This window comes from Mycobacterium sp. SMC-13 (assembly GCF_045311035.1).
Classification (GTDB): Bacteria; Actinomycetota; Actinomycetes; order Mycobacteriales; family Mycobacteriaceae; genus Mycobacterium.
In genome coordinates this window covers 1-46351 of the sequence record NZ_JBJIAI010000032.1, presented here as the reverse complement: position 1 = coordinate 46351, position 46351 = coordinate 1, and the positions used below count along the sequence as shown (strand labels likewise).

51 protein-coding genes, 1 pseudogene and 1 riboswitch are annotated in these 46351 nt (G+C 67.3%); of the genes and pseudogenes, 30 read left to right on the top strand and 22 right to left on the bottom strand.

The window, feature by feature from the left end; genetic code table 11:
• Positions 1 to 59: 59 nt before the first annotated feature.
• On the bottom strand, positions 60 to 464 hold the full coding sequence (locus ACJH6I_RS28775) for a helix-turn-helix transcriptional regulator (protein WP_061004554.1): 405 nt from the start codon (positions 462 to 464) through the stop codon (positions 60 to 62).
• Positions 465 to 620: 156 nt separating this feature from the next.
• On the bottom strand, positions 621 to 2213 hold the full coding sequence (locus ACJH6I_RS28770) for a Na+/H+ antiporter (protein WP_406784992.1): 1593 nt from the start codon (positions 2211 to 2213) through the stop codon (positions 621 to 623).
• A 58-nt stretch (positions 2214 to 2271) separates the two neighbouring features.
• Between ACJH6I_RS28770 and ACJH6I_RS28765 the strand changes: the two genes are divergently transcribed.
• From ACJH6I_RS28765 to ACJH6I_RS28740, 6 genes are read left to right on the top strand one after another with little or no spacing between them, the layout of a single operon-like run.
• A complete protein-coding gene (locus ACJH6I_RS28765; protein WP_346416095.1) occupies positions 2272 to 2580 on the top strand; it encodes a UBP-type zinc finger domain-containing protein in 309 nt (102 codons plus the stop codon).
• Positions 2581 to 2628: 48 nt separating this feature from the next.
• The gene (locus tag ACJH6I_RS28760) at positions 2629 to 3774 is read left to right on the top strand and encodes an ATP-grasp domain-containing protein (RefSeq protein WP_406784991.1); all 1146 of its coding nucleotides are present in this window, start codon (positions 2629 to 2631) and stop codon (positions 3772 to 3774) included.
• 2 nt (positions 3775 to 3776) lie between these two features.
• Entirely contained in the window at positions 3777 to 4226 is a 450-nt protein-coding gene (locus ACJH6I_RS28755; RefSeq protein ID WP_318986959.1) for a lumazine-binding protein, read from the top strand.
• 20 nt (positions 4227 to 4246) lie between these two features.
• Entirely contained in the window at positions 4247 to 4660 is a 414-nt protein-coding gene (locus tag ACJH6I_RS28750) for a rhodanese-like domain-containing protein (RefSeq protein ID WP_212807169.1), read from the top strand.
• A gap of 5 nt (positions 4661 to 4665) precedes the next feature.
• The gene (locus tag ACJH6I_RS28745; protein WP_406784995.1) at positions 4666 to 5880 is read left to right on the top strand and encodes an O-succinylhomoserine sulfhydrylase; all 1215 of its coding nucleotides are present in this window, start codon (positions 4666 to 4668) and stop codon (positions 5878 to 5880) included.
• 10 nt (positions 5881 to 5890) lie between these two features.
• Positions 5891 to 6283: a hypothetical protein gene (locus ACJH6I_RS28740; RefSeq protein WP_064981393.1), complete on the top strand. Its 393-nt coding sequence runs from the start codon at positions 5891 to 5893 to the stop codon at positions 6281 to 6283.
• 8 nt (positions 6284 to 6291) lie between these two features.
• Here ACJH6I_RS28740 and ACJH6I_RS28735 read toward each other — a convergent pair whose 3' ends face one another.
• Both ACJH6I_RS28735 and ACJH6I_RS28730 read right to left on the bottom strand, forming a co-directional pair.
• Entirely contained in the window at positions 6292 to 6651 is a 360-nt protein-coding gene (locus ACJH6I_RS28735) for a YybH family protein (RefSeq protein ID WP_406784990.1), read from the bottom strand.
• Positions 6638 to 7351 (bottom strand): SDR family NAD(P)-dependent oxidoreductase, encoded by a 714-nt coding sequence (locus ACJH6I_RS28730; RefSeq protein WP_406784989.1) that lies wholly within the window; start codon positions 7349 to 7351, stop codon positions 6638 to 6640. Before ACJH6I_RS28730 ends, ACJH6I_RS28735 begins: the two co-directional genes overlap by 14 nt.
• A gap of 121 nt (positions 7352 to 7472) precedes the next feature.
• Between ACJH6I_RS28730 and ACJH6I_RS28725 the strand changes: the two genes are divergently transcribed.
• Complete coding sequence (locus ACJH6I_RS28725; protein WP_212807165.1) at positions 7473 to 8402, top strand: LysR family transcriptional regulator; 930 nt, start codon at positions 7473 to 7475, stop codon at positions 8400 to 8402.
• Positions 8403 to 8441: 39 nt separating this feature from the next.
• Here ACJH6I_RS28725 and ACJH6I_RS28720 read toward each other — a convergent pair.
• The 5 genes and pseudogenes from ACJH6I_RS28720 to ACJH6I_RS28700 all read right to left on the bottom strand — a co-directional run.
• A pseudogene (locus ACJH6I_RS28720) lies at positions 8442 to 9362 on the bottom strand (YbfB/YjiJ family MFS transporter); the annotation flags it as partial.
• A gap of 178 nt (positions 9363 to 9540) precedes the next feature.
• Positions 9541 to 9954, bottom strand: coding sequence for a nuclear transport factor 2 family protein (locus ACJH6I_RS28715; protein WP_212807164.1), 414 nt, complete (start codon positions 9952 to 9954; stop codon positions 9541 to 9543).
• Positions 9951 to 10661 carry a flavin reductase family protein gene (locus ACJH6I_RS28710; protein ID WP_406784988.1) on the bottom strand — a complete coding sequence of 237 codons (711 nt, stop codon included), beginning with the start codon at positions 10659 to 10661 and terminating at the stop codon, positions 9951 to 9953. Before ACJH6I_RS28710 ends, ACJH6I_RS28715 begins: the two co-directional genes overlap by 4 nt.
• Positions 10662 to 10674: 13 nt before the next feature.
• On the bottom strand, positions 10675 to 11514 hold the full coding sequence (locus tag ACJH6I_RS28705; protein WP_061004530.1) for an MBL fold metallo-hydrolase: 840 nt from the start codon (positions 11512 to 11514) through the stop codon (positions 10675 to 10677).
• Between the two features lie 12 nt (positions 11515 to 11526).
• A complete protein-coding gene (locus ACJH6I_RS28700) occupies positions 11527 to 12417 on the bottom strand; it encodes an alpha/beta hydrolase (protein ID WP_061004527.1) in 891 nt (296 codons plus the stop codon).
• Between the two features lie 105 nt (positions 12418 to 12522).
• Between ACJH6I_RS28700 and ACJH6I_RS28695 the strand changes: the two genes are divergently transcribed.
• Positions 12523 to 13326, top strand: coding sequence for a helix-turn-helix domain-containing protein (locus tag ACJH6I_RS28695; RefSeq protein ID WP_061004525.1), 804 nt, complete (start codon positions 12523 to 12525; stop codon positions 13324 to 13326).
• A 3-nt stretch (positions 13327 to 13329) separates the two neighbouring features.
• Here ACJH6I_RS28695 and ACJH6I_RS28690 read toward each other — a convergent pair whose 3' ends face one another.
• Positions 13330 to 13761 carry a PaaI family thioesterase gene (locus ACJH6I_RS28690; protein ID WP_061004523.1) on the bottom strand — a complete coding sequence of 144 codons (432 nt, stop codon included), beginning with the start codon at positions 13759 to 13761 and terminating at the stop codon, positions 13330 to 13332.
• Between the two features lie 128 nt (positions 13762 to 13889).
• Between ACJH6I_RS28690 and ACJH6I_RS28685 the strand changes: the two genes are divergently transcribed.
• Complete coding sequence (locus ACJH6I_RS28685) at positions 13890 to 14333, top strand: VOC family protein (RefSeq protein ID WP_061004521.1); 444 nt, start codon at positions 13890 to 13892, stop codon at positions 14331 to 14333.
• Between the two features lie 53 nt (positions 14334 to 14386).
• Here ACJH6I_RS28685 and ACJH6I_RS28680 read toward each other — a convergent pair whose 3' ends face one another.
• Positions 14387 to 15658 carry an HNH endonuclease signature motif containing protein gene (locus ACJH6I_RS28680; protein WP_064860060.1) on the bottom strand — a complete coding sequence of 424 codons (1272 nt, stop codon included), beginning with the start codon at positions 15656 to 15658 and terminating at the stop codon, positions 14387 to 14389.
• A 75-nt stretch (positions 15659 to 15733) separates the two neighbouring features.
• Complete coding sequence (locus ACJH6I_RS28675) at positions 15734 to 16588, bottom strand: SDR family oxidoreductase (RefSeq protein ID WP_060998982.1); 855 nt, start codon at positions 16586 to 16588, stop codon at positions 15734 to 15736.
• 76 nt (positions 16589 to 16664) lie between these two features.
• On the opposite strand from ACJH6I_RS28675, the gene ACJH6I_RS28670 reads away from it, so the two are divergent.
• On the top strand, positions 16665 to 17873 hold the full coding sequence (locus tag ACJH6I_RS28670; protein WP_082762307.1) for an FAD-dependent oxidoreductase: 1209 nt from the start codon (positions 16665 to 16667) through the stop codon (positions 17871 to 17873).
• Between the two features lie 9 nt (positions 17874 to 17882).
• Here the strand turns inward: ACJH6I_RS28670 and ACJH6I_RS28665 are convergent, their stop codons facing one another.
• On the bottom strand, positions 17883 to 18605 hold the full coding sequence (locus tag ACJH6I_RS28665; RefSeq protein ID WP_135356044.1) for a hypothetical protein: 723 nt from the start codon (positions 18603 to 18605) through the stop codon (positions 17883 to 17885).
• Between the two features lie 182 nt (positions 18606 to 18787).
• Here ACJH6I_RS28665 and ACJH6I_RS28660 point away from each other — a divergent pair, with 182 nt between their 5' ends.
• Positions 18788 to 19105, top strand: coding sequence for a hypothetical protein (locus ACJH6I_RS28660; protein ID WP_135356045.1), 318 nt, complete (start codon positions 18788 to 18790; stop codon positions 19103 to 19105).
• Between the two features lie 12 nt (positions 19106 to 19117).
• Here the strand turns inward: ACJH6I_RS28660 and ACJH6I_RS28655 are convergent, their stop codons facing one another.
• On the bottom strand, positions 19118 to 19855 hold the full coding sequence (locus tag ACJH6I_RS28655; RefSeq protein ID WP_064860062.1) for an MBL fold metallo-hydrolase: 738 nt from the start codon (positions 19853 to 19855) through the stop codon (positions 19118 to 19120).
• Between the two features lie 60 nt (positions 19856 to 19915).
• On the opposite strand from ACJH6I_RS28655, the gene fgd reads away from it, so the two are divergent.
• The 4 genes from fgd to ACJH6I_RS28635 are packed head-to-tail and all read left to right on the top strand — an operon-like array spanning position 19916 to position 25061.
• On the top strand, positions 19916 to 20926 hold the full coding sequence (gene fgd / locus ACJH6I_RS28650; RefSeq protein WP_133427859.1) for a glucose-6-phosphate dehydrogenase (coenzyme-F420): 1011 nt from the start codon (positions 19916 to 19918) through the stop codon (positions 20924 to 20926).
• Between the two features lie 30 nt (positions 20927 to 20956).
• Positions 20957 to 23026, top strand: a complete 2070-nt coding sequence (pta, locus tag ACJH6I_RS28645) for a phosphate acetyltransferase (protein ID WP_406784987.1) — start codon at positions 20957 to 20959, stop codon at positions 23024 to 23026.
• The gene (locus ACJH6I_RS28640) at positions 23023 to 24147 is read left to right on the top strand and encodes an acetate kinase (RefSeq protein WP_064860065.1); all 1125 of its coding nucleotides are present in this window, start codon (positions 23023 to 23025) and stop codon (positions 24145 to 24147) included. The genes pta and ACJH6I_RS28640 overlap by 4 nt, the downstream gene beginning before the upstream one ends.
• Positions 24148 to 24182: 35 nt before the next feature.
• Positions 24183 to 25061: a cytochrome c oxidase assembly protein gene (locus ACJH6I_RS28635; protein WP_226519742.1), complete on the top strand. Its 879-nt coding sequence runs from the start codon at positions 24183 to 24185 to the stop codon at positions 25059 to 25061.
• Positions 25062 to 25202: 141 nt separating this feature from the next.
• Here ACJH6I_RS28635 and ACJH6I_RS28630 read toward each other — a convergent pair whose 3' ends face one another.
• From ACJH6I_RS28630 to glnX, 3 genes are all read right to left on the bottom strand, one after another.
• Positions 25203 to 27377 (bottom strand): serine/threonine-protein kinase PknG, encoded by a 2175-nt coding sequence (locus ACJH6I_RS28630; RefSeq protein ID WP_406784994.1) that lies wholly within the window; start codon positions 27375 to 27377, stop codon positions 25203 to 25205.
• Between the two features lie 128 nt (positions 27378 to 27505).
• Positions 27506 to 28459 carry a glutamate ABC transporter substrate-binding protein gene (locus ACJH6I_RS28625; protein ID WP_406784986.1) on the bottom strand — a complete coding sequence of 318 codons (954 nt, stop codon included), beginning with the start codon at positions 28457 to 28459 and terminating at the stop codon, positions 27506 to 27508.
• Between the two features lie 8 nt (positions 28460 to 28467).
• On the bottom strand, positions 28468 to 29784 hold the full coding sequence (gene glnX / locus ACJH6I_RS28620; RefSeq protein ID WP_061003639.1) for a protein kinase G-activating protein GlnX: 1317 nt from the start codon (positions 29782 to 29784) through the stop codon (positions 28468 to 28470).
• A gap of 144 nt (positions 29785 to 29928) precedes the next feature.
• On the opposite strand from glnX, the gene ACJH6I_RS28615 reads away from it, so the two are divergent.
• Positions 29929 to 30414 carry an NUDIX hydrolase gene (locus tag ACJH6I_RS28615; protein WP_174557639.1) on the top strand — a complete coding sequence of 162 codons (486 nt, stop codon included), beginning with the start codon at positions 29929 to 29931 and terminating at the stop codon, positions 30412 to 30414.
• On the opposite strand, the gene thiE is transcribed toward ACJH6I_RS28615, so the two are convergent.
• Positions 30404 to 31072: a thiamine phosphate synthase gene (gene thiE / locus ACJH6I_RS28610; RefSeq protein WP_073694780.1), complete on the bottom strand. Its 669-nt coding sequence runs from the start codon at positions 31070 to 31072 to the stop codon at positions 30404 to 30406. The genes ACJH6I_RS28615 and thiE overlap by 11 nt on opposite strands.
• 26 nt (positions 31073 to 31098) lie before the next feature.
• Positions 31099 to 31209, top strand: a riboswitch (TPP riboswitch).
• A gap of 6 nt (positions 31210 to 31215) precedes the next feature.
• Between thiE and thiO the strand changes: the two genes are divergently transcribed.
• From thiO to ACJH6I_RS28555, 11 genes are all read left to right on the top strand, one after another.
• On the top strand, positions 31216 to 32223 hold the full coding sequence (thiO, locus tag ACJH6I_RS28605) for a glycine oxidase ThiO (RefSeq protein ID WP_346416092.1): 1008 nt from the start codon (positions 31216 to 31218) through the stop codon (positions 32221 to 32223).
• Complete coding sequence (gene thiS, locus ACJH6I_RS28600; protein WP_133427856.1) at positions 32217 to 32414, top strand: sulfur carrier protein ThiS; 198 nt, start codon at positions 32217 to 32219, stop codon at positions 32412 to 32414. The genes thiO and thiS overlap by 7 nt, the downstream gene beginning before the upstream one ends.
• A gap of 22 nt (positions 32415 to 32436) precedes the next feature.
• Positions 32437 to 33180 (top strand): thiazole synthase, encoded by a 744-nt coding sequence (locus tag ACJH6I_RS28595; protein ID WP_256370123.1) that lies wholly within the window; start codon positions 32437 to 32439, stop codon positions 33178 to 33180.
• Positions 33177 to 33947 (top strand): SGNH/GDSL hydrolase family protein, encoded by a 771-nt coding sequence (locus ACJH6I_RS28590; protein WP_061003629.1) that lies wholly within the window; start codon positions 33177 to 33179, stop codon positions 33945 to 33947. The genes ACJH6I_RS28595 and ACJH6I_RS28590 overlap by 4 nt, the downstream gene beginning before the upstream one ends.
• A gap of 34 nt (positions 33948 to 33981) precedes the next feature.
• Positions 33982 to 34890: an ATP-binding cassette domain-containing protein gene (locus ACJH6I_RS28585; protein WP_061003627.1), complete on the top strand. Its 909-nt coding sequence runs from the start codon at positions 33982 to 33984 to the stop codon at positions 34888 to 34890.
• Complete coding sequence (locus ACJH6I_RS28580; RefSeq protein ID WP_346415983.1) at positions 34887 to 35630, top strand: ABC transporter permease; 744 nt, start codon at positions 34887 to 34889, stop codon at positions 35628 to 35630. The genes ACJH6I_RS28585 and ACJH6I_RS28580 overlap by 4 nt, the downstream gene beginning before the upstream one ends.
• Before the next feature lie 282 nt (positions 35631 to 35912).
• Positions 35913 to 36437 (top strand): hypothetical protein, encoded by a 525-nt coding sequence (locus ACJH6I_RS28575; protein WP_406784985.1) that lies wholly within the window; start codon positions 35913 to 35915, stop codon positions 36435 to 36437.
• A gap of 111 nt (positions 36438 to 36548) precedes the next feature.
• Positions 36549 to 37799 carry a hypothetical protein gene (locus tag ACJH6I_RS28570; protein ID WP_061003623.1) on the top strand — a complete coding sequence of 417 codons (1251 nt, stop codon included), beginning with the start codon at positions 36549 to 36551 and terminating at the stop codon, positions 37797 to 37799.
• Positions 37800 to 37838: 39 nt separating this feature from the next.
• Positions 37839 to 38435, top strand: coding sequence for a phosphatase PAP2 family protein (locus tag ACJH6I_RS28565; RefSeq protein ID WP_061003621.1), 597 nt, complete (start codon positions 37839 to 37841; stop codon positions 38433 to 38435).
• A 171-nt stretch (positions 38436 to 38606) separates the two neighbouring features.
• A complete protein-coding gene (locus ACJH6I_RS28560; protein WP_165605570.1) occupies positions 38607 to 38762 on the top strand; it encodes a hypothetical protein in 156 nt (51 codons plus the stop codon).
• Positions 38763 to 38808: 46 nt separating this feature from the next.
• Positions 38809 to 39486 (top strand): response regulator transcription factor, encoded by a 678-nt coding sequence (locus tag ACJH6I_RS28555; RefSeq protein WP_061003619.1) that lies wholly within the window; start codon positions 38809 to 38811, stop codon positions 39484 to 39486.
• Here the strand turns inward: ACJH6I_RS28555 and ACJH6I_RS28550 are convergent.
• The 4 genes from ACJH6I_RS28550 to ACJH6I_RS28535 form a co-directional block, all read right to left on the bottom strand.
• Entirely contained in the window at positions 39447 to 40835 is a 1389-nt protein-coding gene (locus ACJH6I_RS28550; RefSeq protein WP_406784993.1) for an ATP-binding protein, read from the bottom strand. The two genes, ACJH6I_RS28555 and ACJH6I_RS28550, sit on opposite strands and share 40 nt — an antisense overlap.
• A 140-nt stretch (positions 40836 to 40975) precedes the next feature.
• Positions 40976 to 41434, bottom strand: coding sequence for an ATP-binding protein (locus ACJH6I_RS28545; protein WP_131808857.1), 459 nt, complete (start codon positions 41432 to 41434; stop codon positions 40976 to 40978).
• A 197-nt stretch (positions 41435 to 41631) separates the two neighbouring features.
• On the bottom strand, positions 41632 to 42090 hold the full coding sequence (locus tag ACJH6I_RS28540) for an aminoacyl-tRNA deacylase (protein WP_061003612.1): 459 nt from the start codon (positions 42088 to 42090) through the stop codon (positions 41632 to 41634).
• A gap of 45 nt (positions 42091 to 42135) precedes the next feature.
• Positions 42136 to 43368: an acetyl-CoA carboxylase biotin carboxylase subunit family protein gene (locus ACJH6I_RS28535; protein ID WP_073694771.1), complete on the bottom strand. Its 1233-nt coding sequence runs from the start codon at positions 43366 to 43368 to the stop codon at positions 42136 to 42138.
• A gap of 70 nt (positions 43369 to 43438) precedes the next feature.
• Here ACJH6I_RS28535 and ACJH6I_RS28530 point away from each other — a divergent pair, with 70 nt between their 5' ends.
• The 3 genes from ACJH6I_RS28530 (at position 43439) to ACJH6I_RS28520 (ending at position 46284) form a co-directional block, all read left to right on the top strand.
• Complete coding sequence (locus ACJH6I_RS28530) at positions 43439 to 44080, top strand: DUF6875 domain-containing protein (RefSeq protein ID WP_135356056.1); 642 nt, start codon at positions 43439 to 43441, stop codon at positions 44078 to 44080.
• A 651-nt stretch (positions 44081 to 44731) separates the two neighbouring features.
• Positions 44732 to 45844 carry a PAS domain-containing protein gene (locus tag ACJH6I_RS28525; RefSeq protein ID WP_406784984.1) on the top strand — a complete coding sequence of 371 codons (1113 nt, stop codon included), beginning with the start codon at positions 44732 to 44734 and terminating at the stop codon, positions 45842 to 45844.
• The gene (locus tag ACJH6I_RS28520; protein ID WP_406784983.1) at positions 45772 to 46284 is read left to right on the top strand and encodes a diguanylate cyclase domain-containing protein; all 513 of its coding nucleotides are present in this window, start codon (positions 45772 to 45774) and stop codon (positions 46282 to 46284) included. The genes ACJH6I_RS28525 and ACJH6I_RS28520 overlap by 73 nt, the downstream gene beginning before the upstream one ends.
• Positions 46285 to 46351 lie beyond the last annotated feature (67 nt).

Here is a 46351-nt window from a genome sequence, read left to right as displayed (position 1 = left end):
GACAACCGGACCTGGCACCCCGACACGCCCCAAATCGCCACGGCGGCGGCTTGACACGGTCATTGAGAGTCCTTTCGGTTGGGTGGTGTTGTGCGGCTTGATGTTTGGTGGGGCGGATAGCCGTCTTCGGCGAGGATCGCCTCGATGCTCGCGGCGCGGTCGTGCCAGAGCGCCGCGTAGCGCTCCAGGAGCACGCCCGCTCGGTGCAGGGTTTCTGGCACCGCACGCACGAGTTGTTCCCGGCCGCGGCGCTCTTTATGCACCAGTGCGGCTCCGGCCAGTACCGCGACGTGCTTCTGTACCGCGGCGAAGCTCATGTCGTAGCCACGCGCGAGCGCGCTCACCGACTGGTCGCTGCGCATGGTGCGGGCGACGATGTCGCGGCGCGTGGCGTCCGCCAATGCGTGGAAGATCCGGTCGATCTCCGCATCGGTGAATGCCTCAGGGAAAGTATCTACAACCATTTGGTTGTAGATTAGGCCGGCGTCGTGGCGGCGTCAAGGGCTGGTTGCGTCGAAAGTGCACGGTGGCCCGTTGATCCTGTACCCAGGGCGTATTTGTGCGAGTAGGTTGCGCCCTCACTGCAGGCTCAACTGGAATCTCGGCGCGGGAGCCAAGCGCTACTCCCGGTTGAGCGCCGCTTCTTCCAGATCCAGCCCGTGCAGCACCGAGCGCAGCACCTCGTCGTCGATGTTCCCGGCGTCGCGTTCGGCGATGTAGGTCTCGCGCTCGGCCGCCAGCATCTCGAGCCGCAGCCGCCGCATGGCCGACGCCGGGCTTTCGCCGATGTCGTCGTCACTGCGCCCGAGTCGTTCCCACACCGCGTTGCGGCGCCGGTCGTTCCAGCTCTGCAATACCTCGCCGACGTGCTGTTGGGCGCTGGAATCGCTGCTGCGAGCCAGCAATTCGTCGAGCCGGTCGGCCGCCGCCTGCGCCGCGCGACTCGAGGCCGCGGCCTGCTCCAGGGCATCCTGATGGGCCTCGGCCTCACTGCGCACGTCGAGCGTGCGAATCAGCCATGGCAACGTCAGGCCGTGCAACAGCAGCGTGCCGATCACCACGACGAACGTCAGGAACACCAGCTGCGGCCGGCCGGGGAACGGGTCGCCGCTCAGTGTCACGAGAGGCACACCGAACGCCGCGGCCAGTGACACGACACCGCGCATGCCTGCCCACGCCACGATGAAGACCTGCGACGGGGTCGGGGCGGGTTCTCGGTCCCGGACCCCGCGGAACAGCATCCGTGGCGTGTAGGCCATGACGTACACCCAGACGATGCGGACCGCGATCACCGTCGCCAGCACCGCGGCCGACGCCACGACCAGGGTGACCGCGCGGATACCGGTCAGCTCGTCGACGACCGTCGGCAGCTGCAGGCCGATCATCAGGAACGCGAACGATTCCAGCACGAGCTGGATCGACTTCCACACCGCGTCGTCCTGCAGCCGGGTGGCGTACGACGCCCGCGTCGCGCGCTGTCCGAGCAGGAGCGCGGCGACCACCACGGCGATCACGCCGGAGCCGTGTGCCTCTTCGGCCAGCCAGTAGACGAAATACGGTGCGACGAGGCCGATGGCGCTCTCCACCAGCGGGTCGTCGAGCCACGTCCGGATGAACTCGATGAGCCAGCCGATGAGTCCGCCGATCACGACACCGCCCAAGGCGGCGAGCGCGAACGTGCCCAGCGCGCCCTGCCACGTCGCCGCCGCGCCGACGGCAGCGGCCAGCGCGACCTTGTACGCGGTCAGTGCCGTGGCGTCGTTGAGCAGGCTCTCGCCGCCGAGCAGCGTCATGATCTGGCGCGGCAGCCCGAGTCGCCGGCCGATGGCCGCAGCGGACACCGCATCGGGCGGCGCAACGATGGCTCCCAGGGTGAGGGCCGCGGCGACCGTCAGCTCCGGGACGGTGTGAAACGCGACGAAGCCCACCACCAGCGTGGTGGCCAGCGGCAGCCCCACCGCGAGCAGTCCGATGGGGCGGACGTTCTTGCGCAGCGCCAGATAGCTGCTCTCGAGTCCGGCCGACCACAGCAGCGGCGGCAACACCACGAACATGACCAACTGCGGCTGCATCTCGATGGCCGGCACGCCGGGGATCAGCCCGACAGCCAGTCCGGCGACGACGAGTCCCAGTGGCGCGGAGACGTCGTATCGGCGGGCCAGCGCCGCCAACAACACCGAGGCCACCAGCACTGCCAGCAGTGGGGCACCCACGTCCTCGAACCTCCTCGGTCAGCCAGCCCTATCCTTGTTCAACATGCTGGGGAAATGGATGCAGTCACGGGCAACGCGACCGCGTGAAGAAAATTCCCCGACCACCTGCACGCACCTCGCCGACGCTGCCGGCCAAGCTGAACCGGAGCCGCAGACACCCGGGCGCTGTGGTGACTGTGCGGCACTTGGGGAGGATACGTGGGCGCACCTGCGGATGTGTCTGACCTGCGGACAGGTCAGTTGTTGTGATTCGAGTCCGCACCAACACGCTAACGAGCACTACCGTCGCACGGGCCATCCCGTGATGCGGTCGGTCGAGCCGGGGGAGAGCTGGCGGTGGTGCTACGTCGACATCAGATTGGGTTGACGGGAGATTGGCCGACGGGGCGAGCAGACGACGGGGGAGGTTGGTGACTTGGTAGACCGGACAACGGTTCTGGTACTCGGCACCGGTGAACTGAGCAGTGAACTGGTGCTGTCCTTCCAGCGGCTGGGGGCGCAGGCGACCGCGGTGCCCGCGCCTGCCGGCGGGGAGGCGTTGCGGACCCTGATCGGCCGGCACACCCCGCAGGTGGTCGTGGTGCAGACCCCGGCTGTGGACCTCGGCGCCGACGTCGTGCAGGCGTTGGCCGGGCTCGACGAAGTCGCGGTGTTCCCGACGCCGGCGGCCCTGCGGCTCGCGTCTGATCGCGAGGCACTGCGCACCCTGGCGGCCGACGAGCTCGGGCTGCCGACGGCCCCGTTCTGGTTCGCCGGATCGGTCGACGAACTCACCGCGGTTGCCGAGCACGCCGGGCTGCCGTTGACCATCACGCCGGTGACGCATCCCGGATCCGAGGGTGCGGGCCGTTCGGTGCTGTCGCGTCTCGAGGACGTCGACGTCGCGTGGCACCGCGCGGTGGCGGCGGGCGGTGAGCGCGTGATGGCCGAGACGGCTGTCGACGTGGCGGCCGAGTTCACCATGCTGACGGTGCGGACGCAGGGCCAGGCGGGTCCGGTGGTGCAGTTCTGTGAGCCGATCGGACACCGCCGCGACACGTCACTCTCGGCCGCCGGTCCGCTCGAGTTGTGGCAGCCGCATCAGCTGTCGGAGTCGGCGCTGGACGCGGCGCGCTCGATCGCGGCCCGGATCGCGGGCAAGCTCGGCGGCACGGGGCTGTTCACGGTCGACCTGCTGCTCGGCGCCGACCCGGAGTCGGGAGCCGAGGAGGTGTACTTCGCGACGGTCCATCCGATGCTGACCGGCGCCGGCTTCGTGACGACGCGCTCGCAGCGGCTGTCGCAGTTCGACCTGCACGCCCGGGCGATCCTCGGACTGCCGGTCGACACCATCATGATCTCGCCGGCGGCCGGCGAGGTCAGCCGTCCGGCGTCGGACCGGGCCGCACTCGCGCGCGCACTGCCGGATGCGCTGGCCATCGCCGAGAGCGACGTGCGGCTCTCCGGCGAGGTGTGCGTGGCATTGGCGACGGCGCCGGACGTCGTGCGGGCGCGTGACCGCGCGCATCAGGTGGCCGCAGTGCTCAACCACTCGGCCGCGATCAACCAGACAGGGACGTGACCATGACCGATTCGGAATCGCAGCCGCGGCAGACGCTGGGGCCCTTCCTGGCGGCGCTGGGGTTGATTGTGGTCCTCGTGGTCATAATCGCCGTCCTGAACGCGATCGGGGTGTTCGGCCGGAACGATCCGACGCCGGAGCAGCTGGTGCGCACCGCGGTCGTCGGCCAGAACGACGGGCTGCAGCGCAAGGACTACGCGCGCTTCCAGACGTACACCTGCAAGGCCCAGGCCGGCACCGAGGCCGATGTGCTTGCCAAACAAGAGGATTCGGCTGCCAAGAACGGGCAGCGCTACGTCGACGAGGTGCGGGACATCAAGTTCGACGGCCAGAAGGCCACCGCCGTGCTGGTGTACCACTTCGACAAGACACCGGATCAGAAGCCCACGGCGCCGGTGGTGCTGGTGAACGAGGACGGCGCATGGAAGGTGTGCTCGCCGGTCCCGAGCTAGTTTGTGACAGACTCGCATCCGTGAGCTACGCGGGAGATATCACGCCGCAGCAGGCCTGGGACCTGCTCAGTGAGAACCCCGAGGCGGTGCTTGTCGACTGCCGGACCGACGCCGAATGGCGCTGGGTGGGCGTGCCCGACATCTCCAGCCTCGGGCGGGACGTTGTGTACATCGAGTGGGTGTCGAACGACGGCAAGCGCAACACCAGCTTCGTCGACGACCTGCTGGCCGCGGGGGTGACGCCCGGCGAGCGGCCGGTGGTGTTCCTCTGTCGCTCGGGTAACCGCTCGATCGGTGCGGCCGAGGCGGCGACGGCAGCCGGGATCGGCCCGTCGTACAACGTGCTCGACGGCTTCGAGGGGCACCTCGACGAGCATGGGCATCGCGGTGGCAGCGGCTGGCGCGCCATCGGACTGCCGTGGGTGCAGTCGTGAGAGGCGTGAACGCCGACGGCGTCCCCTCCGTCCGGGTCCCCGCGCCGCTGCCCGACGGCGTCAGCCAGGCGACCATCGGCGTGCGCGGCGGCCTGCTGCGGTCCGAGTTCGAAGAGACCGCCGAGGCGATGTTCCTTACCTCGGGCTACGTCTACGAGTCGGCGGCGGCCGCGGAGCAGGCGTTCACCGGCGAGATCGACCGGTACGTGTACTCGCGCTACGGCAACCCGACCATCCAGATGTTCGAGGAACGGCTGCGGCTCATCGAAGGGGCGCCCGCCGCTTTCGCGACGGCCACCGGCATGGCGGCGGTGTTCACCGCGTTGGGTGCGCTGCTGGCCGCCGGCGACCGGCTGGTCGCGGCGCGCAGCCTGTTCGGGTCCTGCTTCGTGGTGTGCAACGAGATTCTCCCGCGCTGGGGTGTCGAGACCGTCTTCGTCGACGGTGACGACCTGTCGCAGTGGGAGGAGGCGCTGTCGGTGCCGACGACCGCGGTGTTCTTCGAGACGCCGTCCAACCCCATGCAGTCGCTGGTCGACATCGCCGCGGTGTCGGAGATGGCACATGCCGCCGGCGCAAAGGTGGTGCTGGACAACGTCTTCGCGACGCCGCTGCTGCAGCAGGGGCTGGAGCTCGGCGCCGACGTCGTCGTCTACTCGGGTACCAAGCACATCGACGGCCAGGGCCGCGTGCTCGGCGGTGCCATCCTCGGTGACAAGGAGTTCATCTCCGGTCCGGTGCAGCAGCTGATGCGGCACACGGGCCCCGCGATGAGCGCCTTCAATGCCTGGACGATGCTGAAAGGCCTTGAGACGCTGGCCATCCGGGTCGACTACTCGAACCGATCCGCGCAGCGGGTGGCCGAGTTCCTGGAAGGCGCGCGCGGCGTGAACTGGGTGAAATACCCGTTCCTGCAATCACATCCGCAACATGACCTGGCCAAGCGGCAGATGCGCGGCGGCGGCACCGTCGTCACCTTCGAACTGGACGGCGGCAAGGACCGGGCGTTCGAGGTGCTCGACAAGCTGCAGGTCATCGACATCTCCAACAACCTCGGCGATTCCAAGACGCTGATCACCCACCCGGCCACCACCACGCACCGCGCGATGGGGCCGGAGGGCCGGGCCGCGATCGGTCTGGGCGACGGCGTGGTGCGGATTTCCGTCGGCCTGGAGGGCACCGAGGATCTGATCGCCGACCTGGATCAGGCGCTGAGCTAGGGGGCTGGAGATGTCCAAGCAGACTGCGGCCAAGAAGGCCCGTCGGAAGAAGCGGCAGACCACGCGCAATGCCAACTGGCTGCCCGACGAGGTGCATGCCGAGGTCGAGGCCGTCGGGCGGCTCGCGGGTGAAATCCTGCCGCGCGGTTGGGTTTTCGATTCGGACTACTCCAACGACGAGTACCTGATCTGGTACTACCCGCCGTCAGGTTTCGAATCGACCGAAGACGATCCGCGTGAACTGGTGACGCGGATCTGGGTCTCCGATCCGGAGCAGCCGCAGCTCATCCTCGTCGGCACCGAAGAGGACGGCGAAATCTACAGCTTCACCGTCGAGCAGTTGATGGCGAACCTCGATGTCATCGAGGCCTACCGCGTCGGCGAGCCGGTCCCGCAGTTCTGATCTGCCCGTCAACCGATCTGTGAGACCTGGTAGTGCGCGATCTGCCAGCCGTTGTCGCCTTGTGTGACAAGGACACTCAGGTTCAGGCTGATCACCTCACCGTCGGGGCGGGTGAAGTCGACCCGGGCGTAGGCCAGCACCACGCCGGCTGCGGGTTCGCGGATCTCGTTGATGCGGTAGTCGACCGTCAGGCCGACCGGCTGAGATTCATAGTAGTCGAAGACGCCCTGGCGGCCCACGCTGTACGGCCGCAGTCCTTGGAATATCGCGTCGTCGGTGAAGACCGCCGCGACCTGGTCCGGCCGGTGGGCGGCGATGCCCGCCTGCCACCGGTCCAGGACCTCGCGAACAGCTTCAGCGCCCGGCACTCTGACCACCGTCCACGTGCAGGATCTCGCCGGTGACGAACTTGGCGTTCTCCAGGTACAGGACACCGTCGACGACGTCGGAGATGTCGCCCATGTGGCCGACCGGGTGCAGCGCCGACAGGAACTCGTGGGTCTCCGGTGCGTGCATCGGGGTGCGGATGATGCCGAGCGCGACGGCGTTGGCGCGGATGCCGCGGCTGCCGTACTCGACGGCCAGGGCGCGCGTCGCGGCGTTGAGGCCGCCCTTGGTCAGTGACGCCAGGGCCGAGGGCACCTGAGAGTTGGCCTGGTCCACGAGGCTGGTCGAGATGGTGACGACGTGCCCGCCGTCGCCCTGGGCTTCCATGGTCGTGATGGCGGCGCGGGTCAGTTCGAAGAAGCCGCGGGAGTTCACGCCGGTGATCGCGTCGTAGTCCGCGTCGGTGTACTCGGTGAAGGGCTTGGCGATGAAGATGCCGGCATTGTTGACGACGGTGTCGACCCGCCCGAAGTGCTCGACCGCGGCGTCGACGAGCTGTTGTCCGACGCCCGGGCGGCCGATGTCGCCGGCGACGGTCAGGACCAGGGGATCGTCGCTCTCGGCGATGGTGCGGGAGTTGGCGACGACGGCGTAGCCCAGCTTGCGGTAGCCGGCCACCAGGGCTTCGCCGATGCCCTGGGATGCGCCGGTGACGATCGCGACGCGGGTTGTGGTGCTCATCGGGGTGGTTCCTTTCGGTTGACGTTGCTGCCCTTCACAACCTCGGCCGGGCCGCATCGATGCCGCTGCTCCGGGACTTGTTCGCTTTCTGCTGAGAGGCTGTGCCTACTACGCTGTCGACATGGAGCTGCGGCAACTTCGGTACTTCGTTGCCGTTGCCGATGCGCTGAATTTCGGGCGGGCGGCCGAACGCCTGCACATCGCCGGGCCGTCACTGTCCCAGCAGATCAAGGCGCTCGAACGCGATCTCAAGGTGGAATTGTTCGATCGCGACCGCCGGTCGGTGCGCCTCACGGCGGCGGGTGCGTCGCTGTTGCCGCACGCCCGGTCCCTGGTGGCCGAGGCCGACGAATTCCGCAGGCGGGCAATCGGTTTGTCGAACTCCGAACCGATCCGCATCGGCTATGTCAACTGGTGCCCGACCGACCTGGCCGAGCGCGCGGCCGGCGTCGCGCAGCTGCGCGTGGATACCTGGGTGATGCCGTCGCACGCGCAGGCGGCCCGGGTTGCCGAGGGCATCCTCGATCTGGCCATCTGCTGGGTGCAGACCGACGATCTGGCCGGGCTCGAACTGGAAGCCCGGCTGATGGGGGTGGACCGGCTGTTCGCGCTGTGCGTCGGTACCGACGACTCACCCGTGCACGCGAAAGACACCCTGGTGCTGGTGGATTCGGACACCGCGAGCTGGGAGTCGTGGAACCGCTACGGCGAACAGTTCGCCGCGGACACCGGTGCGCGGGTGATGCGCACCGACGACGGCGGCGTCACGGGTCCGACGTTCTTCGAGCATGTCCGCCAGCTGGGCCGTCCGGTGCTCAACAACCCGCGCGGGCAGACGGACACCCTGCCGCGAGACCTGGTGCGCCGTCCGGTGATTCAGCCGACACCGTTGTGGACGTGGTCACTCGTGTGGCGGCGGGGCGAAGACAACCCTGCCGTTCACGCTGTCGTCGAGGCGCTCACGCGGGACGCCGCCGCCCTCGGGATCGACGACGCGGCGTGGCTGCCGTCCACTGATCCACATCAACAGCGCGGCCAGGGCCGCCACTAGCACGACGGCGGCGCCGGCGAGCAGGGCCTGCTGAAAACCGTTGTGCAGCAGGGGCGCCACCGCGACCGGCCCGACGATCTGGCCGACGGAGTAACCCGTCGTCAGCAGCGCGACGGCGCCGGGAAACTGCAGCGCGCGGCCGGCGGCGAGCGCCAGGGTGCTGATGCCGATGAAGGTGCCGCCGAACAGGATGGCGCCGAATAGTGCTGTTGCCTCGTTTCCTAGGCCCGCCCCAGCAATCCCGGCGGCCTGCAGCAGCAACGCGGCGACGAGCAGTGCGGCATACGAGAAGCGGCCCGTGAACCGCGCCCACAGTGCGGCTGACGGCGCGGCGGCCAGACCGACCAGCAGCCACACCGCACTGCCGAGTCCGCCCGGTGCCTGCTGCGCGACCGCGGCGACCAGGAAGGTGCCGGCGATGATGTAGCCGACGCCTTCGAGGCTGTAGCTCGCCATCAGCAACGCCAGCGGACCGCGGGCGCTGCCCTGTTGCCCGGCAGGTGCTTTCGGGATGTCGCCGGAGGTACCCGGATGCAGGTGCCAGGCGAACGCACTGAGCAGTGCCGCCAGGCCCGCCGCCGCCCACCAGGCGACGTGCCAGTCTTTCGTGGCGGGCAGGGCCGCGGACAACGCGATGCCGATACCGACGCCGCTGAACGCCCAGCCGGCGTGGTGGGCCCGATGCCCGTGATCCATCAGTGTGTTGACGGCGATCACGAACACCAGCGCGCTGGCGATACCGGCCACCAGTCGCAGGGCGCCCCACTCGATGACGTTGGTGCTCAGCGTCATTGCCGCGAGCGTCGCGACCAGGATCACGAGCGACGCCCGACACACGGCAACGGACCGGGCCAGCCGCGGCGAGACGGCGGCGCCCACCGCGCCGATCAGATAGCCGACGTAGTTGGCGGTGGCCAGCTGCCCTGCGGCCGGCCCGGTGAGGCCGGCGTGGCCCGTCATCAGCGGGAGAATCGGCGTGTAGGCGAACCGGCCGATGCCCATCGCCGCGGCCAGGGCTGCCGCGGCGCGGGCGATCGAGAGCCAGGCGGACGTGGGCATGCCTCATGGTGCGTGGCTCCGGCCGTCGGTCGCCAGGACCGGTCTCCTTGCAGCTGTGAGGAATTGCCTCGCAGACGGCTCAGCCGGCCGGGAACAGCGCTTCTGCGATGAAGTGCTCGGCCGAGACGACGCCGGACAAGCGATCCCGGAGTTCTGCGGAGAACCGCAATACTGCCGGTAGTGGCCGGTGGTGGATGGCGGCGCCCGTGATCCTGCCCGCGGCGTCACGGTCCAGAATGGTCACGCCGCGGATCTGCATGCCGCCGAAGGCTGTTGCCCGCCACTGTAGATAGCTCGTCGATCCGGCCTGCGCGGACTCGGTGAACTCCAGGGTCTCGTAGATCGAGCTCGCGGTGGCCATCACCGTGGCGACAAGGTCTCTGCCGTGGACGGGTGCCGCCAAGGCGGTGGCGTCCAGCACGATGTCGTCGGCGAACTCAGCCGCGAATGTGGTCCGGGACTGCTGCGCGAAACCGTCCTGCCAGCCGCTCATTTCGTCGCTCCTGACGCGGACCAGGCCGCGGTGTCGATGGGGGAGAAGTCGGTCGGCTTCCCGTCGAGGCGGGCAGCGCGCCGGGTACTGAGTGTCTTCACGACGTCGTCGGGCAGGGGCGTCGTGAAGATGTTGTCGATCAACGAGTACTCGGCGGCCAGGCGGCCGAACGCGCCCAGCGCACCGACATCGATGCGTCCGTTCGGCAGGTACAGCTCATCGCGGATGTGGATCTTCGTCACCCGTCCCCACACGACGTGGTCGGGCAGGGGCGGCATCGGGATGATGCGGTCCACCTCGCACTCGAACGAAATCGGCGCCTCGGCGATACGCGGCGCCGCGACGGTCTCCGACGCGGCCTTGTGCAGGCCGAGGGCGTCGAATTCGTCGACGTCATGGTCGAATTCGAACGCGGAGCGGTGGACGGTATCGGCGTTGTCGATGGTCGCGAGGTTGACGACGAACTCGCCGGTGTCGCGGATGTTGACGAAGGTGTCTTTCAGCGTGACGCCGTCGGACCGCGGCTGCAGGCTGATGGACAGCATCGGTGGCATGCGGCCGACAACGGTGAAGAACGAGATGGGCGCGATGTTGCCGACGCCTGCGGTCGAGGCGGTGCTGACCCAGGCGATGGGCCGGGGTAGGACGCTGCCGATCAGCAGCTTGTAGCTCGAGGTGGGATCGAGATCGGTGGGGTCGATGACCATGACGGAATGCCTTTCAGGACAGGAGGGCCAGGGCGCTGTACCAGACGGGCCCGACGTTCAGCCGGTCCGGATACAGCCGGATCATGTAGTCGAAAAACTCACGGGGACTGGGCTTTCCGGCCAGCAGCCGCTGGGCGTCGAGCAGGTAGTCGCGGGTCTGGTCGATGATCGCCGGATCGTCGGGGAGGTCCTTGTTCTTGTGTCCTGCGACCACGGCGCGGGGCCGGAGTGCGGCGACCTGGTTGAGGGCCTGCAACCACGACCGGATGCCACCGTGATCGCTTTCCAGCAGGTACTGGTGCACGCCGTTGTAGGCGACGTCGCCGGCGACGACCAGTCCGATCGACGGCACGTGCAGCACGGTCGTGTCGTCGGTATCGGTGTGGCCCACCTCGATCGGCACCAGGCGCTGACCTTCCAACTCGAACCCTTCGGGGGGAACCTGTTGGTAGACAACGGGGCTCGGTGGGATCATGCCGGGAAAGTCGACGTCCCACATCTGGGCGCGGCCCGCCACGGCCTGCTCGTGCATCTTGCCGATGGTGCCGGCGGTCGCGTAGGCGACGGCACCGGGAAAGCGTTGCAGCAGAACATCGGTGCCGAACCAGTGGTCGCCGTGGCCATGCGTGGCGTAGATCGCCGTCAGCCGCCTGCCGGAGTTCTCGATCCAGTCGCCGACGCGGCTGATCTGCTCGTGGGTGAACGGCGGGTCGACGAGGACGGCGTCGTGGTCGCCGAAGATGAGCGTGGACGACACCGGGGAGGACACGATGGGGCTGCCGTCGGGCAGTCGCTGGTCGCGGTAGCGGCGCAGTCCGTCGTGCACCAGCACGTCGTAGTTCAGGGTGGTCATGACGAGGTCCTTTCAGGCGAGGTGTTCGGTGAACCAGTCGCGGGCGGCGCCGCCGGCCTTCGGGAACTGGTCGAGGTAGGCGGCGAAGTGCCCGCCGTCGACGGTGACGAGCTTCTTTGGTTCGAGCGCCTGCTCGTAGGCGTGGAGTTCCAGATCGGTCATGGTGACGGTGTCGCGCAGTCCGACGATCATGAGCAGCGGCGTGGGCGAGACGCGCGCGATCCAGGTGCCCGGCTCGTACATGCGCGCCGCACGTGACGAGCGCACCGTCATCGTGTTGTCCCACACGCCGTCCGGCACCGGCTGGGTGTAGAAGGAGATGGCCTCCGCGGACCGGTAGGCGGCCGGCACCGCCGGGTCGGCACCGACGACGGCCTGCACAGCCGGTGGTTCGCCGCGGAACTGGCGGCGCTCGTCGTCGATGAATGCGGCTTCCAGCGCCGCCACGTGTTCGGGAGCGACGCGCCGCAGGCTCTGCTGATAGCCGCTGATGGTCGGGACCTGCGCGACGACGGCCCGCAGCCGCCGGTCGGTGGCGCCCAGCACGATGGCGTGCCCACCAGCATAACTGGTGCCCCACAGGCCGATTCGCGTCGGGTCGACCGACGGGTGGCTCTCCAGGAACGAGATGGCGCGCCGCCAGTCCGCGACCTGCGTCCACGGGTCGACGTCACCGCGCGGCATCCCGTCGCTGGCGCCGAAACTGCGGTGGTCGTGCACCAGGACGACGAACCCGGCGCCGGCGAACAGTTCGGCGAACCGCGTCAGCCCGTGTTCCTTCACCCCGGCGAAGCCGTGGGCCATCGTGATCGCCGGGTGCGGTCCCGCGCCGTCCGGAATGAACAGCCAGCCGCGGAGCGTCACTCCGTCGGCTGCGGTGAATTCGACGTCCTGTCGCTCCATGGTCCACGCTCCTCGTCTGCTGATGTCCACGATCAGCCCGGAACGTGGTCCGTGGGAACGCCGCGGTGATCCTGGTATTGGCAGGGCCAGGTTTAGGCTCAGACGATGGCGAAGGGGAATGCGCTCGGCGACTATCTGCGGTCTCGCCGTGAACAGATCCGCCCCGAGGATGTCGGATTGATCGCCGGCTCCCGCCGCCGGGTGGCCGGCCTGCGCCGTGAAGAGCTGGCTCTGCTTGCCGGGATCAGCTCCGATTACTACCTGCGACTCGAGCAGGGCCGCGACACGAATCCGTCACCGCAGGTGCTCGAGGCCTTGGCGCGGGCGCTGCAGCTGGACATCAACGGCACGGAATATCTGTACCGCCTGGCGAATCCCACCGGAATCCGTTGGGAGAAATCGGGATTGGAGCAGGCCGCCGACGGGCTGGACGAGCTGATCGATCAGTTCCCGATGCCTGCTTTCGTGGCCAACCGCTACCAGGTGGTGCTCGCCGCCAACCATCTCGCCTGTGCGCTGGCGCCCGGTTTCCGGCCGGGACAGAACATCCTGGCCTGGCGGCTCCTGGATCCCGCGGCCCAGGATTTCTTCGTCGACTGGGACGAGGCGACGGAGATCGCGGTAGGCGGTCTGCGCGAGGTGACGGGTGATCACCCCGACGATCCCTATCTCCAGAGGATGGTCGGTGAATTGTCCGCTGCCAGTACACGATTCCGGGAGCTCTGGGGGCGGGCCGACGTCGGTTACCGGCCGGGTGTCACCCACATGCGCCACCCGGTGGTCGGTGACCTCTTCCTGCATCGCAATCGACTGAACCTGCCGCACTCGGGTGGGCAGCACGTCATCACATTCCGTGCTGACCCCGGTAGCGACTCCGCGAAAGCCCTTGAAGCGCTGCGGAATCTGTAGGCGTCAGCGCCGCAGGTCGAGGTTGTGCAGGCGCAGGCTGCCGCGCGCGAGGAGGCTGCCGTTCGCGTCGGTGATCGTCACGTCCCACAGTTGCTGGGTGCGGCCCTGCTGCACCGGGACGGCTCGGACGGTTGCCGTCCCGCCGGTGGTGGAACGCACGAAGTCTGTGCTGTTGTGTACCCCGACTGCGAACTGTCCGCGATCGGCCACTGCCGCACTGGCGCCGATGCTCGCCGCGGATTCCACCGCGGTCGTGTAGACGCCGCCGTGCACGACGCCCCACGGCGTGTGGTGCTCGGGGCCCAGTTCGATGGTGCCGACGACGAGTCGGCCCGTCGCCTCCGTGACTTGCAGCCCGGCCGCGGTGAGGAACGGGCTGCCGTTGTTGAGCTCGGCGAGACTGAGTGTGGGTCCGGGCGTCGTGGTTTCTGGCATGACTGCTCCTGTCGCAGGGTTCTGCTGACGTGAGCACCACGTTCGCAGTATTCATTCCGGCGACCCTGGCCCCCGTGGCCCCAGGGTGGGCGGGAATTCTCCTGAGGTGGTGGGTGCTTTGATCCGGCATGGATATGAAATTCGAGATCGCCGTCCTGCCGGTGTCGGATGTCGACCGGGCCAAGGACTTCTACGAGAAGTTGGGCTGGCGGCTGGACGCCGACTTCGAGACCGCTGCGGACTTCCGGGTGATCCAATTGACTCCACCAGGTTCCGGTGCTTCGGTCATCTTCGGTACCGGCGTCTCTGACGCGGTGCCGGGCTCGGTGGGCGGGCTGCACCTGGTGGTCGACGATGTTGTGGCGGCGCGTGCTGAGCTCGTTGGCCGTGGCATCACAGTCAGCGAGGTGTTTCACGACGAGGGTGGTGTCTTCCACCGCGCCGGGACGGCCGGCCGGGTCGACGGTCCAGACCTGGAGCGGCGCAGCTACGCGTCGTACGCCTCGTTCGAGGATCCCGACGGCAACGGTTGGGTGCTGCAGGAGATCACCACGCGGTTGCCGGGGCGATAGTCGCCAGCGGAAACACGGAAGATACTGGCGCCCAGGTTAATTCGATGCACCACTCAGTTGGTCGACGGTGTGGGTGGTGGTTCGAAGGGTTGGTACCACCACCATTGGGCGCGTTCCCCGGTCGGTCCGGGGCACGGCGGCACATCAGGAAAGGGTGTCGTCGGTGGCCTTGCCAGGGATCCGCCGTCGAGTTGGCGGCCCGCGGCATCGGTGACGACCAGCCGATCAGCCGGGCCGGTGATGGTGATGACCCGCTGGTGGTGCAACCGGTGGTGATACGGGCACACGAGCACCAGGTTGTGCAGCTCGGTTTCCCCGCCGTTCTCCCAATGAATGATGTGATGGGCATGCAAGCCGCGGGTCGCCCCGCACCCCGGTACCCGGCAGCAGCGGTCGCGGTGTTCCAGAGCGCGGCGCAGCCGCCGGCTGATGGTGCGGGTGCTGCGCCCGGCGCCAATCGGCTGACCGTGCTTCTCGAGCCACACCTCGCAGGTGGCGTCACACAACAGCAGTTGGCGTTCCTCGTCGGTGAGCAGCAACCCCACATGCAATGCGGCCGCGCGCTTTTCGAGGTCAAAGTGCACCACCACGGCGGTGTGCTGCCCATGCGGACGACGTTCCACATCGCTGTCCCACCCGGCCTCAATCAGGCTCATGAACGCATCCACCTGGTTCGGGAACGGCGGCACCACATCCGACACCGGGTCACCGGTTTCTGAATTCTCGTGGTCGCGTTTCCAGTCCGCCACCAACGCATCCTGATGCGACGCCACCGCGGCATCGAACTTCACCGCCTCCAACTTCGGCAGCCGGATCTTGTACGTGGCCGACCCGTCCTCATGGCTGGTCTTGCGGATCGACCGCTCCGGCTCCGGCGCCGATTCCGGCTCGGGCTCGGGGCGCGGCTCCAGCTTCACCGCAGTCCGCAACTGCGTGACCGTGGCGCTCTCGGCGAACTGGGCGTAATGCTCATCCGAACCGTCGGCCGCGTGTTCGGCGACCACCCCGACCTGATCCAACGACAACCGGCCCGCCCGCATCGCCTCCGCGCACCGCGGGAACTCCTCGATCCGGTGCGCCACCGCCACCATCACTTCCGCGTTACGCGGCGACACCCCGGTCTTCCACGCCACCAACGACGGCAATGACCGGGCGCCCGTCGCGCCCCACAGCCCGTCGCGGTCGATCTCGGCCACGATCTCCACCAGACGGCCGTCAATTGCGTTGCGCTGACCGGTCAGCTCACCGATCTCCGCGAAGTACGCGTCCATACGCTCACACGGCGACGGCGCTTCAACTGCGAAAGCCGTTGCCGTGCTGGACATAACACCATCAAAGCAGAAGGGTCCGACAAGTTTTCGCACCCTGAAGCAGGGCGAGAAACTCGGGTCTACGCCGGATCAGTCCTTCTCGATGACACCCTGCGCGGTCCGGGCCCGGTCCTCATAGCTCTTGCGCTTGGCAGCGTCGAACTCCAGGAAGACCGTGTCCAGCCCGAGCGCCTTGTTCATCCCGCGGCGGCCCTTGGGCGGAAGCAGCTGTGCCAGCTGTGCGGTGAAGCGCAGCGGCGGCGGGACCGACACGTGGGTCTTGGGCTTGTCCAGGGTCTTGATGATGGCCGCGGCGATGTCCTCGGGTTCCACCGGCTTGATGGCGCCACCGGACTTGGTGCCCGAGATCAGCTCGGTGTTGGTGAACGGCGGCATGATCACCGAGACGTTGACGCCGTGGGGAGCCATCTCGTCCGCCAGGGCCGTGGACAGGCCGACGACGGCGTACTTCGCCCCGACGTAAACCACCTGACCGGGCAGCGGGATGAGGCCCGAGAGCGAGGCGATGTTGATGATGTGACCGCTACGGCGGCTGACCATCTCGGGAAGCGCGAGCTGACAGCCGGTCAGGACGCCGTAGACGTTGACTTCGAGGGAAGACCGGATCGACTGTTCCGTCTCCTTCAGGAACGGGCCGACCGGCATCACGCCGGCGTTGTTGATCAGGACGTCGAGGTGGCCGGCGCCGTCGCTGCGGGCCTTGTCCAGGAACACTTCGAAGGACTCGCGGTCGGTGACGTCGAGCGGGTACCCGGTGGCCGGACCGAGTTTGACCAGCTCAGAGACGGCCGACTCGAGTACTGCGACGTCCCGGTCGCCGATGACGACGCGCGCGCCGCGGGCGAGAAGGGCCTTGGCGGTGGCGTAACCGATGCCTCGTGCGGCTCCGGTGATGGCGATGGTCTTGCCGCGGATGTTGTCCATGGCCGCAAACTTTACACGTGTCAAGTTTTGAAATGAAGCCCTGATTTGGCCACCCCGGCGGGCTACTGTCGGGGGCATGACGCGCGCGCTGCGGACTCAGGTTTGTGTAGCCGGTGGTGGACCTGCGGGTCTGGTGCATGCACTGCTGCTGGCGCGCGCCGGCATCGAAGTCGTCGTACTGGAGAAGCACAACGACTTCCTCCGCGACTTTCGCGGCGACACCGTCCACCCCACCACGTTGCGCATCATGCACGAGCTGGGGTTCATCGACGAGTTCCTGAAGTTGCCGCACACCAAGATCAACCGGGTCTGCATGGACGCCGACGGCACCCTGCGGACGTTCGGCAGTTTCGGCGCCCTGAAGGCGCTGCGGTTCCCCGAGCCCTACATCGCGCTGATGCCGCAGTGGGACTTCCTGGACTTCCTCGCGGAAAAGGCTTCCGCCTACCCGGAATTCAGGTTGATCCGCAACGCGGAGGTGACCGACCTGATCATCGAGGGCGGCCGCGTCGTCGGCGTGCGCACGCCCGAGCTGGAGGTGCGCGCCGATCTGGTGGTGGCTGCCGACGGCCGTAAGTCGGCGGTGCGCGCGGCGTCCGGGCTCCCCATGGCGAGCGCGCACAGCCCCATGGATGTGCTGTGGTTCCGGCTGGGCTGGCGCCCCGGCGATCCGCAGGAGCTGTTCGGGATCATCCGCAAGGGTCTGTTGATGGCGATGATCTATCGCGGCGACTACTGGCAGGTCGCGTACCTCATGCCGAAGGGCGCCAATCCGCAGGGCGGCTCACTCGACGACTTCAAGGCCCGGCTCGTGTCGGTACGGCCGCAGCTGCGCGAGCACGTCGAGGACCTCAAATCGTGGGACGACACCAGCCATCTCGATGTGCGGGTGGACCGGCTCAAGACCTGGTGGCGGTCGGGGCTGCTGTGCATCGGCGACGCCGCGCACGCGATGTCACCGGCCGGCGGCGTCGGTATCAACCTGGCGGTGGCCGACGCGGTCGCCGCCGCCAACATCCTGTGCGGTCCGCTGCGTAACGGCCTGCTCGCCGACTCGGATCTGGCCAAGGTGCAACGCCGCCGCGAGTTGCCGACCCGCATCATCCAGGCCGGCCAGGTGCTGGCGCAGAACCAGTTCATCGAACCCAACCTGGCCGGCGACCTGTCACCGATCAAGGTGCCGTCATTCGTGGGAAAGGGCCCGCTGCAATACATTCCGCCGCTGCTCGTCGGCCGCGGTTTCCGTCCCGAACACGTGCGGACCCCGGACGTCCACTCGGCATGACGGACGCTGTCAGCTGACGGTGACGTCGTCGATGTCGATGGTCACCGTGACCATGTCGCGCACGGGCTGCCCGTCGGCGTCGCGGACGTAGACGACGCGCTTGGTCGGGAGCACGATGCCGTCGAACTCGGTGTGGTTGTCCGAGTAGTGCGCGGCCGGGGAGTCGCCGGCGATGTCGACGTCGTAGTCGCGCCGCCGGATCAGGCCGTCCGAATCGATGTAGAGGGTCTGCTGGGTGCTGTGGGTGGCGATGGAATCGGGGTACTTCACACCGAGCCGGCGCCACGTCTGGCCGTTCTCGTGCCACGTGCCGAGCTCTTCGGTGTGGACACCGGGCAGTGTCAGCGAAGACGGCTCGGACAGGTACGTCCACATCGCGTAGCCCGCGAAGTAGGCCAGCTGCAGCGTGGACCACGGCGTCTCGAGGGTGTGTCCGGCGAAGGAATCACGAGGAGAATCCAATGTTTCCAAAGTCTTTGGCGAGTCGCCATCGGTTTCGATGACGACGCGGCCGGGGCTGTACGCGGAATGCAGCCCGGGCTCGGGCAGCGGGTGGTGCCAGGCGAGCTGGTCCTTGGGACTGATCTCCACCCGCGAATCATCGAGAATGCCGTCGACGCCCTTGAGTCCCCACAGTCCGCCGCCGATGAGCTGATGGTTCTTGATGCGGTTGACCTGCTCCCAGCGCTCCTGGCCGCCGGATGCGGAGATGACTTCGTGCAGCAGGGACATGGCGTGCTCCTTTGAAGACGGCGGCCGCCGGGTGGCGGTCCACACTCGACCCTGCCTCGGTGGATTGGCATGTGGGAGGCCGCGATCTTCCTGGTACCGAGGGGGACAGGATCGGGCCGGCTGCCCAACCGAGCGCTGCGGAATCCGGGTTGCTCCGCCGATCAGGTGGATACGCTTGATTTGTGCTTACCGGTTGGGCCGTCGGGTGTCTGCTGCTGGTCGCCGCCGTGCTGGTGTTGGGGGCCGGCATGGCGGCGCGCACGTACATCGGCGGGACGCCCCAGGATCACCCGCATCGTCGGCGCGCACGCGCGGTGCGCTGGTCCACTTTCGGCAAGGTGTTCTACGGCCCGATCAACCGTGACGCCCAGGGCAACAACACTTTTGACGACGAAGAGCTCGATCACATGCTCTTCCTGCCGGCGGTCGTCGTGGCCGGCGGACTGCTCCTGGCCGGGTTGTTCGTGCTGTTCCTGGAGCTGGTCAAACACGGCGGGTGACGGCGACCGGCGTCAGCGTCGCTGCAAAGCGAGTTCAGCGGCCTCCCGCACCGGGCCGCGCCACGCGGGCCCGTGGCCGGGCAGCAGCACCTGGGTGTCCAGCAGACCGAGCGCCGACAGGCTGCGTTCACACGCCGCCTCGTCGTGGTTGAAGATGTGCGGCAGTAGCTGCGGGCCGCCCTTGGTGATGAGGGGGTGACCGGTGACGACGGCGTCGCCGGCCACCAGCACGTCGCCGAAGACGTAGGAGCAGTGTCCGCCGGTGTGCCCTGGACTGGGAATCAGCTGCGGACTGCCCGGCAGCGTCGCCGCGACGTCCTCGGTGAGGGCCTGCGCGGTCGGAATGCCCTCGCGCACCAGCCCGCCCTTGCCGACGATGTGCATCGACCAGGCCAGGTACCGCGGGTTCCAGGCCCGCGTCAGGAGGTCGGCCGGTGAAACCTGTTCCAGGTATTCGCGTTTGGCGTGACCGACCTCGGCGCCGTGGCAGAACACCGGTGTGTCATGGGTTTTGGCGAACCAGATGGCTGCGCCGAGGTGGTCGACGTGCGCGTGGGTGAGCAGAATCGCCCGTACGTCGCCGGCCTCGAAGCCCAGGTCGCGCAGTGAACGCAGGACGTCATCGCGCTGGCCGGGAAAACCCGCGTCGATCAGGATCACCCCGCTGTCGTCGCTGACCAGGGTCCAGTTCACCAGGTCGGTTTGGGCGAAGTGAATATTTTCGGTGATCGCGCTCAGGGCTGCCGCCATGTGGCGAGTGTAGGCAGAGTAGAAAAGGAACTGCAGAGGCGACGAACAGGAACGGGACTCATGGCTGAACTCAGGCTGGGATACAAGGCGTCGGCGGAGCAGTTCGCGCCGCGTGAACTCGTCGAGCTGGCGGTGGCCGCCGAGGCGGCGGGCATGGACAGCGCCACCGTCAGTGATCACTTCCAGCCGTGGCGCCATACCGGCGGCCACGCACCGTTCTCCCTGGCCTGGATGACCGCGGTGGGCGAGCGCACCGAGCGGCTGGTCCTGGGCACCTCGGTGCTGACCCCGACGTTCCGTTACAACCCGGCCGTCATCGCGCAGGCGTTCGCCACGATGGGCTGCCTGTACCCCGACCGCATCTTCCTGGGCATCGGCACCGGTGAGGCGCTCAACGAGATCGCCACCGGTTACGAAGGCGAATGGCCCGAGTTCAAGGAGCGCTACGCCCGGCTGCGTGAGTCGGTGCGCCTGATGCGTGAGCTGTGGCTCGGCGACCGTGTCGACTTCGAGGGCGAGTACTACAAGACCAAGGGTGCCTCGATCTACGACGTGCCCGAGGGTGGTATCCCGATCTACATCGCCGCGGGCGGGCCGCAGGTGGCCAAGTACGCCGGCCGTGCCGGCGACGGCTTCATCTGCACCTCGGGCAAGGGTGAAGAGTTGTACAAGGACAAGCTCATCCCTGCCATGCGCGAGGGCGCCGAGGCCGCGGGCAAGAACCCCGACGACGTCGACCGGATGATCGAGATCAAGATCTCGTACGACCCGGATCCGGAACTGGCTCTGGAGAACACCCGGTTCTGGGCGCCGCTGTCGCTGACGGCCGAGCAGAAGCACTCCATCGACGACCCGATCGAGATGGAGGCGGCCGCCGACGCGCTGCCCATCGAGCAGGTCGCCAAGCGCTGGATCGTGGCGTCCGACCCGGACGAAGCCGTCGAGAAGGTCAAGCAGTACGTCGACTGGGGCCTGAACCACCTGGTGTTCCACGACCCCCGGCAGGACCAGCGCCGCTTCCTGGAGCTGTTCAAGACCGACCTTGAGCCTCGCCTGCGCAAGCTGGCGTGACGGAAGGCAGGGCTCGGTAGGCTTATCGCCGTGCCCGACGCCACCGCGATCTACATCGCCTCACCTGAAGGCGACACCGGCAAGTCGACCATTGCGCTAGGGCTGTTGCACCGGCTGGCGGCCACGGTCGCCAACGTCGGGGTGTTCCGCCCGATCGTGCGCGCGGGGACCGGCCGCGACTACATCCTGGATTTGTTGCTCGCGCACAGCACCGCGGGCCTCGACTACGACGACTGCGCCGGGGTCACCTACCAGCAGTTGCACGACGATCCCGATGCGGCGATCGCCGACATCGTCGACCGCTACCACCGCGTCGCGGACAAATGCGGTGCGGTGGTCATCGTCGGCAGCGACTACACCGATGTCGCCTCGCCCAGCGAGTTGTCGATGAATGCCCGCATCGCGGTGAATCTCGGTGCGCCCGTGTTGCTCTCGGTACGCGCCGCTGATCGCACACCCGGCGAGGTGGCCCATGTGGTCGAGCTGTGCCTGGCCGAGCTCGCGGCCCAGCACGCGCACACCGCCGCGGTCGTCGCGAACCGGTGCGCCCCTGACGAACTCGCCGACGTGGCCACCGCACTGCAGCGGTTCACACCGAAAAGCTATGTGCTGCCCGAGGAGCCGCTGCTGGCGGCGCCGACGGTGGCGGAGCTGCGGGACGCGGTGGGTGGCACGTTGATCAGCGGCGACGAGGAGCTGCTGACGCGCGAGGTCATGGGAATGATGGTCGCCGGCATGACGGCCGAACACTGTCTGGAGCGGTTGCGCGACTCCATGGCCGTCATCACCCCGGGCGACCGCTCCGATGTGGTGCTGGCCATCGCCAGTGCCCATGCCGCGGAAGGCTTTCCGTCGATCTCGTGCCTCATCCTCAACGGCGGCCTGCCGTTGCATCCATCGATCGCCAAACTGGTTGCGGGCCTGGGGCTGCGGTTACCCATCGTGGCCACCGAGCTGGGCACGTATGACACCGCCCGCGCCGCGTCGACGGCGAAGGGCCGGGTGACGGCCACGTCGCTGCGCAAGGTCGACACCGCGCTGGCCCTCATGGACGAGCATGTCGACGTGGCGGATCTGCTTGCCCAGCTTGCGGTCCCGATCCCGTCGGTCGTCACGCCGCAGATGTTCACGCACCAGCTGCAGGATCGGGCCCGGGCGGACCGCAGGCGCATCGTGCTGCCCGAAGGCGACGATGACCGGATTCTGCGGGCGGCGAGCCGGCTGCTCGCGCGCTCGGTCGCCGACCTGACCATCCTCGGCGACGAGCCGACGGTGCGGGCGCGGGCTGCCGAGCTGGGCCTGGACCTCTCGGCCGCCGTGGTGCTCGATCCGCGTACCAGCGAGCTGTGCGACCAGTTCGCGGCCCAGTACGCCGAGCTGCGCAAGAAGAAGGGCGTGACCCTCGAGCAGGCTCGCGAAATCATCCACGACGTCTCGTATTTCGGCACCATGCTGGTGCACAACAACATGGTCGACGGCATGGTGTCCGGGGCGGCGCACACCACCGCACACACCGTCCGGCCGGCATTCGAGATCATCCGTACCGCGCCGGACATCTCGACGGTGTCGAGCATCTTCCTGATGTGCCTGGCCGACCGGGTGCTGGCCTACGGCGACTGCGCGATCGTGCCGGACCCGACGTCCGAGCAGCTGGCCGACATCGCGATCAGCTCGGCGCAGACCGCCGCGCAGTTCGGCATCGAGCCGCGTGTGGCCATGCTGTCCTACTCGACCGGCGATTCGGGGACCGGCGCCGACGTCGACAAGGTCAGGGCGGCAACGGAATTGGTCCGCACGCGGGCGCCGGAGCTGTTGGTCGAAGGGCCGATCCAGTACGACGCCGCCGTCGAGCCGTCGGTCGCCGCGACGAAGATGCCGGATTCGCCGGTGGCCGGCCGGGCGACGGTGCTGATCTTCCCGGACCTGAACACCGGCAACAACACGTACAAGGCGGTGCAGCGCAGCGCGGGCGCCATCGCGATCGGTCCGGTGCTTCAGGGGCTGAACAAACCCGTGAACGACCTGTCCCGGGGCGCGCTGGTCGAGGACATCGTCAATACCGTTGCCATCACGGCGATTCAGGCTCAAGGAGCGAAATGAGCGGGCCGGTACTGGTACTCAATTGCGGCTCGTCGTCGGTGAAATACCGCTTGGTGCAATCGGCTTCGGGCGAGTCGCTGGCCGACGGCGTGATCGAGCGGGTGGACGATTACCCGAAAGCGTTGCAGCAGGTGTTCGATGCGGTCGGTGCCGCCGGAGTGTCGGCCGACGAGATCGCGTGCGTCGGTCACCGCGTCGTGCATGGCGGCCGGCGGTTCTACCGGCCGACCGTGATCGACGACGAGCTGGTCGCCGAACTTGAAGAGCTGGCCCCGCTGGCGCCGCTGCACAATCCGCCGGGGCTGCTGGGCATCGACGCGGCCCGCAAGCTCTTGCCGGACGTATCGCACGTCGCGGTGTTCGACACGGCGTTCTTCCACGATCTGCCCGCGGCCGCGGCCGAGTACGCGATCGACCGGGAGGTTGCCGACAAGTGGCACATTCGCCGCTACGGCTTCCACGGCACGTCGCACCAGTACGTCAGCGAGCAGGCCGCGCAGTTCCTGGGTCTGCCCCTGGAATCGGTGAATCAGATTGTCCTGCACCTGGGTAACGGCGCATCGGCGTCGGCGATCGCCGGCGGTCGGCCGATCGACACCTCGATGGGTTTGACGCCGATGGAGGGTCTGGTGATGGGGACGCGCTCCGGTGACGTCGATCCCGGCATCATCATGTACCTGTCGCGCGCCGCCGGGATGTCTGTCGAGGACATCGACGTCCTGCTGAACCGCCACTCGGGTGTATCGGGATTGGGTGGGGCGACCGATTTCCGCGAGCTGCACAAGCGCATGGATGCGGGCGACGACGCGGCCCAGCTGGCCTACGACGTCTACATCCACCGGCTGCGCAAGTACATCGGCGGATACCTGGCGCTGCTGGGCGGGGCCGATGTCATCACCTTCACCGCCGGGGTGGGGGAGAACGACGCCGCCGTCCGCCGCGATGCGCTCGCCGGCTTGTTGGCGCTCGGCATCGAGGTCGACGAGGAGCGCAACCTCTCCCCGAACCGCGGTGCGCGCCGGATCTCCACCGACACCTCACCGGTGAGTGTGCTGGTCATCCCCACGAACGAGGAACTGGCGATCGCGCGGGCCTGCGTCGACGTCTGCAAGGTTGTCTGAAGGAACCTGCCAGGGTCGCGGCGTAGCTTGCGCTCGTGCCCTTACTGACCGGGACGTTCGACCCCGTAGCGGTGGTGCTGGTGCTGCTCGGCATCGGTGCCCTGGTGCGGCTGCGCCGACGCGTGTCTCGTGCCCGATCGTGGTGCCTCGGTGGCGCCATCGCGGTGTGGGCACTGGCAACGCTCAGCGCCGTCGCGGTCTATGCGCCGATGCTGTTCTGGGTGCGCGCGCTGCAGGTCCTGCTCCTGCTGTACGTGGTGCCGCTCCTCCTGGCGCTGAGCCGTCCGGTCTCGATGGTGGGAACCGTGCTCGACCCGGTGCTGAATTCCACTGCCACGCGGGTACTGCTGTCGCCGCCGGTGACGTCGGTGCTGATGCTGGTGACGCCGTGGCTGCTGTACCTGACCCCCTGGTACGTCACCTCGATGACCGGACCGCTCGCGTCAGTGACGCGACTTGTGCTGCCGGCCATCGGCTTTGGCTACTTTTATGCCCGCTTGCAGGTCGACCCGGTACCGCGGCGTTACCCGCCGTTGCTGTCCATCGGGATCAGCGTGGCCGAGGGTCTCGGTGACGGCATCCTCGGGCTGGTGCTGTGGCTGGGCCCGGTGATCGCCTACGACTACTACGCCGGACTGCACCGCGACTTCGGCCCGAGCATCCGGCAGGACCAGAGCTACGGCGCCGGGATCCTGTGGATTCTGGGTGACGTGCTGGGCGTGCCCTTCATCCTGCTGCTGATGCGTGCCTTGGGTTCCGACGAACGGCGCAAGGCGGCTGAGGTCGATGCCGAACTCGACGCGGCTGCTTCGGCCACCCCGCCGGCGGCCGCTGCCGACGAACCGGAGGCCGACGCACCGCCGAGCGGACTCTGGTGGCAGAGCGATCCGCAGCTGCGTGACCGTTACCGCTGAGCGAGTCGTGGTCGGCGTGTCGTCTCTCCTGTGGCACTGGCGATTTCAGCGCGTCAACTTTCATTGACTGTCAAGGAATGCTGACGGACGCAGATCGAATGTGCCGAGGGAGAGCCGACACGCCCGTGGCGACACGCCGAACTAGAACGTACTGATCGGCCGCACGTTGTTGGCCAGATCCACCAGCGCGTAGCGGTGCGCCTTGGTCGGCGCCACGCGGGCCAGCCCGCGCAGGGAGGCCTCCACACCCAGACGGAGACCGTGTTCGGTGAACGGGAAACCCAGGATGTGATTGGTGCTGGCGGTGTGGTCGGCCAGCCAGTCCAGAGCCGTGCCGAGGACCAGTGTCCGGATCTGCAGCACACGCGGTTCGGTTTCCGGCAACGCCTCCACTCGCCTTGCGGCGTCACGGATTTGGCGTTCGGTGATCTCGGCGGTGGTCGGCGCCGACAGCAGGGTGACGGCGCTGGTCAGTCGCGCCGTCGTGAAATGCCTTGAAGTGGCCGGAACTTCATCGAGAGTGTGCACCGCGGCCTCCCGGTCGCCGGCCAGCGCCTGTACCCGGGCCTGGCCGAAACCGGCTGAGATGATGCCGTTGTCGGTGTTCCACACCGTCTGATAGAACGCCCGCTCGGCCTCCGAGCCGGACAGTTCGGCGGTGGCCGCCAACGCCACCTTCGGCGCAAGTTCGCCCGGCAACGTGTTGAGTACCTCGGTGAAATCCTTTGTCGCGGACTCGTAGTTGCCGGACAACAATTCGCCCACGGCGCGGAACCACACCAGCCGCCAGTGCCAGCCGATCCGGTCGGCCAGGTTCTCCAGCTTCCGGTTGGCTTTTGCCACGTCGCCGAGGTCGAGCAGGGCGCGGACCTCCATGAGGGGCAGCTCGACCGAGGTGGACAGGTCCACCCCTTCCGAGTCGAGCGAACCCTCGCGGGCGGCGCGCAGCGAATCCAGGGTCTGCACCGGCTGGCTCAGCAGGCTGGCCGACAGCACGGCCGCACCGACGTCGGCCGGGTCGACGAGGGGCACCTGCAGCGCCCGGACAATCTCTGGCGCCGTGATCTTCTCGGTGTGCTGCTGCCCGTCGATGTACACGTCGGTGTGGGCCACCAGCATGTTGACCCCGAACGTCGACCGCGACGGGCTGAACACCGACGACAGGCCAGGCCGCGGTGTCCCGGTGTCCTGCGCGACGACTTCACGCAGCACGCCGAGCAACTGCCCGGACATCTCCTCGGCGCTGCCGAACCGCCGGCGTGGATCGGGGTCGATCGCGCGGCGCAACAACCGGGCGAACGAATCGTATTGCAGCAGAATCGGATCGCTCTCGGGCAGCCCGTCGACGTAGCGGCCCTTGTCGGTCTTGAGGTTCAGCGTCAGGGCGGCAAGGGTGCGGCCGACGGTGTAGATGTCGGTGACGATCGTCGGCCCGGTGCGGACGATCTCGGGCGCTTGGTAACCCGGTGTGCCGTAAAGGAACCCGAACGAGTTGATGCGCGATACCGCGCCCAGGTCGATGAGCTTGAGCTGCTCCTCGGTGAGCATGATGTTCTCGGGCTTGAGATCGTTGTAGACCAGCCCGATCGAATGCAGGTAGCCCAGTGCCGGCAGGATCTCCAGCATGTACGCGATGGCCTGGGCCACCGGCAGCTTGGCGCCCTTGGCCTGCTTCAGCGAGGTGCCGCCGACGTACTCCATCACGATGTAGCCCACCGGGTCACCGTGCTTGTCGGCGTGCTCGACGAAGTTGAAGATCTTCACGATGGCCGGGTGGGTGACCTCCGCCAGGAACTGCCGCTCGGCCATGGCGATGGCCTGCGCCTCGGCGTCGCCCGAGTGCACCAGGCCTTTGAGCACCACCGGGCGGTTGTTGACGTTGGTGTCCAGGGCAAGGTAAATCCAGCCCAGCCCGCCGTGTGCGATGCAGCCTTTGACCTCGTACTGGTCGGCCACCATGGTGCCCGGACTCAGTTGTGGCAGAAACGAATACGCGGCGCCGCAGTGTGGGCAGGAGCCTTCGGACCGGCCGGGTTCGCCGTTCTCGGAGCGGCCGACGGGCTTGCCGCAGGACCAGCAGAACCGTTTGGCCTCGGCCACCACGGGATCGGTCATCAACGCGGCGAGCGGATCCTGGTCAACCACCCGCGGCACCTCGACCAGGCCGCCGCCCAGGCGCCGGATGGGCGAGACCCGGGTGGTCGCGGTGACGAGGCCGGTCGGCGCGGAATCCCGTTCGGGCGGAACCGGCACCGGGATGCTCATCGAGTCGTCGAACAGTGGCCGGAACACGGCTTGCGTGCCCATCGGCCGCATCGTGGCCAGCGAATCCCACGTCACCTCGACGGCCTGGGTGCCGGGGTCGGTGTCGGGACCCGCGTCCACCGGACCCGCGTCCACCGGGCCCGCCTCAACGGGGCCTGTCGTCGCTTCGCTGTCGGGCATCAGTCGCTGTACCTCGGTACGGGTGGGTTCGGCGTCGAGCCGAGCACGGTCAACCACTTGCGGTACAACGTGTTCCACGTGCCGTCGCGGCGAATCCGCTCCAACGTCCCGTTGACGAACCGCACGAGACCGGTGTTGTTGAGGTTGATTCCGATGCCGTACGGCTCCTCGGCCATGTTGGGGCCGACGATGTGCAGGTACGGGTCCTGCGCCACCAGACCGGCCAGGATCGCGTCATCGGTCGACACCGCGTCGGCCTGCCGCTGCTGCAACGCCACCAGGCAGTCCGCCCAGGTGACCGCTTCCACGAGGACCGGCGGCGGGGTGATGCGCTGCAGGCGTGCCTTCGAGGTGGTGGCCTTCACGACGCAGACCCGCTTGCCCGACAGGTCCGCGGGCCTGCGGACGTCGGAGTCGCGGGTGGCGAGGATCCGTTGCTTGGCGGAGAAGTACTCGGCTGAGAAGTTGACGAGCTTGCGCCGGTCGCACGTGATGCTCATGGTCTTCACCACGATGTCGACGAGATTGTGCTGCAGCGCCGAGATCCGGTCGTTGTCGGACAGGATGCGGTACTCGACCTGTGACGGGGTGCCGAAGATGTCGCGGGCCACCTCCCCGGCGATGTCGACGTCGAATCCGGTGATCTGCCCCGTGATGGGGTCGCGGAACGCGAACAGGTTGCTGCCGATGTCGAGCCCGACGATCAGCCGGCCGCGGTCCTTGATGTTGGTGACGGCCGCCGCGGCGGCCTCGGGCGTCGGGAACGGCCGCAGGCTTGCGGTGCAGTCGGACTTGTCCTCCGGGCCGAGCTCCGGCACGGCGGACTGCACCTCCATGCCCGCGGGTGTCGGCGGCGCGATGGTGATGCTCTGCGGCGCGGCGGGCGGCGGGGCCTCGCCGCAGCCGGCGGCCACCAACACCGCGACCATCGCCGGGACCAACCGAGAACGCATCGTGAAACTCATCGGTATTCACTCAACCTCGGCCACAGCCCGAGCGCCACCGCGAGTGCCGCGGCGAAGCTCAACGCGGCCGCACCGACCGTCGCCCCGGACAGCGCCTGGCGTCCGTTCAGGATGTCGCTGCGCAGCTGCTTGCGGCTTTCGTCGATGGCCTTGGAGAGCGCTTCGTCGAGCTTGTCGAACGCCGGCGTCGAATCGTCTTCGCTGGTACCCAGCGCCACCTGGGTGGCGGACTGGTAGTTGCCGGTCGAGATGTAGGCGTTGATCCGGTCGTCGGCGGCACGCCACCGGCGGATCAACTGATCGGCGCCGTCCAGGTCCTTCTTGCCGATCGCATCGGGGCGACGCATGTAATCCCCGAGCTGCTGCTGGAGGGCGTCGATGCGGTGGTAGTACGACTGCTTGCGGACGCTCTCGTCGCCCCGCCGGATCAGCGACAGCGTCTCGTCCGCCCGCGCCTGCTGTGCGGTGATGGCCATGCTCGTCACAGTTTGCAGCGACGCTGCCGCGTTGCGGGCATGCCGGGTGTCGGTGGTCGAGATGATGAGCGTCGCGCCGATCCAGATGATCATGATCAGTACCGCCATGCCGCCGGCGACGAAACCGATGTTGACGCGCCGGCGGGTGTGCTGGGCCAGCCAGCGGTTCGAGAAGAAGCCGAACATCAGCGTCGCCGCGACCACCAGGATCACGGGTGCGGGCACCTGCGACGAGCCGCTGGTCTCCGAGTTCACCCGCGCCGAGGTGTTCTCGTAGAGCCGCTGGGCGTCGGGCAGGATCTGGGTCTGCATGAGCCATGACGCCTCGGACAGGTACGACGAACCCACCGGGTTGCCGGCGCGGTTGTTGGTCCGCGCGGTCTCCACCAGGCCGGTGTAGACCGCCAGCTCGGCATTGATGTGCCCGAGCACCTTGACCATGGGCTCGTCGGTGATGCCACTGGACGCGGCCGTGACGGCGACGGCGGCGTCCGTGATGGCCTGCTCGTAGCGCTGCCGCAGATCCACCGGCTCCGAGCCGGCGATGAAGGCGGTCGCGGCGGCGGCATCGGCGACCGACAGCGTGGTGTAGAGCTGGCCGGCCGCGAACGCCAGCGGCTCGGTGTGGTCGAGCACGGTGGTCAGGGCCTGCTGGCGGGCGTGGATCGTGGTCGAGGTGGCGAAGGCACACGCGAGGACCAGGCTGGCGAGCATCAACCCGATCAGGAGGATGCGGCCGGGGGTGGTCCACATGAACCACCATCGAGTGTGCGCGGGAGTCCCGGGGGACCGAGATACCACCGGCTCGGTCGAAGGGTGCGCCAACTCCACCGTCACGTGTGCGCCGACCTCAACTTTCCTGACCCGTTGGCCCTGCCGAACTCGTTTAATAGAAGTCTAAGAGCTTGCGGCGCGTAGGGGGTGGACTACCGGTCGGCCCGGTCCCCCAAATCTTTCGCGACGTTCCCTATTGTGGGTTTCGTGCAGGGCGACGGTGACGGATGGGTGCTCGCGGCTGACGGCTCCCACTTCTGGGGTCGCCATGGTGCGGCCGGACTTCTGCTGCGGGCGCCGCAGCCGGGCGGCGGAGCGGCGGTGCTGCTGCAGTACCGCGCGCCATGGAGCCATCAAGGCGGCACCTGGGCACTGCCCGGTGGGGCGCGCGACAGCCACGAGACCGTCGAGGAGGCCGCCGTCCGCGAGGCCTACGAGGAGGCCGGCCTGCTGGCCGAGCAGCTGACGGTCCGGACGACCGTGGTCACCGCGATCGCGATGGGCGAGGTGTGGACGTACACCACGGTGATCGCCGACGCACCCGAACAACTCGCGACGGTGCCCAACCGGGAGAGCGTCGAGCTGCGGTGGGTCTCCGAGGACGACGTCGCGTCGCTGCCGCTGCATCCCGGATTCGCCGCCAGCTGGGAACAGCTGCGCAGCGTGACGGCGAGTATCCCGCTCAGTTCGTAGGCAGGGCCTGCTTGAGTGCCTGCGCTGCCGCGGCCGGATCCTCGGCCGCGGTGATCGCCCGGACCACGACGATGCGCCGCGCACCGGCGGCCACCACCTCGGGGGCCCGCGCCAGGTCGATGCCGCCGATGGCGAACCAGGGTTTGTCGGTACCCGTCGCGGCCGCCGCGCGGACCAGTTCCAAGCCCGGCGCGGTGCGGCCCGGCTTGGTCGGCGTCGGCCAGCACGGGCCGACGCAGAAGTAGTCGACGTCCTCGGTCACCGAGACGGCCAGCTGCTGCTCGTCATGCGTCGAGCGGCCGAACAGCGGATCCGGCCCGACGATGTCGCGGGCGAGGGCCAGCGGCAGATCGTCCTGGCCGAGGTGCAGCACGTCGGCGAATGCGCCGCGGGCGATGTCGGCCCGGTCGTTCACCGCGAACAGCGCGCCGTGCCGCCTGGCCGCGTCGGCCAGCACCTCCAGCGCTTCGAGCTCCTGCTTGGCCTCGAGCGGACCGAACTGTGCTTCACCGGCCGAGCCCTTGTCCCGCAACTGGATGATGTCCACGCCACCGGCGAGTGCCGCGTCGGCGAACTCGGCCAGGTCACCGCGCTCCCGGCGGGCGTCGGTGCACAGGTACAGGGACGCGGACTGCAGACGCTCGAAGGCTTTAGACACAGCGCGACGGTAGCGACTACCGTGGACGCCGCACACACGGGAGTCCCGGGACCGGGGGCTGAGAGTGGGGTCGTCCTACCCTTACCGTCACACCTGATCCGGATCATGCCGGCGAAGGGAGAGGAATCATCGTGCCGGCTGGCATGGCGGTAATCGGCGGCGGCGTCATCGGTCTGGCCGTGGCCAGGCGCGCGGCGCTGGACGGGTGGTCGGTGCGCGTGCACCGGACCGAGGCGCGCGGCGCCTCGTGGGTCGCCGGCGGCATGCTCGCGCCGCACTCCGAGGGCTGGCCGGGTGAGCAGGACCAGTTGCAGGTGGGGCTGGACTCGCTGGCGTTGTGGCATGACGGCTTCCTCGACGGCCTGCCTGACGACGTGGTGACGGCCCGCGACTCGCTCGTGGTGGCGGTCGACCGGGCAGACGCGGCCGACGTCCGTACGGTCGCTGAGTGGCTGGCAGCGCAGGGGCATCCCGTCACGGTCACCACCGCGGCCCGCGACATCGAACCGTTGCTGGCGCAGGGGATTCGGCACGGCTTCCGGGCGGAGACCGAACTGGCCGTCGACAACCGCCTCGTGGTCGAGGGGCTGATCGCGCACTGCGACCGCCTGGGTGTGCAATGGGCCGGACCGGTCGATTCCCTCGACAAGACGCGCGACGCCGATGTCACCGTGCTGGCCAACGGGATCGACGCGCCGGCACTGTGGCCCGGGCTGCCCGTGCGTCCGGTGAAGGGCGAGATTCTGCGGCTGCGGTGGCGCAAGGGCTGTATGCCGGTGCCGCGGCGGGTGATTCGCGCTCGGGTGCACGGTCGGCAGGTGTATCTGGTGCCGCGTGCCGATGGTGTGGTGGTCGGCGCCACCCAGTACGAGCACGGCCGGGATACCGCGCCGGCGGTATCCGGAGTGCGCGACCTTCTCGATGACGCCTGTGCGGTGATACCTGCCCTCGGCGAATACGAACTTGCCGAATGCGCTGCGGGACTGCGGCCGATGACCCCGGACGGCCTGCCGATCGTGGGCTGGCTCGATGACCGCACCCTGGCGGCCACCGGTCACGGGAGGAACGGCTTTCTGCTGGCCGCCTGGACCGCACAACGGATTTCGGACCTGTTGAAGGGCGATGCGAGAGAGAAGGTGGCACTGTGCTGATCACAGTCAACGATGAGAACGTGGAGATTCGCGAAGGCACCACGGTGGCCGAATTGATTGGCACCCTGGGCTTTCCGGACAAGGGCATCGCCGTCGCGGTCGACTGGACGGTGCTGCCCCGGTCGGAGTGGGACGACGTCGTGGCCGAGGGCGCCAAGATCGAGGTCGTGACGGCGGTGCAAGGTGGCTGAGGTCTGTACGTCGGCCGACGTCCTGCGCATCGCCGACCGGGAGTTCGGTTCGCGGCTCATCATGGGCACCGGCGGTGCGGCGAATCTGTCGATCCTGGAGGAGGCACTCGTCGCCTCGGGTACCGAGCTGACCACTGTCGCGATGCGGCGCATCGACGCCGAAACCGGCACCGGCGTGCTCGATCTGCTGAACAAGCTCGGCATCGCCGCGCTGCCCAACACCGCCGGCTGTCGCGGCGCGGCCGAAGCGGTGCTGACGGCGCAACTGGCGCGCGAGGCGCTGCAGACCAACTGGGTGAAACTCGAGGTGATCGCCGACGAGCGCACCCTGCTGCCGGACGCCATCGAGTTGGTCCGCGCCGCAGAGCAATTGGTGGATGACGGCTTCGTCGTCCTGCCCTACACCAACGACGACCCGGTGTTGGCGCGCCGGCTGGAGGACACCGGCTGCGCGGCGGTGATGCCGTTGGGCGCGCCGATCGGCACGGGGCTGGGCATCTCCAACCCGCACAACATCGAGATGATCGTCGCGGCCGCCGGCGTGCCGGTGGTGCTCGACGCCGGCATCGGCACGGCCAGCGATGCCGCATTGGCCATGGAACTGGGTTGTGACGCAGTGCTTCTCGCGACGGCGGTGACCCGGGCCTCGGATCCGCCGATGATGGCCGCCGCCATGGCGGCGGCGGTCACCGCGGGCCGGCTGGCCTCGCGCGCCGGCCGCGTGCCCAAGCGGTTCTGGGCGCAGGCATCCAGTCCGGCGCTATGACGCCGCGGTACGTCGCCCTCGGTAGTTCGATGGCCGCCGGGCCGGGCATCGCACCGGGTGCGCCCGGTGCGCCGAAGCGGTCCGGCCGGTCGGCGGTCAACTACCCGCATCTCGTCGCCGACCGCCTCGGTTACGACCTTGTCGACGTGACCTTTTCGGGCGCCACCACCACCCACCTGCTCACCGAACGGCAGTACGGTGCGCCGCCGCAGGTGGACGCGCTCGACGGCTCGGAGTCGTTGGTCACCATCACCATCGGCGGCAACGACGCCGGCTATGTACCGATGCTCGGGGCGGCCTGCCTGCCCCGGTTCCTGCGGTCGGTGCCCGTCATCGGTGGACTGCTGCGCGGGCAACTCGATGCGGCGGCGCGGGACCAGGCGCTCGAAGTCGTGGGCGAGTCGCTGAAAACCGTTGGGCGAGAAGTACGTCGACGTGCCCCACAGGCCCGGGTGCTGTTCGTCGACTACCTGACGCTCCTGCCGCCGGCGGGAGTGCCCGCACCACCGATCGGTGCGGCCGATGCCGAGCTGGGCCGGCACGTCGCCGCCCGGCTGGCCGAGCTGACGGCCGCCGCGGCCGCGGCGGCCGGATGTGAACTGGTGCCGGTCGCAGCTGCCAGCCGTGCGCACCATGCGTGGTCGGCCGATCCCTGGACCACGGCGTTTCATCTGCCACTGCCGGGCCGGGTGGCCCCGCTGCACCCGAACGCCGCGGGTATGCGCGCCGTCGCGCAGATGGTGATCGAACGCGTATCGTGCGCCTGATGGCGCTGCCATCAGGCAAGGGGGTTGTCCGGCGATGATCCAGCTGACGGGATTGACAAAGGTTTTCGGGCGCAAACGCGCCGTCGATGATTTGACCTGTTCCGTCGAGCCCGGTTTCGTCACCGGTTTCCTCGGGCCGAACGGCGCCGGTAAATCCACCACGATGCGCATGATCGTCGGGCTGGACAGGCCGACCTCCGGCATCGCGACGGTGCTGGGCAAGACCTATCACGAGCTGAAGCATCCGCTGCGCAGCGTCGGTGCGCTGCTCGATGCCCGTCAGGTGCATCCCAATCGCACGGCGCGCGCTCACCTTCGGTGGCTGGCCGCCAGCAACAAGCTGCCGAAGGCCCGTGTCGATGAAGTACTGAACATCGTCGGATTGACCGATGTCGCGGGTAAACAGGCCGGCACGTTCTCGCTCGGGATGTCGCAGCGGTTGGGCATCGCCGTGGCGCTGTTGGGTGATCCCGAAGTGCTGCTGTTCGACGAACCGGTGAACGGGCTGGACCCCGAGGGCATCAGGTGGATTCGGACGCTCATGCGCGACTTGGCATCTGAGGGCCGGACGGTGTTGGTGTCCAGTCATCTGCTTGCCGAGATGGCGAACACAGCGGACCGGCTGCTGGTGATCGGGCGGGGACAGTTGATCAGCTCGAGCACCATGGCGGAGTTCCTGACCAGCTCCGGGAGCGACACCATTCGGGTCCGCAGCCCGCAGCTGGAGCGTCTTCATGAGTTGCTGACGGCGCAGGATGCGTCGGCGCAATTGGCGGACGGCGTGCTGCTGGTTCGCGGAATCTCGACGGAGCAGGTGGGGGAGTTGGCTGCCGGTCACGGAATCGTGCTGCACGAATTGGCCGCCCAGCAGGCCTCGTTGGAGGAAGCGTACATGCGACTGACCGACGACGCCGTCGACTACCGGGCGGTGGGTGCGCCATGACGATCAACGCCGAGCGGATCAAGCTGCAGACCACGCGGTCGCCGATCTGGCTCATCCTGACAGTTGCGGTGGTGGGTCTGGGGTTCGCCGCGATACAGGCGGCGGCACTGGGTCCGCACGGGGTGCTCAAGCCCGAGCGGGCGGCCATCGGCGTCAGCGTCTTCGGTGTGCCGATGCTGATGATCCTGTCCGCGATGTCGATCACCGGGGAGTACCGCTCCGGCATGATCCGCACGACGTTCCTGGCCACCCCCAACCGAGCGTGGGCACTGGCAGCGAAAGCGCTCGTGACGGCGGCGCTTTCCGCGGTCGTCACCGCGGTCATGGTGGCGGGCTCGATCGCGTTCGCGGCGTCGTTGGTGACCGCAGAGCAGGCCGAGGAGTTGTCCTTCTCGAACGCGGAGGTCTGGCGTGCGATCGGCACGATGTCGCTGTATGCCGTGCTGGGCGCGGTGCTGGCGGTCGGTCTGGGCGGGTTGTTGCGGCACGCGGCGGCAGTGGTCGCGGTGGTGTTGTTGATGCCGTTCGTCGTGGAACCGGTGCTCGGCGCGCTTCCTCAGGTCGGCGCACGGGTGGGACCGTGGCTGCCCTTCGGGAACGCGTACACCTTCACCAGGACCCCCTGGTTCCAGACGTTCTCGTTGTGGTGGGGACCGGCCGGCGCGGCCCTCTACTTCGCCGCAGTTGCGGCGGCGGTGTTCATGCTGGCGCTCGTGGTGGTCACCCGCCGCGACCCGTAGGGCATGGGTGTCTGCTCTCAACGGCCGAATTGGTTTGGCGCACTGGGCCTTCCCGGCGGAGTTGCGAGATTCTGCTGGAGATGGCTCGGTACTTCGATGGCTCCAACTTCGCCGCGATTGGGTCGGGCTTGTACTCCGACCAAGTCGCCGCCCGCATGGATCGCAGTCACTGCGGCCACCCTCTGGTAGCTGAATGCTGGCCTCGACTCGAATGAACCGGTTCCTGCCTGGGCTTCGTCCAACCGCCGATATTCGGACAGTTGTTGCTCTACCATCGCGCGTATGCCGGAGACTGGCCCTGAAGCGCCGTCAATCTCGCGTCAGCCCGTTGCGGTAGATCTGCAACCGAAGTGGTTGGCGCCCGCATCGCTCGGAATCGCGGTCATCGCGCTAGGGGTTGCGGTCTGGGCGCTGGTGTCGCCACCACATCAGTCGTCGCCATCGGTCCCAGAGCCCACCGAGCAACAAGTCGCCGACGCGAAGGCTCGCGCGTGTGCCGCCTTCACCACCGTGCGCACGGCGGTGGCGCTACAGACGCACACCGAACTCGGCTCTGAGCCGGTTGCGGTTACGGCGGTCACAGCAGTCTCGCGTTTGGCCATGAGCAGTGGTGCTCAGTACTTGCAGACGCATCTGGACCGGGCCACGCCGGCGGACCTCACGGCCGCGATTCGCGAGTTTGCCGTTGACCTGCAGGATATTTCGATGTACGGGCAGGCCGGGATCGGCGGGGCCGACCCGGCGCAGGCGGGTCGGTTGAAAGCCGGCGAAGCTGTCAGCACGAAGATTGCCGGCCTTTGCAAGTGAGCCGCGGGGAAGCTCCGCACGTGGGTGTTCACCTGGTCCACCTGTAGGATCGACGACAGGCCCCTTCGTTCTCAGCGTCAGTTCAGCAAGCGGTGACTACCTTCCGCAGGCATGACCGGTGCTGCCCGCCCCTCAACGATCGTGAAGCGCGTGACTGCGAGCAAGGTTCCCGAAGTCACCATCTGGTTCTGGCTGATCAAGGTGCTGTGCACCACGGTCGGAGAGAGCTTCGCCGACTGGATCAACCAAGGTCTCGGTGTGGGTCTCGGTGCCACCGCGGTGCTGTTCACCGCCGTACTGGCCCTGGTCATGGGGGCCCAGCTGCGATTGCCGCGCTACGTCCCTGTCGTCTACTGGCTGACGGTCGTGGTCCTCAGCGTCACCGGCACCCTCTACACCGATCTGCTCACCGACGCCCTTGCCGTCCCGATGGCCACGAGCACAGCCGTCTTCACTGTCACTCTGGCGGTGGTGTTCGCGGTGTGGTTCGCCCGGGAGCGGACACTGTCGATCCACAGCATCACAACGCGACCGCGGGAGCTGTTCTACTGGCTCGCTGTCCTGGTCACCTTCGCGCTCGGCACCGCCGCCGGCGACTGGACCTTGACCCTGACCGGGTGGAGTGCCGGGGTATCGGTACTGCTCCCGGTCACCCTCATCGCCGCGGTGACCATCGGCTGGCGCGTCGGGGTCAACTCCGTGTTGTCGTTCTGGCTGGCGTACATCTTGACCCGCCCGCTGGGCGCCAACCTCGGCGACTGGCTTGCCACACCGCGCAGCGCACACGGTCTCGGCCTCGGATACGGCCTGACCAGTGGAATCTTCCTCGCCGCGATCGCCGCTGCTGTCGGCTATCTGACCTGGACCCGCATCGATGTGATCGAGGTCGACGATCAGGCGGCGGCCCCCGCGCCGAAGCGCACGCTATCGGCGGTGAGCACCGTCGGTTACTACGCCGTCGTGGTCTTGGCGGCCGGCGCCCTGCTGCAATGGGCCTCGATTCAGCCGCATGGCCCCGTCACCGACAGCGAGGAAGGGCCCGCGCCGACCGCGGCGGCCGCGCCTCTGGTGCCCGGCAAGGTCGGTGCCTTCCCGGCGACCGATATTGCGCACTTCCGCAACGTCACCCAAGACACGCTGGCAAAGGTCGATGCTGGAGACCAATCCGGCGCCCGAGCGCGGATCACCGACCTCGAAACCGCATGGGACCACGACCAGGACCGGCTGCAGGCCATCGACTCCAGCGCCTGGACGGCGCTGGACCGGGAAATCGACGCAGCACTCAAGTCCGTCCGATCCAGCAGCCCAAGCGTTGACGACGAAAAACAATCTCTGACAACGCTTTTGAACAGTCTGCGCTGATTCCTTCAGTCATTCGCAACTCAGAACGACAAGGCCGCGATGGACCTCGATACCCGAATCTTTTACTACATCAACAATTTCGCCCGGGACACCCCGTGGCTGCACCCGGTCGTGGCCGGATACGCCGAAGACGGTGTTGTACTGTTCGCCAGCTTTCTCCTCGCTGGATGGTGGATCGCCCGCAGAACCAACAACCCCAGTGCGATGGCAGCGGCGGTATGGGCGCCTTTGGGTGTGCTGGCAGCGGTGGCCATCAACCAGCCGATCGCCGATACCATCAATGCCACCCGTCCCTGTAATGCGCTGCCCCACATCGTCGTCTTGCATTGCAACACCGACGGTGGCTTCCCCAGTGACCACGCGATGATGGCCGGGGCCGTCGCTGCCGGGGTCTGGCTGGTGAATCGACGACTCGGCGTCATCGCCGCCATCGCGGCAGTGGCCATGGCATTGGCTCGCGTCTATGTCGGTGCGCATTACCCCCAAGACGTCGTTGCCGGTCTCGCTCTGGGCGCGACCCTGAGCGTTTCCGGATATCTCGTCGCCCGGCCGGTGCTGAGCCGGCTGGTGGAACGCGCCGCCAGGACCCGGCTGCGGCCGCTCATCACGGCCGCTGAGCCAGGTGCCGTTCACTGAAGCAGACTGTGGCGGTGGGCTTTTCAGCAGTTTTGCGTTTGAAACGTGTGCGCGGGTCTTCAGGCCTGTTCGCGCTCAGCGTCCTCACAGCGACCTGCTGTCAGTCTGGTGGCATACCCGACAGCTGCTCGGCTTCGATCAGCTGGAATCCCGTGAAAGGTGTTGATGGACATGACAGCCCGGCGAGAAGCAATCAACCTGATGGTCGGAGCCCTGATGCTGGTGGCGGCGACGATGTCGGTCCACGAGGCCCAGGAGCGCGCCCAGAACGCACCGGCTCTGTCGAACGGCGGGCACTACGACAGCGCACTCGTCCAGGGGATGTAGCCGGCCAATTTATGGCCGCCGCCTCAGTCTGTGCCAGGCTACGCAGGTGAGAGTGCTGCTGGTCGAAGACGAGCCCATGCTGGCCGAGACGATCACCGCTGGGCTGCGCGCCGAAGGGTTCGTCGTGGTCGCGGTGGCCGATGGTGCCGAGGGCCTCTGGCAGGCCACCCACGAGCAGTTCGACGTCATCGTGCTCGACATCATGCTGCCGGGTCTCAACGGCTACGAGGTCTTGCGCAAGATGCGCGCCGCACACATTTGGACGCCGGTGCTGATGCTGACCGCCAAGGACGGCGACTACGACCAGACCGACGCCTTTGATCTGGGCGCAGACGACTATTTGACCAAACCCTTTTCGTTCATGGTGCTCACCGCGCGCTTGCGGGCCTTGATTCGCCGCGGCGCACCGCAGCGTCCCGTCGTGCTGACTGCCGGCGACATTTCACTGGACCCCGCGCGCCGGACCGTGCACCGGGGTGGCGAGGACGTCTCGCTGACACCGCGAGAATTCGCGCTCCTGGCATACCTGTTGCGCCACAAGGACACTGTCCTCACAAAAACCCAGATCCTGCACAACGTCTGGGACAGTCACTACGACGGCCCCGACAACGTGGTGGAAGTCTATGTCGGCTATCTGAGACGCAAGATCGGCTCGGAGGCGATCACCACGCTCCGTGGCGCAGGCTACCGGCTCGAATCCGGCGAACCGGCAAGCGGCAACTGAACCGTCACCACGGTTCCTGCGCCAGAGCGTCGGTCCTCGATGCTGACCGAGCCATCGTGGGCGGCCACGATCTCGGAGACGATCGCCAACCCCAACCCGGTACCACCACCACGCCGGGATCGGTCGGCGTCCAGCCGGAAGAACCGCTCGAAAACCTTGTCCCGTGCGGCGGCAGGGATTCCCGGGCCGTCATCGATCACCTGCACGACGGCGTTGTCACCCTCGGCGCGCACGACGATGGTCACCTCGCTGGTGGCATGGCGGGCCGCGTTGTCGGCCAGGTTGCGCAACAATCGCACGAACCCGTCCGGATCGACGCTGGCCTTTACCGCCGAAAGATCGGAGACTATTCGCAACGTCGTTTCCCGTTTGAGTCGTGCCGCCTCCGCAGTCGCCAGATCGTCGAGATCGGTCTCGACACGACGCAGCGGCAAGCCGCGTTCATCGGCGCGCGCCAGTAGGAGCAGGTTCTCCACCAGGGTCTGCATCCGGCGTGCTTCCGGCAACAATGCGTTGGTCAGCAGCGTTCTGTCGAGGAGATCGGGGTGGGTGGCTCCGATCTCCAACGCGGACACCACCGTTGCCAGCGGGCTCCGCAGCTCGTGGGATGCGTCCCCGACAAACCGTCGTTGCGCGGCATGGCCGGCCTCGATGCGGGCCAGCATGTCGTTCATGGTCACCGCCAGCGCGGAAATCTCATCCGACCTGCGACCGACGGGGACCCGCTCGCCCAGATCGAAGGCACTGATCGCCGACACTCGCGACCGGATGGCCTCCACGGACCGCAACGACCGGCGCACCAGCAGGTATGTGACGACTCCGGCCACCACAGCCACAACCGGCGCCGTGATCGCCAGCATCTGCCCGGCAGTGCCGATCATCTGCTCGATCGGCTCGATGCCCCCGCCCACAAGTACCGTGTACTGCCGCCCCTTGCGGGATGCCACTGTGATTGTGCTGACGCGCACGTCGTCGTCATCGGTTGCCAGCACCCCGACCTGGGCACCTTCGTGCGGCACAGGAATCAACGGGGTCTGCGGTGCGCTGGCGGATCGCTCCACCACGGTGCCGGCGGCGTCGGCGATCTGCACGGCCACGATCCGGTGATCGGTGTGCATCAATACCGATTCCACCTCATCGGGTGGTTCCTTGCGCAGCACATCGGCCACCGCCTGGGCGCGGGCCTCCGCTGCGTTGTCCACGTCGGCGCACATCATCCGGTACAGCAACAGCGTCGAGGCCGACCCCACGATCACGAGGCCGGCCAGCACCACCGCCGCGGCCACCAGCGCTGAGCGGACCGCAATGCCGCCGAACCAGCCACGCCACCGGCCTGCGAAATCCCTCAGCGCCACGCGGCGGCTCACTCGGCGCCCTGGCCTTGCAGGCCCCTCAGCGAGACCCACCCACGACCGACCCACATCGCTCCATCATTCACTGCCGTCTCCGGCAGCGATGTCACAGCGTGCGTCCTCGGCGGCGCGCGATGTCATTGCCCATCCGAAATCCATTTCGGTGCAGGCGAATTGAACAGAGATTGCCGCGTGGACGGCAACCGCACGCTCACTGCATTGGTGCACGCGCCGCGTTCACCCACGGCAAGTGTCCCGCCGTGAGTGGCGATGATCCGAGCAGCCAACTCCAGACCGGAGTTGCACTTTGACGACATCCGGCCGGTGTCGGCGACCGCGATATGGGGGCCGTCGTCGCGGATGATGATGACCGCCTGAGCATCTCGGCGGTACACCTCAAGCTCGATCGCCGATACGGCGTTGCAACGTGCATGTTCGACCAGCGCAGTGACCGCCCGGTTCAATGTCGTAGCGTCACCCACCACGTAGGTCGGCTGCAGGTCGGTTCGGATCGACAACCCAGTGTTTTGCCGCAGCCGTCCAGCATGCTGGACCAACACATCATCGAGAAAGACCATTTCTCCTTCTCGGCTCACGGCGTTGTCCTTTCTGGTCGTGTGAATGACCGGCGGCCGAGGCAACATGCTTGCCTTCGGTCAGGTGTGGCGCTACGCCGGGCATATACCTCCCGACCGTAGGAGCCACGACCTGAAGACACGCTGAGAACGATCAGAAATTAGAGTTCGCCAGCACGGCTGTGCCGCCCGTATTCGTACCCGCGTGCGGTGGGACGCTATCGGAGATCGACGGGAACTGCGTCAGTGGTGCGTTGTAAGTCGCGGGGGGCGAGTTCGATTTCGATTCCGGCTGCTCCGCCACCGACCAGAACGGTGTCATAGGTCAGCGTGTGTTGCGCGATGACGACGATGAAACTGGGGTCCAGGCCCAGTGGTGATACCCCGAGTCGGGGGTAGCCGGTAGTCGCTTCTAATTGCACGCTGCTGGCGACTTCGATTCTGCTGCAACCGAGTTCGGTGGCAACACGTTTGAGGTCTACCCGAATGTTCACCGGGCAGGTGACGGCGATCAGTCTGCCCGTGGAGTGTTCGTGGCAGATCAGCGTTTTCATAATCCGGTCCACGGGGTAGCCCAGCGCGGCTGCGAAGTCCGTCGGCGATGAGATGGGGCCGGGCAGGGCGGCGTGATCGTGCACCCGGTGCGTCACCGCGGCAGCGGCCAGGTGCGCGCGCACTCGCGCGTGCAATTCTGTCATTGATGTCCTGTCTCGTGAGTGGTATCAGTCGTTGAGCAACAGGGTGTTCAGACGCCGGTGGGTTTCTAGCAAGCCCTCGTGGTCGTCGGCGCAGCCACGTGCCATCAGCAGGTAGCCGTAGGAGCCGTCGCGCAGGTCGACTTCGGCGGTCATTGACCGTAGCGCAACGTGTTCGATGCCGGCGACGGTGCGCAACTGTGCCGACCAATCCGGTCGTAGTCGGACTCGTTGGCCGATCGGCGGCTGGAGGGCCAACTGGTAATGGACCCCGGCTGCGTTGCCCGGCCTCCGGTCGACGATCTGTCCGGCGGCCGAGTTCAGCGCGCATTCAAAAAGGTCGATGCCGGTTTGTGCGGCAACCAGGTCGGTGATGCCGCCGCCGGGAACTCTCCCGTTCACTTCGATGATGTGGGGCCCGGTCGTGGTCAGTTTGATCTCGATGTGTAGGCAGCCGCATTGCACGTCGAGTGCTAGTGCTGCCTTTAGCGCCACGTCTGCGACGTCGTGTCGCTCGACTGGGCTCAGTATCGCCGGGAGGAAGGCGCCGGTTTCTCGGAATGGTTCGGCTAGGGGCATGCGGCCGGTGATTGCGAGGACCGAGGGCAGCCCGTTGTCCACCACCACTTCAACCGAGACGTAGTCGCCGACGCCGCCGCGATCGGTTGGTGGGAAGTCACCGAGGAGTTCTTCGATGATGGTCGGTCGCCATGGGTTGGCGTGGCATCGGATTGCCAATTCTGCTGCCAGCGCCGGGAAATCGGGAATGCAGATGGTGTCGCGGCCCCCGTGCCCCGACGCCGGTTTCACCACGACCGGGTAGGTCAGCTTCTTGAGTAGTTCGTCGGCGCTGGTTGCCCTGGCCGGGCTGTCGATGCCGACAAACCCGGGTCCGGGTACGCCGGCATCGGCCAGTGCGTGGCGTTGGGCGATTTTGTCGACGAGTAGCCGTGCTGTGCAGGCATGGTTTGCTGGCAAACCAATATTCCGTGCCAGGGCGGCGGCATGCTCGATGCGTGAGTCGGCAAATGTGGTGACGCCGACGACATCGTGTAGTGTGAGCTGCGCGGTCACCTTCTCGGTGGAACTGCCGTCGGTAATGACAACGCTTCCGAATCGTCTGAGTATTCGTGCGTCGGTCTGACCGGCTAACCAGACGAGGTGAATCCCGTTTCGTGTCGCCGTCTCTGTGAGTATGAGCAGCGGGACCGAGTCGGGTTCATATACGATCGCGATTCGACGTTCGGTGGGCACTGACATGGGTGTTTTCACCCTCCACGGGGATATCGCGACAGCTGCGGCGGTTAGCAGAGACAGGGAGATTGTGCACATGGCGGTCACCCTGCTTGACGGTCTTTGCAAATTATCTGACGGCGACGATTCCGACAACGAAACGTCAGAATTTGCTCACCTGCTGCGCGGTTGGATTCGTGAGTACCTCATGGAACCGCATAGGGACCTGGGGCGGGCGGGACCGGTGTGCCCTTTTGCCCGCGCCTCGTTGGATCAGGACATGCTGTGGATTACCGCGGTGCACAGCGAACTACCGGCATTCTCCAAGTTGGTAGCTGAGCTGCACACACTGCGTGACACATTCCTGGAGCTGGAGCCGGTTGATGGCCCCGAGAGCCTGCTCAAGGCGGTGTTCATCGTGTTCCCCGATCTGACCGACGTCGCCGTCATCGATGCGGTGCAGCAGGCACTCAAACCCGAATTCGTTGACGCCGGCCTCATGGTCGGCCAGTTCTATGACGGCTGCACCGAGCGCGGTCTCTGGAATGCCGACTTCCGTCCGCTGCAGTCGCCCGTTCCGCTCCTCGCGATACGGCACATGGTGGGCAGTGACTTCGCTTTTCTCAACACCTCGCCGGCCTGGGTCGAGGCTTACCTGCGACGGTTCGCGCCGACCGTCCCCTCGCCAGTGCGCGCGGCCTTAGCGGACAGATTCAGCGACCCGACCCCGCCCGGCTGAAACGCAGAGCCTGGCGTTCGCGTCGCGGACAAGAGCCCGCCGCGGCGGGGCCGTTGACCAAAAAGCGTTCGATCACCGGTCCGCATAGGTGAGCATGGTCCGCTAGGTAGGAGTATCGGCTAATAACTTAGCTCATATCATTCACAGTTAATTTCTGTTCGACACTCGTCAGTGGTCCTCTCGGAGTTGTGGCCGCACCTCCGGGAGGAGTCGTCTTCTCGCGGATGCGTCAAGTGCAGTTCGCGGATATTCGTCAGTAATACGTGTTCAAGACCGCCGATGATGTTGGGATGACCCGGCGGGTGGTAATGAATGGCGCGATCGGTCGTCGGCGCGCGATCAGAACTTCTTTGCGACTTCTTTGCGCCCAGAAGTTGAAGTAGCACTGCATCAGTGATTGCTAGAAGTGCTAGCGCCAGTCATTTTTAGCAGGTGGTTGGTGGGGTTTGTCGCGCGACGGCGCGACGCGGGGAACGGTGTTCGCGCACCGGCTGACGGGACTGATGCATGGCAGGGAAGTACTTCGCCGACTCGGCGGCGCAGCGGTATGCGCAGACGCTCAAGACCGCCCGATCATTGCAGAGAGGCTTGGCAGGGGTCGTCCCGACTGTCGTCGGGCAGTGTCTGTCGGCCCCGATGGGAGCGTGACGCATGCATAACAATCATGCGACGGGGCACGATTCTGGTACCTCGTGGAATGTGTCAGTCGGTGCATCGGCAGCCAGCTTCCGGAGCCTCAGCGAGACCAGCCCTTACGCCGTCCTGGTGCACGATCGTGGACGTGTAGTGTACGCCAACGCCGCGGCGGCGAGTTTGACGATGGCCGAGTCGACGGGGCAGATGGTTGGGACGCTCATCACCGACTTTGTGCATCCCGCAGCAATTTTGAGCGCCTTGACCGCTCCCGGCGACTCAGGCCAGGCATCGGCACCGGTGATGTCGGTTTTGCTGCGCTGCGATGGAACCACGCTCGACATCGAAGCCACCACGGTAGCCACCCCGTGGGAAGGTCGCCCCGCCCATCAGACGGTGCTGCGAGCGGTGACCACGCCAATAGTGTTGCACAGCAATACAATTAACCACGAACTGCATGTCCGGCATGCGCCGGAGGCCATCATCACCGCCACCGTCGACGGCCTGATCACCGGATGGAACATCGCTGCCGAGCGGCTGTTCGGGCGATCAGTCGCCGACTCCCTCGGGCAGCTGATCCGCGACGCGCTCGGCGTCGAACTCGATGTGGTTGCCATCGCCGCAGAGGGACGTGCCCGCGACCTCACCTGCTACACGTTGACAGGAGGGCCTGTGGCGGTGCGTGTCTCTGTCGCAGCGGTCGACACCGGGTACATCCTCATCTGCACCGACCGCGCCGACGCGCTCGATACCACACAGCACTATCAGTCGGTGGTGACATCGCTGGACCGCGGCATCGTGGTCATCAATCGTGACGGCACCATCGCCTCCATCAATCCGGCCGCCATCCGCATCCGCGGACCCGGGGGCGGACGCTTTCCTAGTACACATGCTGAGCGCGCGCTGGACTACCCGGTTTCGACACCGAGGGAAACATGGTGCCTGCCCCGCAGCGGCCGGCCAACATCACCTTGCGCACCGGGCAGCCCGTCTACGCGCAGGTTCTCGGCCTGCGTCGCGACGATGGCCATCAATCCTGGATTTCGTTCACCACAACCTTGCTCAACCCCGATGAACCCGAACGTTCGCCGATTGTCATGTCGCTCACTGACGTCACCACCGAGCACCTGACCAATCTGCATCTGCGCCGCGCGGCGCACCACGACACGCTCACCGGGCTACCCAATCGTGGCCGCGCCCTGGCGATGATCACTGCGGCCATGACGCCCAGCGACCACCCTCATCTGGCGGCGCTGATGTTCATCGACATCGATCAACTCAAACGGATTAATGACTCGCTGGGGCACCACGTTGGCGATGTGGTGTTGCAAGCCTGCGCTGAGCGTCTCCAGGGGGCGATCCGCGCGACCGACACCCTCGCCCGTGTCGGCGGCGACGAATTCGTGGTGCTCGTCGCTGCACCAGCCAGCGCCGCAGACCTTCAGCAGATCGCTCGGCGGCTGCACCACGCCCTCGAGAACCCAATCGTCACCGATGAGCACACCATCGCCGTCAGCGCCAGTATCGGCGTTGCCGGCGTCGACCCGACCCGGCCAACAACGGAGCAATGATCAGAACCTGTGGATGAGCCTCGGCGAGGCGGCGTAGGAAAGGGCGCACCTTCCCGAGGATGATCTG

Excerpts from the sequence above, each read along its gene's own strand:
- ACJH6I_RS28565 (WP_061003621.1), top strand. The coding sequence starts at position 37,839 with ATGGACCTCGATACCCGAATCTTTTACTACATCAACAATTTCGCCCGG.
- ACJH6I_RS28680 (WP_064860060.1), bottom strand. The coding sequence starts at position 15,658 with ATGTCCAGCACGGCAACGGCTTTCGCAGTTGAAGCGCCGTCGCCGTGT.
- ACJH6I_RS28715 (WP_212807164.1), bottom strand. The coding sequence starts at position 9,954 with ATGAGCGGCTGGCAGGACGGTTTCGCGCAGCAGTCCCGGACCACATTC.
- ACJH6I_RS28725 (WP_212807165.1), top strand. The coding sequence starts at position 7,473 with ATGGAGCTGCGGCAACTTCGGTACTTCGTTGCCGTTGCCGATGCGCTG.
- ACJH6I_RS28675 (WP_060998982.1), bottom strand. The coding sequence starts at position 16,588 with ATGGACAACATCCGCGGCAAGACCATCGCCATCACCGGAGCCGCACGA.
- fgd (WP_133427859.1), top strand. The coding sequence starts at position 19,916 with ATGGCTGAACTCAGGCTGGGATACAAGGCGTCGGCGGAGCAGTTCGCG.
- ACJH6I_RS28580 (WP_346415983.1), top strand. The coding sequence starts at position 34,887 with ATGACGATCAACGCCGAGCGGATCAAGCTGCAGACCACGCGGTCGCCG.
- ACJH6I_RS28670 (WP_082762307.1), top strand. The coding sequence starts at position 16,665 with ATGACGCGCGCGCTGCGGACTCAGGTTTGTGTAGCCGGTGGTGGACCT.
- ACJH6I_RS28730 (WP_406784989.1), bottom strand. The coding sequence starts at position 7,351 with ATGAGCACCACAACCCGCGTCGCGATCGTCACCGGCGCATCCCAGGGC.
- ACJH6I_RS28710 (WP_406784988.1), bottom strand. The coding sequence starts at position 10,661 with ATGGTCATCGACCCCACCGATCTCGATCCCACCTCGAGCTACAAGCTG.
- ACJH6I_RS28560 (WP_165605570.1), top strand. The coding sequence starts at position 38,607 with ATGACAGCCCGGCGAGAAGCAATCAACCTGATGGTCGGAGCCCTGATG.
- ACJH6I_RS28690 (WP_061004523.1), bottom strand. The coding sequence starts at position 13,761 with ATGCCAGAAACCACGACGCCCGGACCCACACTCAGTCTCGCCGAGCTC.
- ACJH6I_RS28630 (WP_406784994.1), bottom strand. The coding sequence starts at position 27,377 with ATGCGGCCGATGGGCACGCAAGCCGTGTTCCGGCCACTGTTCGACGAC.
- ACJH6I_RS28775 (WP_061004554.1), bottom strand. The coding sequence starts at position 464 with ATGGTTGTAGATACTTTCCCTGAGGCATTCACCGATGCGGAGATCGAC.
- ACJH6I_RS28705 (WP_061004530.1), bottom strand. The coding sequence starts at position 11,514 with ATGACCACCCTGAACTACGACGTGCTGGTGCACGACGGACTGCGCCGC.
- ACJH6I_RS28570 (WP_061003623.1), top strand. The coding sequence starts at position 36,549 with ATGACCGGTGCTGCCCGCCCCTCAACGATCGTGAAGCGCGTGACTGCG.
- ACJH6I_RS28740 (WP_064981393.1), top strand. The coding sequence starts at position 5,891 with ATGTCCAAGCAGACTGCGGCCAAGAAGGCCCGTCGGAAGAAGCGGCAG.
- ACJH6I_RS28535 (WP_073694771.1), bottom strand. The coding sequence starts at position 43,368 with ATGTCAGTGCCCACCGAACGTCGAATCGCGATCGTATATGAACCCGAC.
- ACJH6I_RS28685 (WP_061004521.1), top strand. The coding sequence starts at position 13,890 with ATGGATATGAAATTCGAGATCGCCGTCCTGCCGGTGTCGGATGTCGAC.
- ACJH6I_RS28585 (WP_061003627.1), top strand. The coding sequence starts at position 33,982 with ATGATCCAGCTGACGGGATTGACAAAGGTTTTCGGGCGCAAACGCGCC.
- ACJH6I_RS28665 (WP_135356044.1), bottom strand. The coding sequence starts at position 18,605 with ATGTCCCTGCTGCACGAAGTCATCTCCGCATCCGGCGGCCAGGAGCGC.
- ACJH6I_RS28625 (WP_406784986.1), bottom strand. The coding sequence starts at position 28,459 with ATGCGTTCTCGGTTGGTCCCGGCGATGGTCGCGGTGTTGGTGGCCGCC.
- ACJH6I_RS28765 (WP_346416095.1), top strand. The coding sequence starts at position 2,272 with ATGCAGTCACGGGCAACGCGACCGCGTGAAGAAAATTCCCCGACCACC.
- ACJH6I_RS28640 (WP_064860065.1), top strand. The coding sequence starts at position 23,023 with ATGAGCGGGCCGGTACTGGTACTCAATTGCGGCTCGTCGTCGGTGAAA.
- ACJH6I_RS28655 (WP_064860062.1), bottom strand. The coding sequence starts at position 19,855 with ATGGCGGCAGCCCTGAGCGCGATCACCGAAAATATTCACTTCGCCCAA.
- thiO (WP_346416092.1), top strand. The coding sequence starts at position 31,216 with ATGGCGGTAATCGGCGGCGGCGTCATCGGTCTGGCCGTGGCCAGGCGC.
- ACJH6I_RS28755 (WP_318986959.1), top strand. The coding sequence starts at position 3,777 with ATGACCGATTCGGAATCGCAGCCGCGGCAGACGCTGGGGCCCTTCCTG.
- ACJH6I_RS28575 (WP_406784985.1), top strand. The coding sequence starts at position 35,913 with ATGCCGGAGACTGGCCCTGAAGCGCCGTCAATCTCGCGTCAGCCCGTT.
- ACJH6I_RS28530 (WP_135356056.1), top strand. The coding sequence starts at position 43,439 with ATGGCGGTCACCCTGCTTGACGGTCTTTGCAAATTATCTGACGGCGAC.
- ACJH6I_RS28525 (WP_406784984.1), top strand. The coding sequence starts at position 44,732 with ATGCATAACAATCATGCGACGGGGCACGATTCTGGTACCTCGTGGAAT.
- ACJH6I_RS28700 (WP_061004527.1), bottom strand. The coding sequence starts at position 12,417 with ATGGAGCGACAGGACGTCGAATTCACCGCAGCCGACGGAGTGACGCTC.
- ACJH6I_RS28695 (WP_061004525.1), top strand. The coding sequence starts at position 12,523 with ATGGCGAAGGGGAATGCGCTCGGCGACTATCTGCGGTCTCGCCGTGAA.
- ACJH6I_RS28590 (WP_061003629.1), top strand. The coding sequence starts at position 33,177 with ATGACGCCGCGGTACGTCGCCCTCGGTAGTTCGATGGCCGCCGGGCCG.